General features: G+C 73.0%; 45 protein-coding genes and 2 riboswitches (2 of these 47 only partly in view). Of the genes, 23 read left to right on the top strand and 22 right to left on the bottom strand.

Annotation, left to right across the window (positions count from 1 at the left end):
- Positions 1-298, bottom strand: partial view of a phytanoyl-CoA dioxygenase family protein gene (locus tag OG245_RS02290; protein WP_371621858.1) — the beginning only. 551 nt of this gene lie to the left of the window's left edge; the window shows 298 of its 849 coding nt (coding positions 1-298); it begins with the start codon at positions 296-298; the stop codon falls past the left edge of the window.
- A 595-nt stretch (positions 299-893) separates the two neighbouring features.
- Here OG245_RS02290 and OG245_RS02285 point away from each other — a divergent pair.
- The 5 genes from OG245_RS02285 (at position 894) to OG245_RS02265 (ending at position 8692) form a co-directional block, all read left to right on the top strand.
- Positions 894-1445 carry a hypothetical protein gene (locus OG245_RS02285; protein ID WP_371621857.1) on the top strand — a complete coding sequence of 184 codons (552 nt, stop codon included), beginning with the start codon at positions 894-896 and terminating at the stop codon, positions 1443-1445.
- On the top strand, positions 1442-2992 hold the full coding sequence (locus OG245_RS02280; RefSeq protein ID WP_371621856.1) for a DNA polymerase Y family protein: 1551 nt from the start codon (positions 1442-1444) through the stop codon (positions 2990-2992). Before OG245_RS02285 ends, OG245_RS02280 begins: the two co-directional genes overlap by 4 nt.
- Entirely contained in the window at positions 2985-6236 is a 3252-nt protein-coding gene (locus tag OG245_RS02275) for an error-prone DNA polymerase (RefSeq protein WP_371621855.1), read from the top strand. The genes OG245_RS02280 and OG245_RS02275 overlap by 8 nt, the downstream gene beginning before the upstream one ends.
- A 157-nt stretch (positions 6237-6393) precedes the next feature.
- Positions 6394-7602, top strand: a complete 1209-nt coding sequence (locus OG245_RS02270) for an esterase/lipase family protein (protein WP_371621854.1) — start codon at positions 6394-6396, stop codon at positions 7600-7602.
- 211 nt (positions 7603-7813) lie between these two features.
- A complete protein-coding gene (locus tag OG245_RS02265; protein WP_371621853.1) occupies positions 7814-8692 on the top strand; it encodes a phosphotransferase in 879 nt (292 codons plus the stop codon).
- 41 nt (positions 8693-8733) lie between these two features.
- Here OG245_RS02265 and OG245_RS02260 read toward each other — a convergent pair whose 3' ends face one another.
- On the bottom strand, positions 8734-9240 hold the full coding sequence (locus tag OG245_RS02260; RefSeq protein WP_371621852.1) for a GbsR/MarR family transcriptional regulator: 507 nt from the start codon (positions 9238-9240) through the stop codon (positions 8734-8736).
- 121 nt (positions 9241-9361) lie between these two features.
- Here OG245_RS02260 and OG245_RS02255 point away from each other — a divergent pair, with 121 nt between their 5' ends.
- Positions 9362-10369, top strand: coding sequence for an ATP-binding cassette domain-containing protein (locus tag OG245_RS02255; RefSeq protein WP_371621851.1), 1008 nt, complete (start codon positions 9362-9364; stop codon positions 10367-10369).
- Positions 10366-12030, top strand: a complete 1665-nt coding sequence (locus OG245_RS02250) for an ABC transporter permease (protein WP_371621850.1) — start codon at positions 10366-10368, stop codon at positions 12028-12030. The genes OG245_RS02255 and OG245_RS02250 overlap by 4 nt, the downstream gene beginning before the upstream one ends.
- A 329-nt stretch (positions 12031-12359) precedes the next feature.
- Here the strand turns inward: OG245_RS02250 and OG245_RS02245 are convergent, their stop codons facing one another.
- Positions 12360-13799, bottom strand: a complete 1440-nt coding sequence (locus OG245_RS02245; RefSeq protein WP_371621849.1) for a hypothetical protein — start codon at positions 13797-13799, stop codon at positions 12360-12362.
- Between the two features lie 196 nt (positions 13800-13995).
- Here OG245_RS02245 and OG245_RS02240 point away from each other — a divergent pair, with 196 nt between their 5' ends.
- A complete protein-coding gene (locus OG245_RS02240; protein ID WP_371621848.1) occupies positions 13996-15267 on the top strand; it encodes a molybdopterin-dependent oxidoreductase in 1272 nt (423 codons plus the stop codon).
- A gap of 391 nt (positions 15268-15658) precedes the next feature.
- Here OG245_RS02240 and OG245_RS02235 read toward each other — a convergent pair whose 3' ends face one another.
- The 3 genes from OG245_RS02235 to OG245_RS02225 are packed head-to-tail and all read right to left on the bottom strand — an operon-like array spanning position 15659 to position 17993.
- On the bottom strand, positions 15659-16564 hold the full coding sequence (locus tag OG245_RS02235; RefSeq protein ID WP_371621847.1) for a class I SAM-dependent methyltransferase: 906 nt from the start codon (positions 16562-16564) through the stop codon (positions 15659-15661).
- A complete protein-coding gene (locus OG245_RS02230) occupies positions 16561-17235 on the bottom strand; it encodes a DUF2064 domain-containing protein (protein WP_371621846.1) in 675 nt (224 codons plus the stop codon). Before OG245_RS02230 ends, OG245_RS02235 begins: the two co-directional genes overlap by 4 nt.
- Entirely contained in the window at positions 17232-17993 is a 762-nt protein-coding gene (locus OG245_RS02225) for a glycosyltransferase family 2 protein (protein WP_371621845.1), read from the bottom strand. The genes OG245_RS02230 and OG245_RS02225 overlap by 4 nt, the downstream gene beginning before the upstream one ends.
- Before the next feature lie 124 nt (positions 17994-18117).
- On the opposite strand from OG245_RS02225, the gene OG245_RS02220 reads away from it, so the two are divergent.
- Together OG245_RS02220 and OG245_RS02215 are read left to right on the top strand one after the other, a co-directional pair.
- A complete protein-coding gene (locus OG245_RS02220; RefSeq protein ID WP_371621844.1) occupies positions 18118-18957 on the top strand; it encodes a response regulator transcription factor in 840 nt (279 codons plus the stop codon).
- The gene (locus tag OG245_RS02215) at positions 18954-20060 is read left to right on the top strand and encodes a sensor histidine kinase (RefSeq protein ID WP_371621843.1); all 1107 of its coding nucleotides are present in this window, start codon (positions 18954-18956) and stop codon (positions 20058-20060) included. Before OG245_RS02220 ends, OG245_RS02215 begins: the two co-directional genes overlap by 4 nt.
- Before the next feature lie 82 nt (positions 20061-20142).
- Here OG245_RS02215 and OG245_RS02210 read toward each other — a convergent pair whose 3' ends face one another.
- Both OG245_RS02210 and OG245_RS02205 read right to left on the bottom strand, forming a co-directional pair.
- A complete protein-coding gene (locus OG245_RS02210) occupies positions 20143-21240 on the bottom strand; it encodes an NAD-dependent epimerase/dehydratase family protein (RefSeq protein ID WP_371621842.1) in 1098 nt (365 codons plus the stop codon).
- A gap of 245 nt (positions 21241-21485) precedes the next feature.
- A complete protein-coding gene (locus tag OG245_RS02205; protein WP_371621841.1) occupies positions 21486-22250 on the bottom strand; it encodes a DeoR/GlpR family DNA-binding transcription regulator in 765 nt (254 codons plus the stop codon).
- Positions 22251-22299: 49 nt separating this feature from the next.
- Here OG245_RS02205 and OG245_RS02200 point away from each other — a divergent pair, with 49 nt between their 5' ends.
- The 8 genes from OG245_RS02200 (at position 22300) to OG245_RS02165 (ending at position 33003) form a co-directional block, all read left to right on the top strand.
- Positions 22300-23019 carry an NUDIX domain-containing protein gene (locus tag OG245_RS02200; protein WP_371621840.1) on the top strand — a complete coding sequence of 240 codons (720 nt, stop codon included), beginning with the start codon at positions 22300-22302 and terminating at the stop codon, positions 23017-23019.
- 306 nt (positions 23020-23325) lie between these two features.
- Positions 23326-24693, top strand: a complete 1368-nt coding sequence (locus tag OG245_RS02195) for a lysine N(6)-hydroxylase/L-ornithine N(5)-oxygenase family protein (RefSeq protein ID WP_371621839.1) — start codon at positions 23326-23328, stop codon at positions 24691-24693.
- Between the two features lie 90 nt (positions 24694-24783).
- A complete protein-coding gene (locus OG245_RS02190) occupies positions 24784-25842 on the top strand; it encodes a FecCD family ABC transporter permease (RefSeq protein WP_371621838.1) in 1059 nt (352 codons plus the stop codon).
- Positions 25839-26927: a FecCD family ABC transporter permease gene (locus OG245_RS02185; RefSeq protein ID WP_371621837.1), complete on the top strand. Its 1089-nt coding sequence runs from the start codon at positions 25839-25841 to the stop codon at positions 26925-26927. The genes OG245_RS02190 and OG245_RS02185 overlap by 4 nt, the downstream gene beginning before the upstream one ends.
- Positions 26928-27127: 200 nt before the next feature.
- The gene (locus OG245_RS02180) at positions 27128-28018 is read left to right on the top strand and encodes an ABC transporter ATP-binding protein (protein WP_371621836.1); all 891 of its coding nucleotides are present in this window, start codon (positions 27128-27130) and stop codon (positions 28016-28018) included.
- Positions 28019-28126: 108 nt separating this feature from the next.
- Complete coding sequence (locus tag OG245_RS02175) at positions 28127-29176, top strand: iron-siderophore ABC transporter substrate-binding protein (protein ID WP_371621835.1); 1050 nt, start codon at positions 28127-28129, stop codon at positions 29174-29176.
- Between the two features lie 128 nt (positions 29177-29304).
- Complete coding sequence (locus OG245_RS02170; RefSeq protein WP_371621834.1) at positions 29305-31095, top strand: ABC transporter ATP-binding protein; 1791 nt, start codon at positions 29305-29307, stop codon at positions 31093-31095.
- Positions 31096-31302: 207 nt separating this feature from the next.
- Complete coding sequence (locus tag OG245_RS02165; protein WP_371621833.1) at positions 31303-33003, top strand: ABC transporter ATP-binding protein; 1701 nt, start codon at positions 31303-31305, stop codon at positions 33001-33003.
- A gap of 33 nt (positions 33004-33036) precedes the next feature.
- On the opposite strand, the gene OG245_RS02160 is transcribed toward OG245_RS02165, so the two are convergent.
- On the bottom strand, positions 33037-33564 hold the full coding sequence (locus OG245_RS02160) for a DinB family protein (RefSeq protein ID WP_371621832.1): 528 nt from the start codon (positions 33562-33564) through the stop codon (positions 33037-33039).
- 322 nt (positions 33565-33886) lie between these two features.
- A complete protein-coding gene (locus tag OG245_RS02155; RefSeq protein WP_371621831.1) occupies positions 33887-34309 on the bottom strand; it encodes a MarR family winged helix-turn-helix transcriptional regulator in 423 nt (140 codons plus the stop codon).
- 201 nt (positions 34310-34510) lie between these two features.
- Between OG245_RS02155 and eno the strand changes: the two genes are divergently transcribed.
- Positions 34511-35815 (top strand): phosphopyruvate hydratase, encoded by a 1305-nt coding sequence (gene eno / locus OG245_RS02150; protein ID WP_371621830.1) that lies wholly within the window; start codon positions 34511-34513, stop codon positions 35813-35815.
- Positions 35816-36016: 201 nt separating this feature from the next.
- On the opposite strand, the gene OG245_RS02145 is transcribed toward eno, so the two are convergent.
- Positions 36017-38209, bottom strand: a complete 2193-nt coding sequence (locus OG245_RS02145) for a discoidin domain-containing protein (RefSeq protein ID WP_371621829.1) — start codon at positions 38207-38209, stop codon at positions 36017-36019.
- A 349-nt stretch (positions 38210-38558) separates the two neighbouring features.
- Between OG245_RS02145 and OG245_RS02140 the strand changes: the two genes are divergently transcribed.
- Positions 38559-40292: a discoidin domain-containing protein gene (locus OG245_RS02140; protein WP_371621828.1), complete on the top strand. Its 1734-nt coding sequence runs from the start codon at positions 38559-38561 to the stop codon at positions 40290-40292.
- Between the two features lie 66 nt (positions 40293-40358).
- Here OG245_RS02140 and OG245_RS02135 read toward each other — a convergent pair whose 3' ends face one another.
- From OG245_RS02135 to OG245_RS02105, 7 genes are all read right to left on the bottom strand, one after another.
- Positions 40359-41333, bottom strand: coding sequence for a DUF3048 domain-containing protein (locus OG245_RS02135; RefSeq protein WP_371621827.1), 975 nt, complete (start codon positions 41331-41333; stop codon positions 40359-40361).
- Positions 41334-41633: 300 nt separating this feature from the next.
- On the bottom strand, positions 41634-42182 hold the full coding sequence (locus OG245_RS02130) for a CchlQ (RefSeq protein WP_371621826.1): 549 nt from the start codon (positions 42180-42182) through the stop codon (positions 41634-41636).
- A 30-nt stretch (positions 42183-42212) separates the two neighbouring features.
- The gene (locus tag OG245_RS02125) at positions 42213-42995 is read right to left on the bottom strand and encodes an ECF transporter S component (protein WP_371627784.1); all 783 of its coding nucleotides are present in this window, start codon (positions 42993-42995) and stop codon (positions 42213-42215) included.
- Between the two features lie 74 nt (positions 42996-43069).
- Positions 43070-44857, bottom strand: coding sequence for an ABC transporter ATP-binding protein (locus OG245_RS02120; protein ID WP_371621825.1), 1788 nt, complete (start codon positions 44855-44857; stop codon positions 43070-43072).
- Positions 44854-45999: an energy-coupling factor transporter transmembrane component T gene (locus tag OG245_RS02115; protein WP_371627783.1), complete on the bottom strand. Its 1146-nt coding sequence runs from the start codon at positions 45997-45999 to the stop codon at positions 44854-44856. Before OG245_RS02115 ends, OG245_RS02120 begins: the two co-directional genes overlap by 4 nt.
- A gap of 40 nt (positions 46000-46039) precedes the next feature.
- Positions 46040-46960 carry a hypothetical protein gene (locus OG245_RS02110; protein WP_371621824.1) on the bottom strand — a complete coding sequence of 307 codons (921 nt, stop codon included), beginning with the start codon at positions 46958-46960 and terminating at the stop codon, positions 46040-46042.
- Positions 46957-49740 (bottom strand): prenyltransferase/squalene oxidase repeat-containing protein, encoded by a 2784-nt coding sequence (locus tag OG245_RS02105; protein WP_371621823.1) that lies wholly within the window; start codon positions 49738-49740, stop codon positions 46957-46959. The genes OG245_RS02110 and OG245_RS02105 overlap by 4 nt, the downstream gene beginning before the upstream one ends.
- A 144-nt stretch (positions 49741-49884) precedes the next feature.
- Positions 49885-49958, bottom strand: a riboswitch (cobalamin riboswitch).
- A gap of 149 nt (positions 49959-50107) precedes the next feature.
- A riboswitch (cobalamin riboswitch) is annotated at positions 50108-50184 on the top strand.
- A gap of 155 nt (positions 50185-50339) precedes the next feature.
- Between OG245_RS02105 and OG245_RS02100 the strand changes: the two genes are divergently transcribed.
- The 3 genes from OG245_RS02100 to pgm all read left to right on the top strand — a co-directional run bounded on the left by OG245_RS02100 (position 50340) and on the right by pgm (position 54992).
- Positions 50340-51797, top strand: a complete 1458-nt coding sequence (locus tag OG245_RS02100) for a prenyltransferase/squalene oxidase repeat-containing protein (RefSeq protein WP_371627782.1) — start codon at positions 50340-50342, stop codon at positions 51795-51797.
- A gap of 266 nt (positions 51798-52063) precedes the next feature.
- Complete coding sequence (locus OG245_RS02095) at positions 52064-53131, top strand: chitinase (protein WP_371621822.1); 1068 nt, start codon at positions 52064-52066, stop codon at positions 53129-53131.
- 217 nt (positions 53132-53348) lie between these two features.
- Positions 53349-54992: a phosphoglucomutase (alpha-D-glucose-1,6-bisphosphate-dependent) gene (pgm, locus tag OG245_RS02090; RefSeq protein ID WP_371621821.1), complete on the top strand. Its 1644-nt coding sequence runs from the start codon at positions 53349-53351 to the stop codon at positions 54990-54992.
- A gap of 66 nt (positions 54993-55058) precedes the next feature.
- Here the strand turns inward: pgm and OG245_RS02085 are convergent, their stop codons facing one another.
- The 4 genes from OG245_RS02085 to OG245_RS02070 form a co-directional block, all read right to left on the bottom strand.
- Positions 55059-55511 carry a hemerythrin domain-containing protein gene (locus OG245_RS02085; protein WP_371621820.1) on the bottom strand — a complete coding sequence of 151 codons (453 nt, stop codon included), beginning with the start codon at positions 55509-55511 and terminating at the stop codon, positions 55059-55061.
- 107 nt (positions 55512-55618) lie between these two features.
- Entirely contained in the window at positions 55619-55849 is a 231-nt protein-coding gene (locus OG245_RS02080; protein WP_361336792.1) for a phosphopantetheine-binding protein, read from the bottom strand.
- Between the two features lie 5 nt (positions 55850-55854).
- Positions 55855-56487, bottom strand: coding sequence for an isochorismatase family protein (locus tag OG245_RS02075; RefSeq protein WP_371621819.1), 633 nt, complete (start codon positions 56485-56487; stop codon positions 55855-55857).
- 29 nt (positions 56488-56516) lie between these two features.
- Positions 56517-57671, bottom strand: partial view of a (2,3-dihydroxybenzoyl)adenylate synthase gene (locus tag OG245_RS02070; RefSeq protein ID WP_371621818.1) — the 3' portion only. It continues 495 nt past the right edge of the window; 1155 of the gene's 1650 nt are visible here — the last part of the coding sequence; the start codon falls outside the window, past its right edge; it ends in the stop codon at positions 56517-56519.

Below are 57671 nucleotides of genomic sequence, written 5' to 3'. Positions count from 1 at the left end.
GCGGGTACGTCAGCAGTTCGCCGTGGGCGGGGAGCTCCAGCTCCAGTACCGGCGGGCGGGCTCCCGCCTCCGGGCCGGTACTGCAGGCGATGGAACGGTCGCGCAGCCCCTCGTCCATCCACCGGTCCACCTCGGGCACCAGACGTGCCAGGAACGGAGGGGGCAGGAGTGCGGGGAGGATCAGATAACCGCGTTCCTCGAAGTTCTTCCGCTCTTCGGCGGTGTCGGCGCGGGGCCTGGCGCGGGAGTCCGCATTTCCGCCGCATTCCGTTCCGGCGGGGCTGAAGGATGATCGCAAGATGTACAGTCCTCCGCTCCAGAGGTTGAGTACATTTCTTTTCGTGTGCCTGGCTTGTCCGGCGTGCTCGGTGCGCTTCGCGTTCTTGGTCGAGGATGGATCGACTTCGCTGGGAAAAGCTCGATGCCGCGTCGGAGTTCGGGCCGGGGGGCCCAGAGCGTGGAACGGGATGCGACGCTATCTTGAGGTGACCCGGACCACAAGCAATGATTTTCGGTCACCGAATTCGATCACCGTGACCGCTGGCCGCCCGCTGCCCGGTTCGAGGGAATGCCGAGGAATTCCGTCGCCGGGCCGGCTCGGGCTCCGGCTCCGGGTGGGGGTGGGTGGCGCGGTGGTGTGGCGGTGTGTGGCGCGTGGCCGCGCGCGCTTCCGCCCCGGGCCTCGGCGGCCGGTTCGCCGCCTGGGACGCCTCCCCTGCCGGTCGCGCCCGCGCCCGCCAAGTGCCTGGCTTGAATTATTCGAACGTTCGAGCGAATATCGAAGGGTGTGGACAGGTCAGCAGGTAGTCGAGGAGCGAGGCGCGGGAGCCGGTGCGCTGGCGTCGCCGCTTTCCGGCCTGCTCCCGGAAGGAGGCATTCGCCCTGGTACCGCGGTGGACGCGGGCGGGGATCTGCCGCTGCTGCTGGCGCTGGCCGCTCTGGCGGCAGCGGATTCGGTGGCATGGGCGGCGGTGGGAGTACCGGAGCTGGGCGGGCTGGCCGCGGCGCAGGCAGGTCTGGATCTGGCCATCGGTCTGGTGGTGAGCGACCCGGGACCGCGCGCGGCCCATGTGCTCGCCGTGCTGCTGGAGTCGGTGCCGGTGGTGCTCGTCGGCGCCTCGGTACGGGTGCCGGAGCGGGCGGTACGCCGGCTGCGGGCGGTGATGCGGCGCAGCGGAGCGGTGCTGCTGGCGGCGGGCCGGTGGCCGGGAGCGGATGTCCGGCTCCGGGTGGCGCCGGTGGGCTGGGCCGGAGTGGGCCGGGGGCACGGGCTGTTGCGCGGCCGCCGGGTGACGGTGACGGCGGGCGGGCGCGGCGCGGCCGCCGCGCCGCGGAGCGCGGAGCTGTGGCTGCCCGGTCCGGACGGTCTGGTGGGCGTGGTGGAGCGGGGGGCGGCGGAGGCCGTACGGAGCGGGGCGCGGGCTGATCTCCGCGTCGTCGGATGACCGGGGCGGCCGATTCCGTACGGGTGGCGGTGGTCTGGGTGCCCGATTTCCCGGTGCTGGCGTGCGGTGCGCAGGACGGTGGGCCGGTGGCGGTGGCGCACCAGGGCGCGGTGGTGGCCTGCTCCGCTTCCGCGCGGGCGGCCGGGGTCCGGCGGCACATGCGGCTGCGGACCGCGCAGGCCCGGTGCCCCGGGCTGCGGGTCGTCGAGCGGGACCTCGCCGCCGAGGTGAGGCTGTTCGAGCAGGTGGTGCACCGCGTGGAGACGGACGTGGTGCCGAGGCTGGAGGTGATCCGCCCCGGGCTGCTCGCGGCGCCGGCGCGCGGGGCCGCGCGCTACTGGGGCGGCGAGCGGCAGCTGTCCGCACGGCTGGTGGGCACCGTCGCCGAACTGGGGCTGCCCGCCCGTGCCGGGATCGCCGACAGCACGTTCGTGGCGGCGCTCGCGGCCCGCCGGGGCGACGGAGTGGTCGTCGCGGCGGGCGGGGACGCCGCGTTCCTGTCCCCGTATCCGGTGGGCGTGCTGGGCGTGCCCCGTCTGACCGAGCTTCTGCGGCAGCTCGGTATGCGTACCGTCGGGGACTTCGCGCGACTGCCGGCGGGCCGGGTCGCCGAGCGGCTCGGCACGGCGGGGATCGGCGCGCACCGCGTCGCCCGCGGAGAGGTGGTCCGGCCGGTGTCCGCGACGACCGCCGTCCAGGACCACACGGTGCGGCGGCTGTTCGAGGTGGCCGAGGAGCAGCTGGACGCGGTCGTGTTCGTGGCGGTCGCCCTCGCGGACGAGCTGCACGAGCGACTGGCGGCGGCGGGAGTGGTGTGCGGGCGGGTGGAGGCCGCGGTCGAGACGGCCGACGGCCGGATCCTGACGCGGATCTTCCGGCACGAGGGGCGGCTGTCCTCCCGGGCGGTCGCCGAGCGGGTGCGCGGCGTGCTGGCCGCCTGGTCCGAGACGGGCCTGCTGGACGCCGGCGACGGGGAGCCGGGAATCCGCCGCCTGTCCCTGCGCCCCGACGGGATCGCTCCGGACACCGGCTCGCAGGGCGCGTTCGACGGGGAGCGGGACACCCCGGTGGAGGTGGAGCGGGCCGCCGCCCGGGTGCAGGCGGTGCTCGGGCACCGCGCGGTCACGCGGATCGTCGAGGTCGGCGGCCGGGGACCGGGCGACCGGATCCGGCTGGTCCCGGTCGGCGACGTCCCCGACGACGGTACGGGTACCGCGGGCGGTCCGTGGCCGGGACTCCTGCCCGCCCCGCACCCGGCGGCGGTCTACCCGGTGCGGCGTCCGGCGCGGCTGACCGGGGCCGACGGCGCGCCGGTCGGTGTGGCCGGCCGGCTGGAGCTGTCGGCCGAGCCCGCGTTGCTCTCGGTCGACGGGCGGCGCCCGGCCGGGGTGAACGGATGGGCCGGGCCGTGGCCGGTGCTGGAGCGGTGGTGGGCGCGGGACGGCGGCCGACGGGTCGCCCGGATGCAGGTCACCACCGACGACGGGCACGCCTGGCTGCTGCTCGTCGACCGGAGCCGGTGGTGGGTGGAGGCCCACTATGGGTGAGCTCCTGCGCCTCCCCACCGCCGCCCGCCCGGAAGAGGACTGGGCCGAACTGCACGCGCACAGCGCGTTCTCCTTCCTCCAGGGGGCGAGCCGGCCGGAGGACCTGGTCGCCGAGGCCGCCCGGCTCGGCATCGGAGTGCTGGCGGTGACGGACAGGGACGGCCTGCACGCCGCACGGCGGCTGCACGCCGCCGCCCGCGAACACGGGATCGGCACGGTCCACGGCGCCGAACTCGCCCTCGGCGACCCCGCCCTGGGAACGCCGGTGGTGCTCGCCCGCTCGGTGGAGGGGTTCCGGCTGCTGTCCTCGGTGATCACCGACGCGCAGCTCGCCGGTTCGAAGAACGCCCCGGTGTACGACCTGGACACGGTGGCCCGAGCGGCGGCCGCGGGGCACTGGGCCGTCCTGCCCGGCTGCCCGCCGCCGGGCACGGACCGGTGCGACGTCACCGCCGTCGCCCACCGGCTCGCCCGGCTCACCGACGTCTTCGGCACCGGCGGTACCTACGCCGAGCTCGTCGACCACCGGATCCCGGAGGACTCGGTCGCCGCCGACGCGATGTGGGTGGCCGCCCGCCGGGCCGGCGTCCCGGTGGTGGCCACCGGTGCCGTGCACTACGCCGCACCCCGTCAGGCCCGCGTGGCGCAGGCGCTCACCGCGCTGCGCCGCCGCGAGACCCTGGACCGGGCCGCCGGGCACCTGATGGCCGCCCCGACCGCCCACCTGCGCCCCCGGGCCGAGCGGGCGGCGTTCCTGTCGCGGTATCCGGGCGTCGCGGACGCCACCGTCGCCCTGGGGCGCGCCTGCGTCATCGACCTCGGCGAACTGCGCCCCGAGCTGCCGGAGTTCGCCGTGCCCGCCGGGCACACGCAGGACTCGTGGCTGAAGGACCGCGCGGAGGCCGCCTGCGCCGGCCGCTACGGCCCGCGCGCCGACCCGGGGGCGGGAGCGGCATGGCGGCAGCTCGACCACGAACTCGACCTCGTCGCCGGACTCGGACTCGCGGGCTACTTCCTGATCGTCCACGACATCGTCCGGCACGCCGCCGAACAGGGGATCTGGTGCCAGGGCCGGGGCTCGGCCGCCAGCAGCGTGATCTGCTACGTCCTCGGCATCACCGCCGTCGACCCGCTCCGGCACGGCCTGCTCTTCGAACGGTTCCTGTCCCTGGAGAAGGCCGGCCCGCCGGACATCGACCTGGACCTGGAGTCCGGGCGCCGCGAGGAGGTCATCCAGTACGTCTACACCCGCTACGGCCGCCTGCACGCCGCCCAGGTCGCCAACATGATCACCTATCAGCCGAGACTCGCGGTCCGCGACGCCGCCCGGGTCCTCGGCTACCCGGAAGCGCAGACCCGGGAGATGACCCGGCACATCCACCACACCCCGCCCGGCCCCGACGCCGGCCTGCCCGGCGACGTCCGCGACCTCGCCGCCCAACTCCACACCCTCCCGAGACACCTCGGGGTGCACTCGGGAGGCATGGTCCTCACCCGGCAGCCCATCGGCGAGATCATGCCCGTGGAGTGGGCGACCGCCGAGGGCCGAAGCGTCCTCCAGGGCGACAAGGACGACGTCGCCGCCGCCGGACTCGTCAAGATCGACCTGCTGGGCCTCGGCATGCTGTCCGCCCTCCACACCGCCTGCGACCTCATCCACGAGTACCACGGCGTCCGTCACGACCTCACATCCATCCCCCAGGACGACCCGGACGTCTACGGGATGATCGCCCGGGGGGACACCATCGGCGTCTTCCAGGTCGAGTCCCGTGCCCAGATCTCCACCCTTCCCCAGCTGCGGCCCACGAAGTTCGAGGACCTGGCCGTCGCCGCGTCGATCATCCGCCCCGGCCCCATCCAGGCCGGCAGCAAGCACCCGCTGCTCCGCCGGCGGCGCGGCGAGGAGACGGTGACGTACCCCCACCCCCTCGCGAAAGCCGCGCTGGAGCCGACCCTCGGCGTCGCCCTCTGGCAGGAACAGGCCATGCAACTCGCGATCGACTGCGCGGGGTTCAGCCCCGGTGAGGCCGACCGGCTCAGAAAGGCGATGGCGGCCAAACACGCCCCGGAGAAGGTCGCCGCGATGCGTGACCGCCTGCTGACCGGTATGGCCGGGCGAGGCATTCCCCCGGCCGCCGCCGAGAAGATCGTCTCGATGATCGAGGCCTTCTCCGACTACGGGTTCCCGCAGTCCCACGCCCAGTCGATGGCCGGACTCATCTACGCCAGCGCCTGGATCAAGCACCACCACCCCGCCGCGCTCATCGCGGCGATCATGGCGCACCAGCCGATGGGCTTCTACGACACCCAGACCCTCATCGGCGACGCGGAACGCCACGGCGTCACCGTCCGGGGACCCGACGTACGGACCTCCCGCGTCCACGCCACCCTCGAACCCGGCCCGATGCCCGATCCGCTGTCCGATCCGGCCCCCGACCCGACGCCCGACTCCGCACCCGACCCGACGCCCGGTCCGGCACCCGGCTCCACCTCCGGTCCGGCCTCCGGTCCGACGTCGGGGACGCTGCCCCCGGCGATCCGCCGCGGTCTGACCAGCGTCACCGGTCTCGGCGAACAGGCCGCCGAGGAGATCGTCGCCCTCCGCGCGGAGCGGCCGTTCGCCGACCTGGACGACTTCGCCGCCCGGACCCGGCTGCCGGCCAGGCTCCTGGAGCAGCTGGCCACCGCGGGCGCGCTCGACGGCCTGGGCGGGGGCGGGCACCGCCGTACCGCCCTGTGGAGCGCCGGCACCGCGCCGGGCCGCAGCCACCAGGCCCCGCTCCCCGGACTCGCCACGCCCGCGACCGCGCCCGAACTCCCCTCCATGACCGCCGCCGAGGAGACCACCGCCGACATCACCGTCACCGGCGCCAGCGCCACCGCCCACCCCGTCCAGCACATCCGCCCCCGCCTGGACCGCCTCGGCACGCTCACCGCGGCCGCCGCCCGTACGCTCGCCGACAGGGCCCCGGTCCGGATCGGCGGGCTGCCGAAGTACCTCCAACGTCCCCCGACCGCGCACGGCGTGGCCTTCGGCGCGATCGAGGACGAGACCGGCATGGTCAACCTCGTCTTCGCCCCGCACGTCTGGGACCGCTGCCACCGCACCCTCCTCGACGCCCCCGCCGTCATCGTCACCGGCCGGGTCGAGCGCTCCGACGGCACCGTCAACGTCGCCGTCGACCGGGTGGAGGCGGTCACCGTGGCCGCACCCGTTCCCCGACGCCACGTCGGGCGGCGATAGGGCCGGACAGGCCCCTGAAGCATCTGCCGGACGTACCGCACGCGCTTTCCGCCCATGATCATCAGATGTGGTGAACTCCCCATCTCCCAGGGGTGATACGCCGATATCGCCCACCATGATGAGGTCGTCCCGCCCACCTCCCCACAGGAGTACGACGATGTCAGAGACGTCCGAGCCCAACGTCGGTGCCTTCACCCTCGGCGGCCCGCTCACCGCTGAACCGGCCGGTCGCATCGAGGTGCCGGACCACGAGGAGTGGCCCCTGCCGAACGGCTTCGCGTGGGTCTTCCCCGGCGAGGGAAACAACGGCAACCTCGTCCGGCCCGTGATCCTGGCCGACGGCTTCAACCTCGGCCGGAGCAAGCTCGACGTGCTCTACCACGGGCTGGAGAACGGCAGCTTCCCGTTCATCAGCGAGCTGCGCCGGCGCGGCAGGGACGTGATCCTCCTCGGCTTCGACGAGCGCAGCGCGTCGATCCTGGACAACGCGGAGGCCGCGTTGGCCGCCATCCTGCGGACGTCCGCCGAGCAGCTGGGCGACGCCCGCCTGGTCGTCGGCGGCTTCAGCATGGGAGGCATCGTCACCCGCTACGCACTCGCCAAGATGGAGAGGCGGCGGATGGACCACCGGACCGCGCTGTACTTCTCCTACGACAGCCCGCACCGCGGCGCTTCCATCCCCGTCGGCGTGCAGGCGTTCTCCCACTTCATCCCCTTCCCGAACGACTTCGCGCGGCAGATGAACAGCCCGGCCGCGCGTCAGATGCTGTGGCAGCACTACGACAAGGACACCGAGAAGATCACGGTCGCCCCGGAGCGCACGGAGTTCCTCGACGCCCTGGAGCGGGTCGGCAACTGGCCGCAGATCCCGATGAAGCTCGCCGTGGCCAACGGCCGCGCCGACGGCATCGGTCTGCCGGACGTGAAGCCCGGTGAGGTCGCGCTGCGGATCGACCGGATCTACCCCGGCACCACCTTCTACACCCAGGCCCAGGGCGACGACGTGACGGCCGCGTACCTGAACCGCAGGTTCCCCAAGGCCGAGCAGACCGTCGCGACCAACGGCTTCCCCGAGCTGGACGGCGCGCCGGGCGGAACCCTGCACACGTACAAGATCCTCTCCGGGGCGATGGAGAAGCTCGGCGGCAAGATCGACCTGCGTCACGAGGACGTCTGTTTCGTCCCCACGGTCAGCGCGGTCGCGATCCGCGACTTCGAGAAGCAGGACGACCTGTACGCGAACGTCGGTGACCTGGACCCGCAGGAGAGCGAACTCGACGACTTCCTCTGCTCGTCCACGACCACCGCGCACACGGGGATCACCGAGGAGCTGTGCACCTGGATCATGGACCGGCTTCCCGACTGATCCTGGTCCCGAGTGACGGGGCTGCCGTCCGCCCGCACCCCGCGGACGGCAGCCCTTTCGTCACACGGTACGGACACACGTACGGACACGGACACGAATACGGACGCGGATGAACGCACGGGGCGCGCCCGGTGCGGGCCGGTCCGGTCCGGCCCGCCAGGGCGGCACGGGGCCGGAGTCACGCCCGTACCGCGCGGTCATCATGGAACCCATGACTTCTCCGCCACAACGCTGGGCGCGGGCCGAGCGCCTCGACGCCGCCAGGACGCTCGACGCCCTTCAGGCCCGGACCGGAGTCCGGCTGACCCTCGACGGCCTCTGCCCGGGCGGACAGGTCGGCACCGCCTATGTGCGCTGGCCGGACCATCGCCGGTCCGTGCTCAAGTGGCGGCCGCACAGCCGCGTGGCGGACCTGGAGGCAGGGCCGCTCACCGTCAGCCGGGTGCTACGGCACGCGGGCTGCCCGGCCCCGGCCACCGAACTGGTGGCGCAGGTCGGCCACGCGGTCGTCCTGGTCCAGGAGCTCCTGCCCGGCACGAAGGTCGACCACCTCGACCACGAGGTCCTGGTCCAGGCCCTCGGACTCAACCGCTTGCAGGCGGGCCGGCTCGCCGATCACCCCGACGTCCCCGCCACGGAGCTGTTCCTGCGCCAGGACGGCCCCGGATACTGCCTGCACGAGCCCCTGCGCCGGCACAACCGTCGCAGCGCCGCGCTGGAGCGCCGGGTCGCCGCGATCGGAGCGGACCATCCCGACCGACTGGCCGGCGACGATGCCGTGCACATGGACTTCCACCCCGGGAACCTCCTGGCGGCCGGCGGCTCGATCACCGGCGTCGTCGACTGGGACGGAGCCGCCCGCGGTGACCACCGGTTCGACCTGGTCACCCTGCGCTTCGGCATCCACGACGGGGGAGCGGACCCGGAGGCGGCACGACACCTCGACGACGTCCTCGACGCGGTCCCCGAGGACGTCCTGCGGCCCGCATGGGCCCACATGGGCCTCCGCATGGTCGACTGGGCCATCAGACACTTCGCCCCGTCCGACGTGGAGCACTGGCTCGACCTCGCAGAACAGCGCGTGAGCTGACGGGCGGCTGAGGAAGCGCCCGGCCGGGCGGCGCTGCTTCCTCAGCCGCCCGGGCGATCGGCCCGGTGCGCCGCCCAACGCTCCATCATCGAGCCGAGTTCCTTCTCCAGGAACCGGAAGAACTCCAGGGTGTCGTCGATCCGGCGCCCCTGCGGGGTGTCGAGGCCGAACTGCTCCACGCCCTCCCGCAACGTGGCCTGCCAGTTCTTCAGGAAGGTGTCCCGCTCCAGCAGCGCGTCGTGCCACTGGTCGCCCTGCACGCGATAGCGCTCACGCCGGGACCCCGGCTCCCGCTCACGGCTGACCATGTTGACCTGGGCGAGATAGCGGACGGCTCCCGACACGGCCGCCGGGCTGATCTTCAGCTGCTCGCTCAGCTCGGCGGAGGTGAGTGCGCCCTCCTCCGACGAGAGCAGGGCGGCGAAGACTCTGGCGGGCATGCGCGCCATGCCCGCCTGGCACAGCTGGGCGGCGAAGCGCTCCACGAACCGGGAGACGGCTGCCCCGTCGTCGCCGTCCACGCGGCCCTCTTTCTGCCGCTCGTCCATGCTCCGACCTCGGTCCCTGTGGTTCCTGGCACGTGTGCGCCTATGCTTCCGGCCAGTCTATCGAGCGATTCATACAGTTTCTTAACTTCACATACTTCTGAAAGAAGCGTACTTTCGGAAGATGAAGAAGGCCATCACCGTCGCCGGACTCCACAAGTCGTTCGGTCGGACGCACGCCCTCGCGGGCCTGGACCTCGCCGTCGAAGCAGGTGAGGTCCACGGCTTCCTCGGACCCAACGGGGCCGGCAAGTCCACGACGATCCGCATCCTGCTGGGACTGCTGCGCGCAGACTCCGGCGGGGCCCAACTCCTCGGCAAGGACCCGTGGAAGGACGCGGTCGAGCTGCACCGGCGGCTCGCCTACGTCCCCGGGGACGTGGAGCTGTGGCCGGGCCTCACCGGAGGCGAGGCCATCGACCTGCTGGCGAAGCTGCGCGGCGGCCTCGACCGGCGGCGGCGCGACGAACTCATCGAACGGTTCGACCTCGATCCGGTCAAGAAGGGCCGCGCCTACTCCAAGGGCAACCGGCAGAAGGTCGCCATCGTCGCCGCTCTCGCCTCCGACGCCGAACTGCTCCTCCTCGACGAGCCGACGGCGGGCCTCGACCCCCTGATGGAGGTCGTCTTCCAGGACGTCATCCTTCAGGCGAAGGCGGCGGGGAAGACCGTGCTGCTCTCCAGCCACATCCTGGCCCAGGTCGAGAAGCTCTGCGACCGCGTCAGCATCGTCCGCCAGGGCCGCACCGTGCAGTCGGGCACGCTCGGCGAGATGCGCCACCTCACGCGTACGACCGTCGAGGCCGAGACCGAGCGCCCGGCCACCGGGCTCGACGCACTGCCCGGTGTGCACGACCTGAAGGCGACGGACCGGCGGGTGAACTTCGCCGTGGACGGGGCACACCTCGACGCCGCGATCCGCAGGCTCGGCGAGTTCGGCATCCGGAGCCTGACCAGCCACCCGCCGACGCTCGAAGAGCTGATGCTGCGCCATTACGGCGACGAGCTCGCGTCCAACGGCCGTACAGGGAACGGCGACCCCGCGCCCTCCGGCGCACCGACACCCTCCGATGCGGCCGCCACCTCCGCCCCCTCCACCGCCCCCGGCGGAAAGGACGGCGTTCCCCGATGACCGGCACCGTCGCGCCGCTCGACGCCCCCGGAAGGAGCGCGCCCACCGGGACCGCCGCTTCCGTCGCCTTCACCGGCACCGGGACCCTGGTCCGCTTCGGCCTGCGTCGGGACCGCGTCCGTATGTCCGTATGGCTGCTCGCCCTCACCCTGGGCACGCTGGCCACGGCGGCCGAGTACAAGGCGCTGTACTCCACTCCCGAAGAGCGCGCCGCCGCCGTCGGCTCCATGGACAGCCCGGCCGCGCTCGCCATGACCGGCCCTCGTCACTATCTCTCCGACTACACCGCCGGAGCGATGCTAGGTCACCAACTGCTCGGCTTCATGGCCGTCCTGGTGGGCCTGATGAGCGTCCTGATCGTCACGCGCCACACGCGCGACGAGGAGGAGACCGGCCGCGCCGAACTGGTCCGCTCCACCGTCGTCGGACACCACGCGCACCTCGCCGCCGCACTGGTGCTCGCCGCCCTGGCCAACCTCGCGCTCGCCCTGCTGCTGGCCCTGGGGCTCACCGCGACGGGCGTCGACGGAATCGGCCCCGGCGGGGCACTGCTGTACGGCCTCACGCATGCCGCGATCGGGCTCGTCTTCGCCGGGGCCGCCGCGGTCACCGCACAGATCACGGCGCACACCCGGGGCGCCACGGGCATGGCGCTCGCGGCGATCGGCGCCGCCTACGTGCTGCGGGCCTCGGGCGACGTGGGCAACGACGCCCTGTCCTGGCTGAGCCCGATCGGCTGGATCCAGCGCACCTACGTCTTCGTCGACGACCGGTGGTGGCCGTTGGCGCTCTGCCTGGCCCTCGCCGCGCTGTCCGCGGCGTACGGCTTCGTGCTGAGCACCCGGCGCGATGTCGGCGCGGGTCTGCGCGCCGCCCGGCTCGGCCGGCGTACGGCGTCCGACGCCCTCACCCGGCCCTTCGGCTTCGCCCTGCGGCTGCACCGGGCGACCCTGCTGGGCTTCGGCGCCGGACTGTGCCTGATGGGCGTCATGTACGGCTCCATCCTCGGCGAGGCCGCCGGCATGGTGAAGGACGTCGAGCAGGTGCAGGAGGCGCTGGCGAGGATCGGCGGCAGCACCGTGGCCGAGGCGTTCGCGTCCATGGTGATGGTCGTGGTCGCGGTCGTCGCCGCCGTGTACGTGGTGATGGCCGCACTGCGACCGCGCGCCGAGGAGAGCGCCGGGCGTGCCGAACCGCTCCTGGCCACCGGCCTCTCCCGGGACCGCTGGCTCGGGAGCCACGTCGCCGTCGCCCTGGCCGGCGGCACGGCGCTGCTGGTCCTCGCCGGGCTGGGCTTCGGCCTCGCGGGCGCGGCGTCGGCGGGGGACGGGGGCCTGGTCCTCGACCTGGTCGGAGCGGCCGCCGCGTACGCCCCCGCCCTGTGGGTGACCGTCGGCGTGGCCGTCCTGCTCTTCGGCTGGTTCCCGCGTGCGGTGGCGCTGGCCTGGATCGTGCCCGTGTACGCGTTCCTCGTCGGGTACCTGGGGCCGATCCTCCAGCTCCCGGACTGGACGAGGAACCTGTCGCCCTTCGGTCATGTGCCCCGACTCCCGGCCGCCGGGATGAACGGGACCCCCCTGCTCGTCCTGACCGCCGTCGCCGCCGGGCTGATCCTGCTGGGCCTGACGGGCTTCCGCCGCCGGGACCTGGAGACCAAATGACCTAGGAACCTGTGAGCGGTGCGTTCGGAAAGGGCTGAAACGGCGTTTTGTGACCCTCGCTCGGGCGGAACCGGACTTTCCGTCCGTTCGCGCCGGAGGGAGGCGCTCCGGTGTCCTCCAGCAAGGGTGCCGGGACGCGGCACGAGTGCGAGTTCGACATGAAGGAGACGTACACGGTCTGCCGGCGGCCGGAGGTCTGCAACGCGAGCACCGGGACCCTCGTGCGGGTCAATACACCCAGCACCCTTCGTGCAGAGCTTTCTGTCCTGGCAGTGCCGCGCCGCGCTACCGAACGCTCCTGCCAGGACAGGACGCTCTTCGAGGTTCCATCACCATCCCGTCCACAGCAGGTGGTTGATCAGCAGAGCCGGGATCGCCGACGCGGCCAGCCACCACCGCACACCCCGGCGGGGGAGCAGCGCCGTCGCCGGCAGCAGCCACAGCAGGAACGGCTGCCAGATGCGCTCGGTCTCCGCCTTGCTCATGCCGGAGAGGTCCGCGGCCAGCAGCGCCGCCAGCGCCGCCAGGACGAGCAGCGCGAGCCTCGCTTCCGGGGAGGCCGCCGCGGAGCCGCCCCGCAGCGCCCGTACGGCACCGGGCACGGCCATCGCGCTCCGGCGCAGCCCGGCCACGGCGGCGAGGCCGGTCGCGAGGGTCGCGCAGGCGAGGTTGGCCCAGACCCAGTAGCCGTACGGGCGGACGCCGCCCGCGCCCTGGTAGTAGCGCTCGACCAGCAGGTGGTAGGCGGTCCACCAGTTGAACCCGGCGAGGGTGAAGGCCACCGGGACCACGAGGGCGCCGAGCAGGAACCACGGCACCGGGCGGGCGGTCCGGGCGAGCACCAGCACGGCCAGCAGGACGGCCGCCATCAGCCCCAGCCCGTAACTGAGGTAGCAGGTCCACCCGAACAGCAGACCTCCACCGGCCGCCGCCACGGCCGGGAAGCGGACCCGGCGGGTGGCGGCCAGCGCGAGCAGCGCCACCGACCAGGCGGCCACCGCCGTGAAGTAGCCGTCGGCGGAGACGCCCGCCCAGACGGCGGCCGGGGCGAGGACGAGGAAGGGCGCGGCGCGCCGGGCCAGACGCTCCTCGGCCAGCACGCGCACGGTGACCAGGGCGGCCAGCACCCCCGAACCGCCCACCACGACGCAGAAGACGGCCGCCCAGGCGCCGCCACCGAGACCGACGCGGTCCAGCCAGACGAAGGTCAGCGTCGCGCCCGGCGGGTGCCCGGCGATGTGCGCGGGCCAGTTGCCGGGCTCGCCGATCACGATGTGGTTCGTGAAGTCGCGCAGGGTGGCGGGAATGTCCTCGAAGCGGTCGATGACCCGCAAGTACTCGTGCTTCGTGGTGAGCCGCTTCGCGACGCCCCGGTGCCAGCCGTCGATCAGCGCCAGCGAGAAGACCCAGGCCGTCGACCCGGCCCAAGCCGCCGCCAGCAGCCCGCGCCAGGGCAGCCGGGCGGCGAGCGCCGGACCGTGGACGACCACCAGGACCGCCATGACCAGGGCGGCCGGAGTGCCGGGCCCCAGGTGCGGGTCCCAGGAAGCCAGCAGCGGCGGCCACTGGGCGCGCAGACTCCCGTCCCGGTTCTGGATGACCTGGCCGACGACCACCGCGGCCGTGACCAGCAGCACGCCCGCGGCGGCGGCGACCAGGTCGGCCCGCCCCGCGCGCCGGGCGCGGCCGTGGTCGTGGTCCGGCGGCGCGGGCGGGCCGTGCCCCGTGCCGCCGACGGTGTTCGTGGGGGTGGCGTCCTCGGTCTTCACGCTGGCACGCTATGCACACCGGGCGCCGATCGGGTGGTACGGCAGGGCCGCGTCACCGATCCGTCAGATTCACCCGTTCGGCGGCGACGGCCGTTGCGGCGACGCCCGGTACACCACGCCCTGCCGCCACGACGTCAGAATTCCGTCAGGAGTCGCGTCCGCCCGTCGACGCCGATCCCCGCCTAGCGTCGGCCCCATGCCCGTACGCCGTCGCATCCGCTCCCTCCCCGACTCCCTCCGCGCCCTGCGCACCCCTGCCGACCCTGCCTTCTGGCGCAGCCCCGTGCGCGGAGCGCGCTTCACCGCCGTGCTCGGCGTCGTCCTGCTCGCCGGACTCACCCTCCTGTTCGTCACGGGCCTGCTCTCGTACGCGGCCTACAACCCCGACCTGAACCGGGTCAACGACAAGACCCCGGGCAAGGGGTGGCTCGGTTTCTACCTGTTCTCCTGGCCGACCGGCCCGCACTGGCTCTACCGGCTGACCCAGGGCCTGCACGTCACCGTCGGCATCGTGCTCGTGCCCGTCCTGCTCGCCAAGCTCTGGTCGGTGGTCCCCCGGCTCTTCGCGCTGCCGCCCGCCCGTTCCGTGGGCCACGCCCTGGAACGGATCTCGCTGCTCCTGCTCGTGGGCGGGGCGCTGTTCCAGTTCGTCACCGGACTGCTCAACATCCAGCTGGACTACCTCTTCCCCGGGTCCTTCTACACCCTGCACTTCTACGGGGCCTGGGTCTTCCTCGCCGGGTTCATCACCCATGTGGCGCTCAAGACGCCGCAGGCCGTACGGGTGTTGCGGGGCGGCATCCCGCGCGGCGGACCGGACACCCTCGCCGCCCCGGACCCGCTGCCCGCCACCCTGTCCCGGCGCGGCGCGCTGGCCCTCGTGGGGGCCGGGTCGCTCCTCCTGCTGGTCACCTCGGCCGGCCGCAGCTTCGACGGGCCGCTGCGCCGCATCGCGCTCCTCACCCCGCGCGGCGGCACCGACCCGGGGCCGGGGCCGAACGCCTTCCAGGTCAACAAGACCGCCGACGCCCTGCGGATCAGGCCCGCCGAGACCGGTGAGAGCTGGCGGCTGACGGTGCGGGGGCCGGCCGGGGAGTTCCGTCTCTCCCGGGCCGAACTGCTGGCCATGGAACAGCACGGCGCCGCGCTCCCGATCGCCTGCGTGGAGGGCTGGTCGACCTCGGACCAGCGGTGGCGCGGAGTGCGGCTCTCCGATCTGGCGGCGCTCGCCGGATACCCGGACCGGCCGCCGGGCGTGTTCGTCGAGTCGCTCCAGCGCAGCGGCTCGTTCCGCAAGGCCGCGCTCCGCGACAACCAGGTCCGCGACGGCCGCTCGCTGCTCGCGCTGGAGGTGAACGGCGCGCCCCTGTCGGCCGACCACGGCTACCCGGCCAGGATCATCGTCCCCGCCGCGCCCGGGGTGCTGAACACCAAGTGGGTCGAGACCCTGACGTTCGGAGAGCTGTGATGTCCACCCGAGCCGTACCGCCCGCGCCGGCCGCCCGCCGCTCGCGTTTCTCGCCGCGCCGCCTGTACGGCGAGGGCCCGTTCCACCTCCTGCTGCTCGCCGCCACGTTCGCTCTGGCCGGCTACGCGGGCGTACGGCTGCTGGACGGGGACACCGTCGGCGTGCTGCTCTGGTTCGCCGGGTCGGCCGTCCTGCACGACCTGGTGCTGCTGCCGGTGTACGCGGGGGCCGACCGGGCGCTGCGCGCCGCGCTCGGCCCCCGGCAGGCCCTGGTGAACTTCGTCCGGGTGCCGGCGTTCCTCTCCGGGCTGCTCCTGCTGATCTGGTTCCCGTTGATCGCCCGGCGCACCGAACGGCGGTACGAGGCCGCCGCCGGTACCTCCCCGGACGTCTACTTCGGCAACTGGCTGCTGATCACCGGCGTGCTGTTCGCGCTCTCCGCGCTCTGGCTGCTGGTCCGGGCGCTCCGCTCCCGTACGGGCCGGCGCAGCGAGACGAAGGTCCGCCCCTCCGCGCCCCACTGATCGGCCGTGAGCCAGCCGCCCGCGCGGGCGTGCCGCAGCAGGGCCGGCGTCCCGATCCGCGCCCAGGGGAACGGCTCGGTGCCGCGCACGGCGGCGGGGGCGGTCCTCCCGTCCGTTCCGATCCGGCCGTCGTCGAGCCGGACCCGGACCCGTTCGTCCACGTCGACGGGGGCCGTCTCGGCGATCAGCAGCCCGCCGACGCCGAGCAGATCGGCCGCCCGGCCCAGCAGGGCGGCCGGGTCGCCCCCGATGCCGATGTTGCCGTCGAGGAGCAGGAGGGTGCCCCAACGGCCCTCCCCGGGCAGCGGGTCGAACACGCTGCGCAGCAGAGCGGCGCCGCCGAGCCCGCGCGTACGGGCCACGGCCGCCTCGCTGACGTCGATGCCCAGCGCCCGGTGTCCGAGCGAGGCCAGCTCAGCCACCAGCCGCCCCGGCCCGCAGCCGATGTCCAGCACCGGCCCCTCGCACCGGTGCAGCGCGGACAGGTCGGCGGAGCCCGCGTCGGAGCACCAGCGCTCCACGTCCAGCGGCAGCAGCCAGCCGTCGCTGCGGCGCAGGAACAGCGGACCACGGCCGGTGCGGAGGGCGTTGGCGTACGGGTCGGCTTCCCACGGAGCGGCGCGGACCGGCGGGGCTCCGGGCGCATCCGCTCCGCCGGCGGCCGCTTCGTGGACATCCGCTCCGCCGGCGGCCGCCGCGCGGGCCTCCGGGGACCCGGCGTGGTCGGCCGGGGCCGGTGTGGCGAGCCCGGACGAGGGCACGGTCGTACTCATCGCACCCCCGCCCCGGTCAGCCGGCCGAGCGCCGCGGCGAACCGGCCGCCCGGCGCGGCCGACGCGACCCGGCGGGCGTCGGCAGCGGTGTCCACGTCGACCAGTACCGGAAGATCGCGCACGGCGAGCCCCGCCTCCACCAGCCTGCGCCGCTGCACCGCACCCGTTTCCGGGACGGACATCGGCACCCCGCGCAGCAGCGCCGGATCGGGATCCGCCAGACCGAGCGCCCAGAAGCCGCCGTCCTCGGCCGGACCGAACCAGGCCCCCACCCCGTCCCAGGCGTCCGGGCCGAGAGCGGGAGCGAGCAGCGCGGCCGTGATCTGCGGGGTGTCCATGCCGACCAGGAGGGCCGGCCCCGTACACCCGCCGAAGGCCGCGGCGAGACGTTCGTCGAGACCGCCCGCGCTCTGCGGCACCACCTCGAAGCCCGGGGGCACCCAGGGGCCCGGGAGCCCGTCGAGGACCAGCACGCGCCGCCGTGCGGGGAGCGCGAGCACGGCGGCCAGGGTGTCCGCGAGCGCCGCGGCGGCGAGCTCGGCGGCCTCGGCGGGGGAGAAGGGCGGGCAGAGCCGGGTCTTGACCCGCCCCGCCACCGGCTCCTTCGCGATGACCAGCAACTCGGTGGGCCCGGACGCGCCCGTCGAGCGGCCCTTGGCCGGCGCGCTCATCGGACCGCCCCCGTCTCCGTGCGTGCGACCCGTCCGGAGGCGCGGTCCGCCGGTGGTTCCCGCAGCACGCCGCGCATGTCGCGCACCGCGTGCCAGGTCCCGCGCCAGGTGCCGGTCACCTTCGACTTCCCGGTGCGCGGCCGGTAGGGGACGTCGCTCTCGGCGACCCGCAGGCCGGCGTCGGAGGCCCGGACCACCATCTGGAGCGGATAGCCGCTGCGCCGGTCGGTGAGGTCCAGGGCGAGCAGATCGCTCCGGCGGGCCGCCCGCAGCGGGCCGAGGTCGTGCAGGCGCAGACCGGTGCGACGGCGCAGCATCCGGGCCAGCGCCAGATTGCCGGCGCGCGCGTGCGGTGGCCACGCGCCCCGGCCCTCGGGGCGGCGGCGGCCGAGCAGCAGATCGCACTCGCCGTCCGCGATCCGCCGCACGAAGCCGGTCAGCAGGGCGGGGTCCAGCGAGCCGTCGCAGTCGCAGAAGCAGACGAACTCGGCCTCGGAGGCGAGCAGTCCGGCGTGGCAGGCCGCGCCGAACCCGCGTCGTTCCTCCGTGACGACGTGCGCGCCGAGGGAACGGGCGAGCTCGGCCGAACCGTCGGTCGAGCCGTTGTCGACGACGATCGCGCGCCAGCCGTCGGGGATGCGGTCGAGCACCCAGGGGAGCGCGGCCGCCTCGTCGAGGCAGGGCAGCACGATGTCGGCCGCGGGGAGGCCGGTGTGCGGGGCGGGCGGAGTCGGAAGAGCGGCAGAAGAATCGGTCACCCGCCTCACCCTACGGAGACAAGTCCGGCATTCTGGGCATCAGGTTCTTACGAAACATGGACATCGGCCGGATGGGGGCGGTCGGCTCCGGGCGTTCCGGGGCGGAGGTGCCACAGTGGAGGCCATGGAGAACACCCCGCCCGTCCGGCCTCCGGAGCCCGTTCCGCGGGGTGCGCGCGGCCGGGTCCTCGTCGTGGACGACGACCCGACCGTCGCCGAGGTCGTCGTCGGCTATCTGCACCGCGCCGGCTACACCGTCGAGCAGGCCGGCGACGGGCCCACCGCGCTCGCGCGGTTCGCGGCACGCCGGCCCGACCTCGTCGTCCTGGACCTGATGCTCCCGGCCATGGACGGGTTCGAGGTCTGCCGCCGGATGCGCGAGCACGCGCCGGTCCCCGTCATCATGCTCACCGCCCGCGGTGACGAGGAGGACCGCGTCCTCGGGCTGGAGACCGGCGCCGACGACTACGTCACCAAGCCCTTCAGCCCGCGCGAACTGGTCCTGCGCGTCGACTCCGTGCTGCGCCGCGCCCGGGCCGCCGTACCGCCGTACGGGGCCGCCCCGCTGTCCGGGGGCGGGCTGAGCCTCGACCCGGCGGCCCGGCAGGCCTACCGCGACGGGTGTGGACTGGCGTTGACGCTGCGGGAGTTCGACCTGCTCGCCTTCCTCCTCCGGCACCCGGGGAAGGTGTTCGGGCGGGAGGAGCTGATGCGGGAGGTGTGGGGGTGGGACTTCGGCGACCTCTCGACGGTCACCGTCCACATCCGCAGACTGCGCGGCAAGGTCGAGACGGATCCGGCCCGCCCCCGGCTGATCCGCACCGTGTGGGGTGTGGGGTACCGCCTGGACACCGAAGCGCACCGCCTGGATAGGGAAGCGCACCGTACGGACGCCGAAGCGCACCGTACGGACGAGAACGCGACCACCGCCCCCGCACCGCCGGCCGGGGGCCGTCCGCGGTGAACGACGTCCTGCTCATCGCGCTCTTCGCCTTTCTGGGAGCGGCGGCCGCCGGGCTCCTCGGCGCGGGCGTCCTGCGTCTCCTGCGGCACCGTTCGCTGGTGGTCTCGGTGAGCGTCGTCGCCGGGGTCGCCGTCACGGCGATGCTCGCCGGGACGCTGACGGTCGCCTGGGCGATGTTCCTCTCGTCCCACGATCTCTACGTCGTCACGACCGTCGTCGCCATGGCCGCCCTGGTCTCCCTGGCCACCGCCGTCCTGCTGGGCCGCTGGATGGCCGCCCACAGCCGTGAACTGACGCTGGCCACGCGGTCGTTCGGCGACGGCGGCACCTTCTCCGCGCCCGCCGGGCAGCCCACCGCCGAGCTGGCCGAACTCGCCCGGGAACTGGCCGCCACCAGTGCCAAACTGGACAGCTCGCGGGAGCGGGAACGCGCTCTGGAGGCCTCGCGGCGCGAACTCGTCGCGTGGATCTCGCACGATCTGCGCACCCCGCTCGCCGGGCTGCGGGCGATGGCCGAGGCGCTGGAGGACGGCATGGCCGCCGACACCGGGCGCTATCTGCGGCAGATAAGGACCGAGGTCGAGCGGATGAACGGCATGGTCGGCGACCTCTTCGAACTCTCCCGGATCCAGGCCGGTTCGCTCACCCTGACGACGGCCCGGATCTCCCTCTACGACCTGGTCGGCGATGCGCTGGCCGGTGTCGATCCGCTGGCCCGGGAGCACGGGGTGCGGCTGATCGGCGACCGGATCGACGAGGTGCCGGTGGAGGTCGACGGCAAGGAGATGAGCCGGGTCCTGGGCAATCTTCTGATCAACGCCATCCGCCGCACCCCGCCGGACGGCACCGTGGCCGTCGCCGCGCACCGCTCCGACGGCGGCGTCGTGCTGTCGGTGACCGACAGCTGCGGCGGCATCCCGGAGGACGACCTCCCCCGGGTCTTCGACACCGGCTGGCGCGGCAGCCACGCCCGCACCCCGCCGGCCGGGGCGGGCCTCGGGCTCGCCATCGTGCGCGGCATCGTCGAGGCGCACGCCGGGCGCGCCGAGGTGCGCAACGTGCAGGGCGGCTGCTGCTTCTCGGTCACCCTCCCGGCCGTGTGAGGGAGTCCCGGTCACGCACCCGGCCGTACGAGGTACGGGGGCGTCCCCGGTCACGCTCCCGACAGCGCGACGGTGCTCCCCGTCACGCTCCCGACAGCGTGACGGCGCTCTCCTCCCGGCGGCCACCCGCACCGCGCAGCGGGGCCGCCGCGAAGTCCCGCATCCCCCCGGCGAACGGGACCCGGGGCCGCCAGCCCAACTCCTCGCGCAGCGCCCGCGAGTCCGCCGTGACATGGCGTACGTCCCCGAGGCGGTACTCCCCGGTCACCACCGGGTCCGGCCCGCCGTACGCGCCGGCCAGGGCTGCGGCCATCTCCCCGATGGTGTGCGGATCGCCGCTGCCCGTGTTGTACGCGGCGAAGGACGCGGGCCGCCGCTCCCGTACCGCCTCCAGGGCCACGACGTTCGCCGCCGCCACATCGTGGACGTGGACGAAGTCGCGCCGCTGGCCCCCGTCCTCGTAGACGCGGGGCGCCTCACCGCGCGCCAGGGCCGAGCGGAAGAACGAGGCGACACCGGCGTACGGGGTGTCGCGCGGCATCCCCGGCCCGTACACGTTGTGGTAGCGCAGCGACACCGCCCGGCCGCCCGTCGCCCGAGCCCACGCGGCGGCCAGGTGTTCCTGGGCCAGCTTGGTCGACGCGTACACGTTCCGCGGGTCCGCGGGAGCGTCCTCGGCCACCAGGCCGGGCGTCAGTTCCGCCCCGCAGTCCGGGCAGCGCGGCTCGAAGTCGCCCGCCCGCAGATCGGCCTCCGCGCGCGGCCCGGGGCGGACCGTGCCGTGCCGGGGGCAGGCGTAGCGCCCCTCGCCGTAGACCACCATCGACCCGGCCAGCACCAGGTCCCGGACCCCGGCCGCGGCCATCTCCGCCAGCAGCACCGCCGTACCGAGGTCGTTGCACCCCACGTACAGCGGGGCGTCCGCGAAGTCCTTGCCCAGGCCGACCATGGCCGCCTGGTGGCACACGGCGTCCACGCCGGCCAGCGCGTCCGCCACCGCCTCCCGGTCCCGGACGTCCCCGACGACGACCCGGTCGCCCGGCAGCTCCGGCGGCGTGCCGCCGGGGTGGGCCGAGGGCAGCAGGGCGTCCAGCACCACGCTCTCGTGCCCGGCCGCGGCGAGTGCGGCGACGACATGTGATCCGATGAACCCGGCTCCGCCGGTGACCAGTACGCGCATGACCGCCACGCTAGGGCCCGGCGACCCGCGGTGCCGGGCGCGGCGCGCACACGTCACGGGTCCGTAAGGACGTGTCCGGGGGGCCGGTCACCGCACGCGCTGTCCGGGGGCCGGACTTCAACCGGGCGGGCGGCGAGCCGCCGGCCCCGCAGCCGGACGAAGGCGCCGGACCGCATCCCCTCGGCTGGGGCGACGCGACGGCGGTGGGCTGATCAGGGTGGCCGGACCGCCCGGCCGCCGCGCGGTCACCGGTCGCCGGCCGGCAGGATCTCCACGCCGAGCGCCCCGAGCTGTTCGAGGACCGTGGCGTGGGCGTGGGCGTCGGTGATCAGCCCGCTGACCTTCTCCCAGGGCAGGACGCGGAACCGGGACGCCGTGCCGATCTTCTCGGCGGAGGCCAGGACGTAGGTCTCCGCCGCCCGCGTGGACAGGGCGCGCTTCATCGCCGCCTCCTCGGCGTCCGCGGTGGTCAGCCCCACCTCCGGGTGTACGCCGGTGACGCCGAGCAGGCAGAGGTCGGCGGAGACGTTCTGGGCCGCTTCGACGGCGGCGGCTCCGAAGGCGACCGCGGAGTGCTTGAAGATCCGGCCGCCGAGCAGGAACAGCTCCGCCCGCGGGTGGTCGAGCAGCGCCGCGACGATCGTCGGGCTGTGTGTGATCACGGTGCAGGCGAGGTCCCGCGGCAGCGCGCGGGCGACGGCGAGGGCGGTGGTGCCGCCGTCGAGGATCACCGAACCGCCCGGCCGTACCAGACCGGCGGCCACCGCCGCGACCTTCCGCTTGCCGTCCGGGGCGACGGTCCGCCGTGCCGCGTAGTCGGCCACCGCGGGCGACGCGGGCAGGGCGCCGCCGTAGACCCGTTGGCACAGGCCGTCGCCGGCGAGGTCGCGCAGGTCGCGCCGCACGCTGTCCTCGGAGATTCCCAGCTCGGCGGCGACGTCCTTGGCGACGACCTTGCCTTCGCGGGCGAGGAGGCCGAGCAGATGGTCGCGCCGTTCAGCAGCCAGCATGCGCACTCCCTCCTGTTCTTGCACGTTTCTGCCGGTAGTGTAGCCGCCCATGACCGACCGAGATTCCTCACCGCCTTCCGCGGGGGGCCGTGCGACCGGCCGCCCCGGCATCGATGCCCCCGACCACCGGGGCCGTACGGGCCTCGACCGGGCCGGACGCGGCCTGGACCGCAATCGCGACGTCGTGATCCGCGACGTCGAACTCACCTCGCGGGGCTGGCACGTCCTGCGGCGCACCACCTTCGACCGCCGCCGCCGCGACGGCCGTTGGGAGGCCCAGGAGCGTGAGACGTACGACCGGGGCGACGGCGCCGTCGTCCTGCCCTACGACGCCGCGCGCGGCCGAGTGCTGCTCACCCGGCAGTTCCGCTACCCCGCCTACGTCAACGACCACCCCGACGGCATGCTCGTCGAAGCGGCCGCGGGGCTGCTCGACGCGGACGACCCGCCCGCCGCCGTCCGGCGCGAGAGCGCCGAGGAGCTCGGTGTCGCCCTCGGCCCGCTCACCCGCGTCCTCGCGGCCTACATGAGCCCCGGTTCCGTCACCGAACGTCTTCACTTCTTCGCCGCCCCCTACACCCCGGCCGACCGGACCGGGCCCGGCGGCGGTCTGGAGGAGGACGGCGAGGACATCGAAGTCCTGGAGCTGCCCTTCGAGGCGGCCCTCGCCATGACCCGCGACGGGCGCATCGTCGACGGCAAGACCATTTTGCTGCTGCAATGGGCTGCTCTGGACGGGCCGTTCGCTCCGGCGGCGGACGACCGCTGAGGCCGCCGCCCTCCGCCGCGGACCGGTGGCACGCATTCGGCCGCACTCCGGCGACGGCCGGCCGTGGGCATGCGACGGCCGCGGTGGGGTGGCCGGGGTATGTCGTCCGTGAGGCGCCTGCGCCGCCTATTTTGAGCCAGAAGTGACTGTCCACCAGCGGTCTGTCGCCTCATGTGCCCTATCGACAAGGCGAGTTAGTGAGCTTAGGCTCACCTAAGTTGTGGTGGGCGGCCCCGTCGGCATGCCCGCCGTTCGAGCCCTTCCCCTCACGCCTGACAGGCGGCTTTCCCAGACGATGGGAGTGACATGTCACAGGTTCTTCCTGGCGACACACCACCGGTCCACGACCTCATCGGCATCGGCTTCGGCCCGTCCAATGTGGCCATGGCGATCGCGCTCAGCGAGCACAACAGCAAAGTCGGCAGGCAGGATTCGGTCACCGCCCACTTCTTCGAGCAGCAGTCGGGCTTCGGCTGGCACCGCGGCATGCTCATCGACGACGCCACCATGCAGGTGTCCTTCCTCAAGGACCTGGTGACGCTCCGCAACCCGGCCAGCGAATTCAGCTTCCTCTGCTATCTGCAGAGCAAGGGCCGCCTGGTCGACTTCATCAACCACAAGAACCTCTTCCCCCTGCGGGTGGAGTTCCACGACTACTTCGAATGGGCCGCGGCCAAGGTCGACGACCTGGTCTCCTACGACCACGAGGTCGTCGCCGTCACGCCGTACGTCCACGACGGAACCGTGGAACACCTGGACGTGACCGTCCGGTCCGGCGGGGTGCTCACGGTCCACCGGGCCCGCAACCTCGTCATCGGTACCGGCCTGCGCCCCCTCATGCCGGACGGCGTGCGGCGCGGCGACCGCGTCTGGCACAACTGCGACCTGCTGCGCAAGGTCGACGGACTGGAGAGCGCCTCGCCCCCGCCCTCCCGGTTCGTCGTCGTCGGCGCCGGCCAGAGCGCCGCCGAGAACGTCGCCTACCTCCACCGGCGGTTCCCCGGGGCCGAGGTCTGCGCGGTCTTCTCCCGATACGGCTACAGCCCCGCCGACGACAGCAGCTTCGCCAACCGGATCTTCGACCCCGACGCGGTCGACGACTACTTCGCCGCACCCGAGGAGGTCAAGAACCAGTTGATGGCCTACCACGGCAACACCAACTACTCCGTGGTGGACATCGACCTGATCGACGACCTCTACCGCCAGATGTACCGGGAGAAGGTGCTGGGCACCGAACGGCTGCGCTTCCTCAACGTGTCCCGGGTCACCGGCGTGGAGGAGAAGCCCGACGGCGTCCGCGCCACCGTCAGATCCCTGGTGACCGACGAGGAGTCGGAACTGGACGCCGACGTCGTGGTGTTCGCCACCGGCTACAGCCCCGCCGATCCGCTCGGCCTCCTCGGCGAGGTCGGCGGGCGCTGCCTGCGCGACGACGCGGGCCGGGTCCGCGTGGAGCGCGACTACCGGATCGCGACCGAACCCGGCCTGCGCTGCGGCATCTACCTCCAGGGCGGTACGGAGCACACCCACGGCATCACCACGTCGCTGCTCTCCAACACCGCGGTACGGGTCGGCGAGATCCTGGACTCGCTGCTCGACCGCCGGGTCAAGTCCACCTCCGACGAGTCCCGGCCGGTCGCCGGAGCGGCGCCCGGAGCGACGAGCGCCCGCTGACCCGCGGCGAGTTCGGCGCTCGGCCCGCCCGGCCGCCCGCGGGGCGGGCCGAGCGCAAGCGATCCGATCGTAGGGATATCGTTCCTCGACATGTTCACCACCGCAGTGGAGCGCCCCGCGCCAGGGGGGACGACGGACACCCGGCGACGGCGGGTCGTGGGGCTGGGCGTCCTCACGGTGACGCTGGTGGTCTCGGCGACGGTCTCGCTGGTCGTCGGGGCGCGCGCGTTGAGCCCCGGCGAGGTCTGGTACGGGTTGTTCGCGGATCCCGATCCCGACCAGAAGCTCACCGAGATCCGGCTCATCGTGCAGACCGTCCGCCTGCCCCGGACCGTCCTCGCGATCGTGGCGGGCCTGGCCCTCGGGGTCGGCGGGGCGCTGATCCAGGGGTACACGCGCAACCCCGTCGCCGACACCGGACTGCTGGGGGTGAACGCCGGGGCCTCCTTCGCGGTGGTGTCGGTCATCGCCCTGTTCGGGTTCACCGACCCGTTCCAGTACGTCTGGTTCGCCTTCCTGGGCGCGGGCGCCGCCGGTGTCGTCGTCTTCGGCCTGGCGAGCCTCGGCAGGGGCGCGGGCAACCCGCTGACCCTCGCCCTGGCCGGGCAGGGCGTCACCGTGTTCCTCGCCGCCATGACCACGGCGGTGGCGCTGTCCGACCAGAAGTCCCTGAACGCGCTGCGGTTCTGGAACGCCGGCTCCGTGGCCGGCGTCGGATTCGACGTCATCTGGCCGGTGACCGGATTCATGGCGGTCGGCCTGGTCCTGGCGCTGATCACGCTGCCCGCCCTCAATCTGCTCAACCTGGGCGACGACGTGGCGCGGGCGCTGGGGGTGAACCTCGCGGTGAGCCGCACGATCGGCATCGTCGCCGTCACCCTGCTGGCGGGGGCCGCCACGGCGGCCTGCGGCCCCATCGCCTTCCTCGGGCTGATGGTGGCCCACGTGGCCCGGTATCTGACCGGCCCCGACTACCGCTGGCTGGTGCCGTACGCGGGTCTGCTCGGATCCGGCGTCCTGCTGGTCTGCGACATCGTGGGCCGTCTGGTGGTGCGGCCCGGTGAGCTGGAATCGGGCATCGTGGTCGCCCTCCTCGGGGCGCCCTTCTTCGCGGCCCTGGTGTGGCGAGGGAAGTTCAGGAGCGCATGAACGGGACCGAAGTGGGAGCGTCGATGCCGCAGGGCGGAGTGAAAGCGTCGATGCCGCCGGGTGTGCGGCTCGGCCGGGTGTCGTTCGTCTGGCGGCCCTGGCTCGTCCTGGTCACGCTGGTGCTCGCGGCGGCGGTCTTCCTGGTCTTCTGCCTCTCCATCAGCATCGGGGACTTCCCCATCGGCCTCTCCCGGGTGATCGCCACCATCTTCGGCCGGGGCGAACAGGTCGACGTCTTCGTGGTCATGGACCTCCGGATGCCCCGGGCGCTGGCCGGCCTCGTGGTGGGGATCGCCCTGGGCGTGTCCGGGGCGATCACCCAGTCCGTGGCACGCAACCCGCTGGCCAGCCCGGACATCCTCGGGATCACCGCCGGGGCCGGCGCCGTCGCGGTGTTCCTGGTGACGGCGACGGGCGGGACCGCCGCCGCGGCGGCCGGCTCCGTCGGACTGCCCGCGGCGGCCCTCCTGGGCGGACTCGGCACGGGGCTGCTGGTGTACTTCCTCGCCTGGCGGCGCGGCGTCGACGGCTTCCGGCTGATCCTCATCGGCATCTCGGTGACCGTCATGATGCAGGCGGTCACGACCTGGCTGCTGGCCTCTGCCGACATACGGGACGTCGCGCGCGCCCAGGTGTGGCTGGTCGGCTCGCTGGACAACCGGACCTGGGACGAGGTGCGGGTGGCGTTCTGGTGCACGCTCGTCCTGCTGGGAGTCGTGGCCGTGGTGGCCTTCCCGTTCAAGCCGATGCACCTCGGCGACGACGTCGCCGCCGGGCTCGGCGTACGGTTCCGCCGGGTACGGGCCGTCCTGCTGCTCTGCGCGGTCCTGCTGGCGGCCGTGGGGGTGAGCGCGGCGGGGCCGGTCCCGTTCGTCGCGCTGGTGGCGCCCCAGGTGGCGATGCGGCTGACCGGGTGGCCGACGCCGCCGGTCATCGCCTCCGGCCTGGTGGGCGCGCTGCTGCTGATCGGCTCGGACCTGGTGGCCCGAGCGGCCCTGCCGATCGGTCTGCCGGTCGGCGTGGTCACCGCTCTGATCGGCGGCCCCTTCCTGGTGTACCTGCTGATACGGGCGAACCTCCGCTAAGGGCTTTCCCGCCATCCCTGGTGGATCAGCGTGCGGCACCCGATGCGGTGCATCGCCAGGCGGAGGGACGTCCGCATACTGGATGTATGGGGATGCTCCGACAACGCGGCGAGGTGCCGTAGCTGTCGTCGCGCGCCCGCCAGGGATGACGGGACAGCCCTTGGATGGCAGAAGTAGGCGAACCTCGACAAGGGGGGCTTGTGGCCGCTCAGTTCACCGCCCGGACCGATGCCGGCGTCGGGGAGGTCCCGCGGCTGGCCGCCCGGGGCATCACCGTCGGCTACGGCGACCGGCCGGTCATCGACCAGCTCGACGTCGCCATTCCACCCGGGGTGATCACGACGATCATCGGCCCCAACGGCTGTGGGAAGTCCACCCTGTTGCGGACCCTGACCCGGCTGCTCAAGCCGGCCGGCGGCACCGTCGTGCTGGACGGCGAGGACATCGGCAGGCTCCGGACCAGGGACGTCGCGAAGAAGCTCGGGCTGCTGCCGCAGGCGCCGGTCGCCCCGGACGGGCTGACCGTCGCCGACCTGGTCGCCCGCGGACGCCATCCGCACCAGAGCTGGCTGCGGCAGTGGTCGTCGGACGACGCCGACGTGGTGCGGCGCGCGCTGGCCATGACCGGGGTGGCGGACCTGGCCGACCGGTCCGTCGACTCGCTGTCCGGCGGACAGCGCCAGCGCGTATGGATATCGATGACCCTGGCCCAGGGCACCGATCTGCTGCTGCTCGACGAGCCGACCACCTATCTGGACCTGGCCCACGCCATCGACGTACTCGACCTGGTCGACGACCTCCACGAGTCGGGCCGCACCGTGGTCATGGTGCTGCACGACCTCAATCTGGCGACGCGCTACAGCGACAACCTCGTCGTCATGCGGGAGGGCGCCGTCCTGGCGCAGGGGCACCCCCGGGACGTGATCACCGCCGAGCTGCTGCACGAGGCGTTCGGGCTGCGGGCCATGGTGATCGACGACCCGGTGGGCGACCGGCCGCTCATCGTGCCGATCGGCCGGGCGCACGTCCGGCCGCCCCAGGCGGCGTCCGACCGGCCGACGACTCCCGAGGGGCGGCTCAACCCGTCCTGACCAGTGGAAAGTTCCCGGGTAAGGCTAGGCTGGCCTCAGGTGTCACGGTACAGTCTGGCTGCCCTCGTACCGGGGCGCAGTGGACAGCGCGAAAGCAAGGGATTCCGGATGCCTCTCCAACGAACGACGTCTCTGAAGCCGTGGCGGCGGCTGGCCGCCGCGGTGTCCGCGGCCGCCCTCGGCGTCGGTCTCCTCGCGGGATGCGGCAACGACGCGGCGGACGAGAAGAACGACGGCGCCCCGGCGGCGGGCGGCGGAGCGTTCCCGGTCACCGTGGAGCACGCGTTCGGATCCACCGAGGTCACCAAGGCCCCCGAGCGGGTGGTCACCGTCGGCTACACCGACGACCAGGCCGTCCTGGCGTTCGGCGTCAAGCCGGTCGGCATGGTCGACCAGTACCCGAACCCGGCGGGCCGGACGCCCGACATCAACACGCAGTGGCCCTGGGTGAAGGACCAGTGGGGCGACACCCGTCCCGAGGTCGTCATGAAGAACGGCGACGCGGGCCCCAACTTCGAGAAGATCGCCTCCCTGCGCCCCGACCTGATCATCGCGGTCTACTCCGAGGTCGACGAGGCGGCCTACGAGAAGCTCTCCAAGATCGCCCCGACCGTGGGCCGCACCAAGGGCGAGAAGGAGCTCTTCAGCGCCCCGTGGCAGGACAACGCGGTGCACATCGCCAAGGCGCTCGGCAAGGAGAAGGAGGGCGCCGCACTGGTGAAGGAGATCCAGGGGAAGCTGGACACCGCGAAGAAGGCCCACCCCGAGTTCGGCGGAAAGAAGGCCGTCGCGCTGTCCTGGTACAAGGACTCGATCTCGGCCTTCACCTCCACCGACGTGCGCGGACGGCTCGTCACCGGCACCGGGTTCACCTACCAGACCGAGATCGACAAGATCGCCGACGGCGGCTTCTCCACCGAACTCTCCCCCGAGCGCGTCGATCTGGTGGACGTCGACCAGATCTTCGTGATCAACGACAAGGCGGACACGGACGCGCTCAAGAAGTTCGAGCTGTTCACCAACCTCCCGGCCGTCAAGAACGGCAAGGTCTCCTACCTGCTGGACAGCGAGGGTCCGGCGGTCGGGGCGGCGATGTCCCAGGGCACCCTGCTCTCCCTGCCGTACGCGATCGACGAGCTCGTCGCGTCGGTCGAGTAGAGAGGCCGGTCAGCAGAGACGTCGGTCGGCAGTGACGCCGGGCAGTGGAAATATCTACCAAGCAGAGATGACGACCAAGCAGAGATGACGACCCACCTCCCCGTGCCCGGACGAGATCCGGTCTCCGTGTGACGGCCACCGGTACGTCCACCGCCGCCCCGGCGAACCTGCACACGGCGAGCGGGGGCGAGGCCGCCCGCTGGGTGGCCGGCCACTGTCGGCGGGCCCCGTGGCTGACGGTCTCCACCGTCCTCACCACGGTGGTCGGGGCCGCGCTCCAGGTGCTCCCGGTGCTGCTGCTCGGCCGGGTCGTCGACGGGGTGGTCGGTGGCGCATCGCGCTCGATACTCCTCACCGTCGGAGTCCTGATGGTGGCCGCCGCGCTGTTCGGCGCCGCGGCCACCGCGGCCTCCACGTTCCTGACCGGGAAGCTCGGGGCCGAACTGCTCGCGCGACTCCGCGAGGAAGCCGTCCGCGCCGTGCTGGGGATGCCCAGCGCCCGCGTCGAGGAGGTCGGCCGAGGGGACGTGCTGTCCCGCGTCGGCGACGACGTGGCCGTGATCTCCAAAGGGATCAGGACCGCCGTCCCCACCGTGTTCTCGGCGGGCGTCCTGGTCGGCATCGCGACGATCGGCATGTTCGGTCTCGACTGGCGGCTCGGCCTGGCCGGAGCCTGCGCCCTGCCCGCGTACGTGCTCGCGCTGCGCTGGTACCTGCCCCGCTCGGCGCCCCTCTACCGGAGGCAGCGGGTGGCCCAGGCCGACCGAGCCCAGGCGCTGATCAGCGGACTGAACGGCATCGACACGGTCCGGGCGTACCGCCTGGAGAACGCCGTACGCGACAGGGTCACCGGCGAGTCGTGGCGGGTGCGCGATCTCGGCGTGGAGGTGTTCCGCTTCTTCGGGCGGTTCGTCGGCCGGGAGAACCGGGCCGAGTTCATCGGACTCGTCCTCATCCTGCTCGCCGGATACGCCCTCCTGGAGGCGGACGCGGCCACCCTGGGCGAGGTGTCGGCCGCCCCGCTGATGTTCCACCGCCTGTTCACCCCGCTGGGCGCCATCATGTTCACCTTCGACGAGGCTCAGAAGTCCGGAGCGAGCCTGGCCCGCCTCGTCGGCGTGTTCCAGGAGCCGTCCGAGGAGCGGCTGGTGGGCGACGGATCCGTACCGCCCGCCGAGGCCGCGCCCTACCCGGTCACGGTGGAGGGACTGACCTTCACCTATCCCGGGGCCGAGGAACCGGTGCTGCGGGAGGTGTCCCTGTCCATCCCGGCCGGCGGTTCGCTCGCCCTGGTCGGGGCGACGGGCGCCGGAAAGTCGACCCTGGCCGCGCTCATCGCCGGCATCGGAAGACCGCAGGCCGGGTCCGTGCGCATCGGGACGCACGACCTCGCCGACACGGACGAGGCTGGGGCACGCGCCCTGGTGAGCATCCTGACCCAGGAGACCCACGTGTTCTCCGGTCCGCTCGCCGACGACCTGCGGCTCGCCGCGCCGGACGCGAGCGACGACGAGCTCAGGGCCGCGCTGCGCACGGTCGGCGCCGGAGGGTGGGCCGAACTCCTGCCCGGTGCTCTGGACGCCGTGGTCGGCGAGGGGGGCGAGCGCCTGGACGTCACCAAGGTCGCCCAGATCGCCCTGGCCCGGCTGGTGCTCAGCCGCTCTCCGGTGGTCGTGCTCGACGAGTCGACCGCGGAGGCGGGCAGCGAGGGCGCAGCCGAGCTGGAACGCGCCGTGCTGGCCGCCTGCTCCGGCCGGACCACGCTGTTCGTGGCCCACCGGCTGACCCAGGCGATGACCGCGGACCGGATCGCCGTGCTGTCGGCGGGACGTGTGGTGGAGGAGGGAACGCACGGCGAACTGGTCGCGCTGGGCGGTCAGTACGCCCGACTGTGGCGCGCGTGGCGAGAAGGCAGTTAGCTGTACTGACCCGCGGGTTCGTCGACACCGGCCGGACCGTCCGGCACCCCGGCCCGCGCGCCGGCACCGCCCGGACCCTGGTGCCGGACATCGGTGCCGCTTTCGGGGCCGGCGCCGGGTCCGCGGTCCGCGGGTACGGTCCTGTCAGTACCATCCGCGAACCGTCCGTCCACCCCGCGAACCCGGAAGCGAACGCCCGCCACCTTGATGAAGACCTCCGACACCACCCGGCCCCGCCCGGGGGCCGCCATCCTGCTGACGGCCCTGCGGCGCAACAAGGGCGCCATGATCGCGGGCACCGTGCTCATGAGCCTGTACCAGGCGGCGGAGACCGCGTTCCCCATCGCGCTCGGACTGATCGTCGAGCACACGATGCGGGACCGCGGCCTCGGATCGCTCGGCGTCTCGATCGGTTCGCTCGCCGTGATCATCACGACGGTCTCCCTGTCCTGGCGGTTCGGCATGCGCGTGCTGCAGAAGGCCAACACCACCGAGGCGCACCGCTGGCGGGTGCGGGTGGCCGCCTGCGGGCTCCAGCCGGTGGCCAGGGACGTGGACCTCAAGTCCGGCGAGATCCTGACCATCGCCACCGAGGACGCCGACCAGACCGCCGACATCATCGAGGTGGTGCCGCTGCTGATCAGCTCGCTCGTCGCGGTGGCCGTCGCGTCGGTCGCCCTGGCCCTCGCCGACCTCCGGCTCGGTCTGCTGGTGATCGTGGGGACCGTCGCGATCCTGTCGGTACTCGCCGTGATGTCCAAGCGGATCGGGGCAAGTACGCGGGAACAGCAGGCCAAGGTGGCCCGGGCGGGCGCCAAGGTCGCCGACCTGATCATCGGGCTGCGCCCGCTGCACGGGTTCGGCGGCAACCACGCCGCCTTCGGGGCCTACCGCGAGCTCAGCACGGACGCGAAGCGCCAGGCGATCACCGTCGCCCGCGTGAACGGCGCCTACGCGGGCACCGCGCTGGCCCTCAACGCGGTCCTCGCCGCGGCCGTCTCGCTGACGGCCGGCCTGCTGGCGTTCGAGGGCCGGATCACCATCGGCGAACTCGTCATGGCCGTGGGCCTCGCGCAGTTCATCATGGAACCGCTCAGGCTGTTCGCCGAGATGCCCAAGTACGTGATGATGGCCCGTGCTTCGGCCGAGCGCATGGCTCTGGTCCTCGCCGCGCGGCCGGTGTCGACACCGGGGACCGGGCACCCGGAGCCCGGCGGGAGCCTGGAGGTCGAGGGCGTACGCCACGGGACGCTCCAGGGGGTCACGTTCTCGGTGGCGGCCGGTGAGTTCGTGGCGATCGCCGCCTATCAGCCGCGAGCGGCGGCCGACCTCGCCTCCGTCCTCGCGGTGAACGCCGCTCCCCACACGTACGGGGGAGTGGTGCGCGTCGGCGGCCGGGAGATCGCCGACCTGTCGATCGAGGCCGTCCGCGAACACCTGCTGGTGAACCCGTACGACGGGGAGATCTTCGCCGGCACCCTCCGCACGAACATCGACCCGGCGGGCACCGGCCGGACGATCACGGAGGCCGTCGAGGCGTCCATGCTCACCGATGTCGTCGCTCTGTACCGGGAGGGGCTCGACCACGTGGTACGCGACCGGGGCGCGAACCTCTCGGGCGGCCAGCGCCAACGTCTCTCCCTGGCCCGCGCGTTGGCCGCCGACAGCGAGATGCTGGTCCTGCACGACCCCACGACGGCCGTCGACGCGGTCACCGAGCAGCTCATCGCGCGCAACGTCGCGAAGCTGCGCAGAGGCCGCACCACTCTGGTGATGACCAGCAGTCCGGCGCTCCTGGACGCCGCGGACCGGGTGCTCGTCCTGGACGGGGGCGTCGTCACCGCCGAGGGCACCCACCGCAACCTTCTCGCCGGCGACGAGGCCTACTGCCGGGCCGTGGCCAGGTGAACCCGGACGGCGGTCGGCGCCGCGGCTGCCCGGTCAGTCAGAGGACGCCGCGCGCAACATCCGGAGCTGTCCGATCTCCGCGACGTTCTTCATCAGCTCGGCGTTCACCCAGGCGGCCGTGTCCGCGACGGTGTGGTCCGGCCCCTGCCCCCAGGGAGACGGTGCGGCGGCGTCGAGAGCCGCGTCGTCAAGGCCGTCCAGCACCCCCAGCCACTGCTCCCGGAGCTCACGCAGCCGGCCGATGGCCCCCTCGGCGTCGCCCGGCCACGCGACGTCCTCCCGGTCCCGGGGCGTGCGGCCCAGGGAGTGCTCGACGGTCGTGCTCCACCACCAGTCGATGTGCCAGCTGAGCCAGCCGATCGTCGGCACCGGAACGGGGTCGGGCTCCGTCTCCGCCCCGTCCGGCATCCACCGCCCGTCGGCCCCCAGGTGCACCGTCCAGCACAACGGCGTCGGCCGCCAGAGGAAGTCCTCGGTGCCGAGCCGCTCCAGGTGGTACTCGAAGAGCGACCACGTCAGGTCGAACTGGCGGCGCAGAAGGTCACATCGCGAAGCGTTCACCGGGCGACCCTGGCACACCCGAACGCCCCCGACAACGCACTTTCCCGCGGTCCGGGGGCCACCGCCACCGCGCAGCCGGGAGGTGACATTCTGCCGAGTCTCCGGTCAGGATCCCCCATGCCGCGTACGAGTCGCGGGCCGGCCGCGGATTGCTATCCGGAGTGGTCATGTCTTACGGATACCGGTTCCGGGGCTTCTCGGGAAGTGGCTGCCGGCCTGCTGTCGCAGCGGCAGACCGCAGACCGCATCCCGGGCTCGCACGTGAGTACCGAGGCCCCGTCGACCTCTTCGAGGTCCCACCCGCCAGCCATGCGCGCGTTCGCTAGTACGCGGCGAGCCGTTCCATCAGGGCGGCGCTCCGCGCGAGCGTCTCCTGTTCGTCCTCGTCGAGTTCGAGGTCGATGGCCCGGGCGAGCCAGTCGGCACGGCGGTCGCGCTCCGCCTCCAGTGCCGCCCGCCCCACCTCGGAGAGGTCGACGAGGGACTTGCGGCCGTCCGTCGGGTGCGGCCGGCGGACGATGAGGCCCTGGTCCATGAGGAGTCCGACCGCGCGGGCCATCGACTGGGGGCGCACGCGCTGGTCCGCCGCGAGATCACTGGTGGTCATGGCGCCGTCCCGGTCGAGGACGCCCAGAACGGCGACCTGGCCGTGCGGGATCCGGTCCTCCTGCTTCACGCGCCGCGCGAGTTTGCCCATGGCGATGCGCAGGTCGGCGGCGGCGGTGGCGGGATCCGGGGTGGGCATAGGGCACTTTAACCCGCGATCGTCAGCGGGCTCCCGCAGGTGGCCTGCGAAGCGGAATTGGGCAGCACAGCTGAACAGCAAGGCTAAGCAGTCAGTCTGAACAGCACATCTGAACAGCATTGCTGTAGAGTTGCGTCGGCTGCGGCTCGCGCCGGCGTAGTCGCAAGAGTGCCGCGGCATGTGACTTCGGAAGGACCTCGCATGGCCCTCAAGGCAGTTGAGCCCACCGTCATCCAGTCCGTCACCGCCCGCCGGATCATCGACAGCCGGGGAAACCCCACCGTCGAGGCCGACGTCCGGCTCGCCGACGGCTCCCTCGGCCGTGCGGCGGTGCCCTCCGGCGCGTCCACGGGTGCCCGGGAGGCCGTGGAGCTGCGCGACGGGGACGCCGGGCAGTGGCACGGCAAGGGCGTCGATCGTGCGGTCGCCCACGTCAACGAGGAGATCGCCGCCGCGGTCGTGGGCCGTGACGCGGACGACCAGGCGGGTCTGGACGCCGCGCTCGTCGCGCTCGACGGCACGCCCGGCAAGTCGCGGCTCGGCGCGAACGCGATCCTCGGGGTCTCTCTCGCCGCCGCGAAGGCCGCGGCGGCGGCCCACCGCCAGCCGCTCTACCGCTATCTCGGCGGCGCCGACGCCCGCCTGCTCCCGCTGCCGATGATGAACATCATCAACGGTGGCGCGCACGCCGACAATCCGCTGGACTTCCAGGAGTTCATGATCGCGCCGGTGGGCGCGCAGACCTTCGCGGAAGCCGTCCGGATGGGCTCCGAGATCTTCCACACCCTGCGACGCGACCTGCTCGCCGCCGGACACGCCACCGGCGTCGGCGACGAAGGCGGCTTCGCACCCGCGCTGCGCACGGCGGAGGAGGCGCTCGACTTCGTCATGAGCGCCGTCGAGCGCACCGGTTACCGTCCCGGCGCGGACATCGGCCTGATCATGGACCCGGCCTCGTCGGAGTTCTTCCGCGACGGCGCGTACGTGTACGCGGGCGAGGGCGTGCGCCGCGTCGCCTCCGAACAGGTCGACTACCTGGTCAAGCTGATCGACGCGTACCCGATCGTCTCCATCGAGGACCCGATGGCCGAGGACGACCTGGACGGCTGGCGCGAGCTGACCGCCCGTGTCGGCGACCGCTGCCAGCTCACCGGTGACGACGTGTTCTGCACCGACGAGGCACAGGTGCGCGAGGGGATCCGTACCGGCGTCGGCAACTCGGTCCTGGTGAAGGTCAACCAGATCGGCACCCTGACCGAGGCCCTCGCCACGGTCGCCACCGCCCGTCGTGCGGGCTGGAGCGCCGTGATGTCCCACCGCTCCGGCGAGACGGAGGACACCACGATCGCGGACCTGGCCGTCGCTACGGGCTGCGGCCAGATCAAGACGGGCTCGCTGTCCCGTTCCGATCGCACGGCCAAGTACAACCAGCTCATCCGGATCGAGGAGGAGCTGGGCGCTTCGGCGCAGTACGCGGGCGGGGCGCTGCTGTCCCGCTCCCGCTAGCCGAACGGGGGAGGCCGGCTTCCGCCGGCGGCCCCTCCAGTGCGGAACGGGCGGCCTCTCCTGTGCTGAACGGGCGGCCTCCGGCGGACAGTTGCTTCCGCCGGAGGCCGCCCTCCGTTCGCGGAGGTCGGGTCCGGGCCGCCGGACACCGGACCGTCCCTCCGCTCCCGGGTCACCGGGTCCGGACCGAAGAGGCCCGGGTCAGGGGAAGTTGACGACGGTCGAGGGGACCGTCGACGTTCCCGAGGTGGGGGACCCGACGTTGTTGATGACGTGCTGGTACTGGCCGTTGCCGCCGAGCGAGACGACGAGCAGGTTGTGGAACTTCACGCCGGGTTTCACCGGGGCCTTGAAGCCGTGTTCCTGGATGATGGTCGGGTCGACGTTGTAGTAGCAGTAGCTGCCCATGCCCCAGCCCTCGTGCTGGTCGACCGAGTCGTCGACGCGGTAGGCGGCGTAGCCCTTCGTGTTCCCGTTCTGGATGGCGGCCTGGTTGGGTGCGTCGTAGGCCTTCTCGTTCTGGAAGAAGATCGTGCGGCCGCGCTCGCCGTACCACTCCACGTCGTACTTGTTGAAGTGCTCGACGAACAGGCCGGTGGCCAGGACGTCGTCGCCGTTGACGCGGACGCCGTAGTCGGCCCGGTTGGTCTCCCAGCCCCAGCCCTCGCCGTGGTCGGCCCGCCAGACCCAGGTGTGGTCGATGATCGTGTCGTCGCTGTTGACGACAATGCTCGTGGTCGCCTTGCCGGGGCCCGCGCCGCCGATCCGCACGAACACGTCCTGCAGCGACGTCGGGTTCGCCGAGTGGTCGGCGGACGCGCCCTGCGGTCCGACCTCCAGCAGCGTCGGCGAGTTGACGGGGCCCGCGTCGATGAGGAAGCCCGCGAGCTTCACCCCGTCGACATCGGCGACCTTCATCGCGGTGACGCCGTTGTCCGGGATGATCGTGGCCAGCCCGAGGCCGAGCACGACCGTGTTCGCCCGGTTCACGTTGATGGTCCGGTCGATGTGGTAGACGCCGGGCGTGAACAGCAGGTTCAGCCCCTGGGCGAGCGCGGCGTTGATCGTCGCGGCCGTGGCGCCCTGCTTGACGACGTAGAAGCGGTTCAGCGGGATGGACTCGCCCTGCTGGGTGCCGCCGTCCCAGGACACACCGCGCGCGTTGACGCGCTTGGCGGGGACAAAGACCTTGTACGCGTCGCCGTCGAGGTACAGGAACGGCTTCTCGCGCGAGATCGGGGTGGTGTCCAGGGTGGTGTACGGCGGATTCGGGTAGCTGGACGCGGGCGCGCCCTGCACACCGGAGAAGGTCATGTTCCAGACCGCGTTGGTCCAGCCGCCCACGGAGCTGTCGCGGGTGTACCACTGCTGCTGGGAGTAGGGTCCGACCTGGCCGTCGATCTTGCTGTCGGCGATGTAGCCGCCGCTGGCCCAGCCGTAGCCGTCGGGTGCGAGGTTGAGTCCGCCCTTGACGTGCATCCGGCGGAACGGGGCCGCCTGGGAGACCGCCCAGCGGTTGGTGCCGCTGACCGGGTTCAGGGTCAGGTTCTCCGCCGAACGCCAGAAGTTCTGCGTGGCGTTGCCGCCGAACCAGCCCGCGTCCACGGTCACGTCACCGTTGAACGTGGTGTCGTTCGGGTTCAGTCCGAGACCCGCGATCTGCGTGTAGAAGCCGATCTGCGCGTTGAGGTTGTTGTACGTGCCCGGCTTGAAGAGGAGCGCGTGCCGGCCGCTGCCGAACTGGGCCTCCTCCTGCTGCCGGAAGATCTCGTCCACCTTGCCCTGGATGTTCGGCGTGGACGGGTCGAAGACATGGACGTTGGGGCCGAGGTCGCCGCCGCCCGGGATCTCCGGTCCGCCGCCGCCGTCACGGGTGCCGAAGACCTTGAACTCCCAGAGTGAGTAGCCGTATCCGGTGGCCCGCTCGGTGCCGGTCAGACGCACGTAGCGGGCTTCGCCGGAGACGGAGAGGGTCTCGTTGCCGCCCGTGGAGGTGGTGGTGCTGTAGGCGGTCGTCCAGGTGGTGCCGTCGGACGAGAGCTCGATGCGGTAGCTCTTCGCGTGCGCGGCCTCCCAGGCGAGTTCGACCCGGCTGAGGGCGGCCGGGGAGCCGAGGTCGACCCGTAGCCACTGAGGGTCGGAGAACGCGCTGGACCAGCGCGTCCCGCCGTCCCCGTCGACGGCGTTGCCCGCGGCCGTGCCGCCGTTCTCCTGGCTCGACGCGGTGACCGCGCCGCCCTGCGAGAGCAGGACGGGAGCGGCCTGCGCCGGAGCCGTCTGCAGGGCCGCGAGCAGCGCCGCGACCAGCGTGGTGACCAGGGCGAGGGCCAGGGTGCGCCGGCGGTGGGATGCGGCCGCCGGGGGCCGCGAGGGTCTGACGAGGGCAACGGACATGTGTGCATCTCCTGAAAGGTCGGGCGGGTGAGCGGAGGACAGGTGCGGGCGCTCCCCACGAAGGGAGAGAGCGCTCTCTCGGTAGCCGAATGATTCTCCCGTGTTTCCGTCACGTCAAGAGTTGTGCACAGGGAAGCCGTGCCGGGCCGGTCGAGCGGCCCGATGTTTCATCTCCTGAAAGCGGCGGGGCAGTTGACCGGGCATCGGGGTGGGCGGCGTCCGGTGCCCGCCCCCGGTCCACCGAACCAACTGCGCCGGAAGTCTTGACGGTTCACCGGCTGCCCGCCACTCTCCCCAGGGCGGGGGAGCGCTCTCTCGGCTTCATCCCCTCACAGCACAAGGAGTTCACATGGAAGCCCGTGGAACGCCACGGTCGCGCGGCGCCCTGGCGGTCATGGCCGTCGTGGCCCTCCTGTTGACCCTCTCGGCGGCCGTGGCCCCGGAACGTGCCGCCGCCGCTGCCTCTCTCGTCTCCCAGGGCAAGCCGGCCACCGCCTCCAGCACCGAAGGCCCCTTCGGTGCGGCAGCCGCCGTGGACGGTGACCGCGCCACCCGCTGGTCCAGCGCCTTCGCCGACGACGAGTGGCTCCGCGTCGACCTGGGCGCGAGCACCTCGATCGGGCAGGTCGTCCTCGACTGGGAGGCCGCGTACGCCAAGGGCTACCGCCTCGAAGTCTCCGGCGACGGACAGCGGTGGACCACGATCCACTCCACCACGACGGGCGCCGGCGGCGTCGAGACGCTGACGGTCTCCGGAACCGGCCGCTACATCCGGATGCACGGCACCGAGCGCGCCACCCCCTGGGGCTACTCCCTCCACGAGTTCCAGGTCTACTCCACCGCCGGCGGCACCGACCCCGGCGACGAGGTCCTGCTCTCCTACGGCAGGGCCGGCTCCGCCTCGACCTCCCAGCACGACGGCACCTGCTGGGAGTGCTCCCCGGACAAGGCGTTCGACCGCGACCCCGCCAGCCGCTGGGCCACCAGCCCCGAGGGCGGCTGGACCGACCCGGGCTGGATCGCGGTCGACCTCGGCGCCCGCGCCGAGATCGGCCGGATCGTCCTCCAGTGGGACCCGGCCCACGCCAGGGCCTACCGGATCGAGGTCTCCGACAACGGGACCGACTGGACGACGATCCACGAGACCACGTCGGGCGCGGGCTTCAAGGAGACGCTCGACGTCAGCGGCACCGGCCGGCACGTACGCCTGTACGCCACCCAGCGCAGCGGCGCGTACGGCTACTCGCTCTGGGAGTTCCAGGTCTGGGGCACCGGTGGAGCGCCCGTCCCCGCACCGCCGCTGCCCGCGGACCCCACGTACGACCGGCTGGTCTTCAGCGACGAGTTCAACGGCCCCGCGGGTGCGACGCCCGACCCCGCGAAGTGGGTCCCGGAGACGGGCCCCGGCCCCAACAACGAGCTGGAGTACTACACCGAGAACAAGAACGCCGCCCAGGACGGCAACGGCAGCCTCGTCCTGGAGGCCCGCCGCGAACCGACGCCCGGCTCGGCCTGCCCGCCCGACCCGCTGAGCGGCAGCACGACGTGCCAGTACACCTCGGCGCGGCTCAACACCCACGGCACGTTCCAGTTCACCTACGGCCGGGTCGAGGCGCGCATCAAGGTCTCCGGCACGCAGGGGCTGTGGCCCGCGTTCTGGATGCTGGGCGCGGACTACTTCGACAAGGGGCGCCCGTGGCCCTACACCGGTGAGATCGACATCATGGAGCACGTCGGCAAGGAGCCGAACACGACGTACTCGACGCTGCACGCCCCCGCGTACCACGGCGCGGCCGGGTACGGAGCCCCCTACTCACTGCCCGGGGGCGCGGACTTCGCCGACGGCTTCCACACCTTCGCCGTGGACTGGAACAGCACGGGCATGACGTTCCGGGTCGACGGCCAGGTCACGCACACGGTCGACAAGGAGCGGCTGGAGCGCACCCGGGGGCCCTGGGTGTTCGACCACGACTTCTTCCTCATCCTCAACAACGCGGTCGGCGGCGACTGGCCCGGCCCGCCCGACGCCACCACGCGCCTCCCGCAGAAGATGAGCGTCGACTACATCAAGGTCTGGCAGTAGGGCATCGAGCGCCCGCGGCATCCGGGCGGTGGGGTCCTCCACCGCCCGGACGCCCCTTCGCGTGCTTCAGCGGGCCGTCGCGGACCCGGCGCCCCCGCGCGGCGCGTACAGGATCCAGAGCGGCCCGTCGGCGAGATCGACGCGCTGTCCGTCGGGGGTGCTGAACACGGTGTCGGCGTCGGCCGAGGGCCGTGCCCACCGGGCCTCGTACGCCCTGCCGTCGCGGAGGACGACCGCGCTGCCCGCTCCCACGGTCTCGGTGAACGGAGTGACGTTTCCGGACCGGTCGCCGAAGTCCGACGGCCGTACGGTCACGTCCTGGACGACGACCGTACCGGCCCCGAGCCGCTCGCCCTCGGCGGTGCCGGCCGGGGAGTCGTCCAGGGAGACGAGCCAGCGCTCGCGTTCGGCGGACCACGTGAACGTCACGGACGCGGACGGATAGCGAACCGTACGGCTGTCCTCCGGCTCGCCCCCGGGCGGCGGGGCGCCGACTTCGAGTCCCAGCTCCCCGACGGCGTTCGCACCGGAGGACTCGAACGGAATCCGCTCCGGCCGCAGATAGAGATTGTGCGGCGCGGCCCGGTCCGGACCCCGGAAGTACGCCCCCGGCGCCTGCGAGGGCGGCACGGGCTCCAGCGGCGCGCGGTCGATGACCGGCAGCAGCCTGCTCTGGGCCCCCGAGAAGGCCAGCGTCGGCCGGTCGAACTGCCTCAGCAGCTCCAGATCGGTCTCCCGGGCGCTGCGGACCGGGCCGATGACCGGCGGCAGATCGGAGGAGTAGACGGCGAGGATCCGGCTCAGCCCGGCCTCCACCTGCTCGACGTAGACGATGTCGGCCTGTTCGAGACCGGTGTGGGGGCGGGCGGGCGCCACGTTGTCGATCTTCACGGCGAGTACGTCGGCGGCCCCGCCCGTACCGGAGGGAGAGCTGCTGGGCGAGGGGGACGAACCGTCCCCGCCGGCGCATCCCGCGGTCACGGCCAGTACGAGCGCGCTGAACAGCGCTGCGATCGATGTCTTCACTCCGGCTGCGGACATGGTGAACGCCCTTCCGGGAACGCCGGCCGACGGTGTCGGCGGAGCGCCGTCGTGTCGCGGCCCCTCTTCCATCATCACGCGTCCCGTGCGTCGGTGGTTGCGACGGCCGGGCGGGCGTGGCGCCGGAACCCGGGCGGAGTGAGTGCTCACCCCGGCCGGCGAACAGGCCCGCGGCACCGGCGGCGCGTCACGCCGCACCGGGGGCCGATCGGCGGATGTCCTCCTCCACGGCGCGCTCGCCACGCCCCGGGGAGCGGACCGGTGACCCCCGCACCGGCGCCGCGAGACGCGCACGCCGCCTCACGCTCCCGTAGTGAGCTCCCCACGGCACACCGGGCACCGTTCCTTGCCGTCCCAGGCGTCCCACCCGAAGGACGCGGGCGAGAACGTCCGGTCCTTCAGCTCGCCGCGCACCGCCACCCGGTAGGCCCACACCCTGTCGAGGTAGGGATGGTAGGCGTCGTGGAAGGCCGGGGAGGTGTGGGTGGCGCCGGTGCCCACGACGCGCTGGACGGCGCGGAGCTGCTGGAACATCGCCTGTCCCGCGCCGGCCACGTCGGCGGAGGCGTCGATGAAGAACCGCTCGCGCACCTCGTGGACGGCCGCTTCGTCGAGTGCCGCACGGGCGGCCAGGTCCGGGTCGACGGCCGGATCCTGCGCCTGGGCTATGCCGCGCAGCCGGGTGTGGCACCTCCCCACGGCGGCGATGAACTCGATGTACACCGCGCGTCGCCGCTCCTCCGCCCCGCGGTCCTTCTCATGGCGTTGCCGCAGACGGTCGGCCAGCACGGTGCCCGATATGGCGATGAAACCGCCGCTCACCGTCGCGACGAGCGTGCCCCAGTCCATGCTTCTTCCCCCCGGAAACGATCACGGTCCCTACGGCCCCGAATCTATCCCCGCCGGAGCCCCGCCGCCCTGTTTCCGCGGAGCGAAGCGGACCGGGGCCCGGAAGCGGGCCTTCCGGGCCGCCCGGCGGAAGGTGGTGAGCACCGCGGGGCCCGCCAGCGTGACGCAGACGAAGTTCGTGACCGCGCGTCCGGTGTCCCAGCCCAGGGAGGTGGCGACGTCGAACGCCAGATAGCGCTGCCACTGTTCGGTGAAGGGAAGGCCGGGAAGGTAGGCGATGGAGCTGTTCGGGTCCACCGAGAACGGCCAGAAGGACAGGTTCAGCAGGAAGCCGAAGAGATATCCGGAGAGCGATCCGTAGACCGCGAGCATCATGACCTCCAGGCGTCCCGTGGCCCGGGGCAGCATGCCCGCGAGCATGCCGACGAAGGCGCAGCCGAACATCTGGTACGGCATCCACGGGCCGACCCCGCCGGTGATCAGCGCGGACGCGAACAGCGAGGTGCAGCCCAGGGTGAAGCCGAAGCCCGGACCGTACACGCGACCCGCCAGGACCAGGACGAAGAAGACCGTCTCGATGCCCGCCGTTCCCGCCCCGAGCGGGCGCAGCGCCGCGTTCACGGCGGAGAGCACCCCGAGCATCGCCAGCGCCTTGGAGTTGATGCCGCCCTCGGCGATCTCGGAGATCACCACGCACAGGACGAGGACCAGCAGCACGCCGAAGATCAGCGGCGGCGCGTAGTTCGCGCCCAGCCGTCCCGGGGCGACGACGAACGGCCAGAAGAAGGCGACGAGGCCGAGGAAGGCCGCCATGGCGATCACGATCCCGGCGCGCGGCGCGATGCGGATGGCCCCGGCGGACCGGGCGGTGAGGTCGTCGAGGTCCTTCACCCGCCCGCCTCCTCGTGCGGGAGCACCGCCGTCACCTGGTCCACCGTCAGGTACGGGAGCGGCGACAGGATCTTCGCCACCTGCGGGGCGAAGACGGGGGAGGCGACGATCACTTCGCCGGTCGGCCCGTCCGCGACGATGTCGCCCTCGGCCAGCACCACGACCCGGTCCGCGGCCCGGGCGGCGAACTCGACGTCGTGGGTGGAGACGACCACCGAGCGCCCCTCGGCGGCCAGTTCGTCGACCATGGCGATCAACTGGGTCTTCGCGCGGTAGTCGAGACCGCGCGTCGGCTCGTCCAGCAGCAGGACCCGGGGCGCGGCCGTCATCTGGATCGCGAGGACCAGCGCCAGCTTCTGGCCCTCGGAGAGGTCACGCGGATGCGTCGCACCGTCGATGCCCGGGGCCAGGCGGTCCAGGATCATCCGGGCGGGATGCCCGGCGCCATCCGCCCGGGACTCGGCGTCGGCCTGGTCGAGTTCCTGCTCGACGCTCTCCAGATAGAGCAGGTCGGTCGGGGTCTGCGGTACGAGTCCGACCAGCCGCCGGGCCTCGGCGGCGGACAGGCTCTTCGGGTCGCCGTCCTCCGCCGGACGGTCGTCCCGCCCCGATGCGCCGGACCCGCCGCCCCGGCGTACCGAACCCGGTGCGCCGCCGCCCCGGCCCCGGCGCGCCGGACCCGCGGAACCGAGCCCGCTCCCGTCCGTGCGCGCCGGGCCCGGTTCACCGGACCCGCCCCGGCCGACCCGCACCGTCCCGGACGTGCGGTGCCCCGAACCCTGGAGCGCCCACAGCAGCGACGACTTGCCCGAGCCGTTGCGGCCCATCAGCGCCGTGACCTCCCCGGCCCGCAGCCCGAGGTCCACATCGCGGACCGCCGGGACGCCGCGGTACGCGACGGTGATCCCCCGGGCCCCGAGCAGTTCCGCGCCCGGCGGGTCCGGGACGGCGCGCACCGGCGGGGGCGCCGTGCGCTCCAGCGCCGTACGCAGCGGGCGGGCGGCCCGGCGGGCGTCGCGTACGGACAGGGGCAGGGGCGACCAGCCCGCCGCCCGGCCCAGCTCGACGATGGGCGGGGCGATCGACGAGGCCGTGAAGATCTCCGTCGGTGGCCCCGACACCACCCGGCCGTTCCCCGGCAGATGGATGACGCGATCCGCGTACTGCACCACCCGCTCCAGCCGGTGCTCGGCCAGCAGCACCGTCACCCCCAGGTCGTGGACCAGCCGGGTCACCGCGGCCAGCACCTCCTCGGCCGCCGTCGGGTCGAGCGCGGACGTCGGCTCGTCCAGCACCAGGACACGAGGGTGGGCGGTCAGCACGGAACCGATCGCGACGCGCTGCTGCTGCCCCCCGGACAGCTCGTGCAGCGCCCGGTGGCGCAGATCCGCGAGCCCCAACAGGTCGAGCGTTTCCTCCACGCGCTTGCGCATGACGGCCGGCGCGATGGCCAACTGCTCCATCGCGTAGGCGAGTTCCTCCTCGACCGTGTCCGTGACGAAGCCGTCCAGCGGATCCTGGCCCACCACGCCCACGACATCGGCGAGTTCGCGCGGCGGGTGGTCGGCGGTGTCGCGGCCGTCGACCGTGACCGTGCCGTACAGCGTGCCGCCGGTGAAGTGCGGGACCAGCCCGTTGACCGCGCCCAGCAGGGTCGACTTGCCGACTCCCGTATGCCCCACCACGAGGCACAGTTCGCCCTCGTCGACCTTCAGGTCGACGTCCCGCAGGACCGGCTCGTCGGCGCCGTCGTACACGACGGACACCTGGTCGAAGGTGATCATGCTGCTTCCTCGGTGCGCTGCGCGGGAACGTGCGGAGTGGGCGGGCCGGGTGGCGGCGCCAGGAACCCGGCCGCTCCCGCGAGCAGGATCGCGGCGGCCGGGACGAGCGGCAGCGTCGGCCAGCTCAGCGGATAGATGGACGGGTTCAGCTCGGCGGGGTCGTAGCCGACGTTGACGAACAGCAGCACGGCGGAGAGCACCCCGCAGGACGCCACCGCCGACTCCGCGAACCGCCACGGATCCGGCCGGTACGTCGTCCGCGTCACCCGCCTGCCGCCCAGCCGCAGCCCGGCCAGACAGAGCACGGAACCGGCGGCCAGCGCGGGCAGCCCCAGCAGCGTGGGCGCCGTCGGGTCGAGGAGGCCGTACGCCCCGGCACACAGCCCGCACATGCCCAGCAGCATCAGCGCCCCGGTCAGCCGGCGTGAGCCGCGCGTCGCCGACCCGGCCCGGCCGTAGCCGCGCGAGTCCATCGCCGCCGCCAGCCGCAACGACCGCTCCAGCGCGTCCTCCAGCACCGGGACCACGATTCCCCTCAGCGCTCGCAGCCCCTTGCTGCGGCCGGCCCGCAGCCGGCGGGCGCGGGCCACCCGCTGGACGCTCTGCACCAGTTGGGGGGCGACACTGATCGACACGGTCACGGCGACGCCCAGTTCGTAGAGCGCGCCCGGCAGGACGCGCAGCGCCCGCTTCGGATTGGCGAGGGTGTTCGCCGCGCCGATGCAGCACAGCATGCAGGCGAGGCGCAGCCCGTCCGTCGCGGCCGACAGCAGCGCCTCCAGCGAGACCGGGCCGCCGAGCTGGATGCCCGCGTACCAGTCGGGAGTCGGGATGTGCGGCAGGGAGAAGAGGTAGTGATCGGTCGGCCGGATTCCGGTGGCGAAGACCGCCCGGAAGATCACCCGGATCGCCACCACCAGCAGCGCCAGGTAGAGGTAGTACACGAAGCCCCGCGCCCACGGGGCCTCGGTGCGGCGCGTGGTGATGACGTAGCCGAGCACCGCGAGGACCAGGAAGAGCAGCAGCGGGTTGTTGGTCCGGCTGACCGCCGTGGCCAGGGCGAGCGCCCAGATCCACCAGGCGACCGGGTGCAGGGTGCGCGGCAGCCGCCGGCCCCCGGTGTCCGGCCCGGCGGCGGACACCGGCGCGCCCGGCTTCGACGGCGCGCGGGCCACGCGGTGACTACTGCTCACGGCGACGGCGCTTCGCGGCGAACACGGCCGCGCCGCCGATGAGCACCACGAGGCCCGCCGTCGCCGCCACCGGCACGATGGACCCGGAGTCGTGCTCGGTGTCGGCCGCCGGAGCGGCTTCCACCACCTTCGCCGGCTTCTCCGGCGCGGCCACCGCCGCCCCCGTCGCCGAGGCGGAGGGACCGGGGGAGCGGGTGGGGGAGGCGGACGGGGACGCGCTCGCGGAAGCGGAGGGCGACGCGGACTCCGATGTCTCCGGTGGGGCGGCCGGCGGAGACGGCGGCTGGTCGCCACCCGCCGGCGGTTGCGTCGTCCGCTCGGGACCGGGCTTCGGCCTCGGCGCCGTACCACCCCCCGCGGGGCGGGAGTTGTGGGCGCGCAACTGGTCCGGGGTGACGGTCGGGCGGCCCTCGGTGCCCTCGATGTTCGTCCCGCCGAAGATCCACAGGTCCACGCTGCCCGGCCGGGGCCGGTAGCTCATCGCGCCGAGCTGGCTGTACTCCCAGGTGTCCTTCCCGGGGTCGGCGTGCCAGTACGACCAGTAGGCCGAGGCCGGCGGGGTGAGGACGCAGTCCTCCTGCCGGGACGTCGGGTACTGCTCGCCGCCCCGGTGTCCGCTGTAGCCGATCCGGCAGATGAACGCCGGGCCGTCGTGCCCGGTGCCGGTGGTCCGCCAGCCGCCCTGGTTGAGCAGCTCGTAGCCGGTCGTCGGCGTCGTGCCGCAGGAACGGTAGACGGGGCCGCCCCAGTGGCTGAAGTCCACGGCCAGCACCACCCCCGACGACGTGGTGCACCTGCCGATGGGCTGAGGGCCCGCCGACGCCTGACCGGCCGGGGCCAGCAGCGCCGCGCCGGTCAGTCCGAGGGCGCCCAGGGCCCTGGCGACGCTGCGGAGGAGGCGCGGGTTCACCGCTCACCACCCGCTGCCGCCGTACGCCGTCTCCGGGCGGCCACGACCGTGAGCCGGCCCACCAGGACCAGCGCCGCGGCGGCCGCCGCGAGGCCGAGGACCTGCACGCCGGTCGACGCGAGGCCGCCCCCGCCGCCGGGACCGCCGGCGTTCACGGAGCCGTCGCCCGCGCCGTCCCCGGGCGTGACGATCACCGGGGCCGAGGAGGACGGCACCGGGTTCGGGGTGGTGCCCTCCAGGTCGCGGGTCAGGGTGCCGAAGGAGATCCCGGTGGACCCGCCGACGGCCTGCGCCGAGGCGCGGATGTCCGAGCCCCGCTGGCCCTCCTTCGCGACGTTGAACCCGCCGTCCTTGTTCTGCTGCGAGACCAGGAACTTCAGCGCCTTCGTGATCTGCCGGTCGTACTTCTCCGCGTCCAGGGACAGACCCTGCACGGCGAGCCCCGCGGAGTTCACCGAGTTGCCGGACGCCCCGGGGAAGCCGCCGTCCGCCAACTGCTGGGAGGCGAGCCAGGCCAGCGCCTTGTCCACGGCGGCCGCGTGCGTGTCGCCCGGGACCAGGTCCAGCGTCATGGCGGCCATCGCCGTCGAGTCCACCTCCGAGTCGCCCGTCGCCGGGATCAGGCTCGGCCAGGCTCCGGAGGCGTGCTGGAGCCCCGCGAGATACGCGATCGGGGCCTCGGCGGCCCTCCCCTCGCCCGCGCGCACCTGCGCCATGACCCCGAGGGAGTGGGCGAAGACGGACGGCGCGTAGGTGTAGGCGCCCGCGGCCGGGCAGCTGCGGTTCGGTGCGGTGCTCGGCTTCTCGCAGACCGCCCCGGCCAGGCCGGCGATCAGGTCCCGGCCGCCGAAGTCCCGCGGATCGCGTTCGACGACCTGGGCGAGGACGGCCGCCTTGCCCATCGATCCGCCGAGCGCGTACGTGCCGCCCGCCCCGGTCCAGTCGTCCAGGGTCCGGCCCTCGCCGTCCTTGCCGCCCTGTTCCAGGAAGTCCACGATCGTGCGCAGCGCGTTGTCGTCATGACCGGTCGCCGCCAGCGCGAAAGCGCCGTCGATGGTCAGGCCGAAATCCGCGCGTCCCGTCTTCTCGTCGCCCTTGTAGTAGCGCCCCTGATGGAGGTTGGACGGGCGCGTGAGGTAGGCGATGCCCTTCTTCAGGTCCGGGCCGGCCCCCGGCGGGCGGGTCGTCGGCCGGGGAGTGGAGCCGCCGGTCGCCGGGGGAGTGGTCGGCGGGTCGGTGGGCTCGGGGGCCTTCGCGACCAGCGTGACCAGGTCGACGCCCGCACCCGCGAGCACGGCGGGGCCCGTCGCGTACAGCGCGGGGTCGGTGGCGCCTTCGTCGAGCCCGAAGCCGCCGCCGTCCAGTTGCTCCCGCGAGAGCCAGGCGACGGCCGCGTCCGCCGCGCCGCCGTCACCGAGCGCGCGCAGCGCCTGGGCCGCGTAGGCGGTGGCGGCCACGGAGCCGGTGGCCACCCCGTTGGCCGGCGGGAACGCGCCGGAGTCCAGCTGCGCCTTCCTCAGATACGTCCGCGCCCCGGCGACGACGGCGTCCTGCCCGCCCGCCTCCTTCAGCACCGTCGCGACCAGCCCCGTGGTCATCGGATCGCCGTCGCAGTGTTCGCCGGGGCGGATGAGGATGCTGGTCACCGAGCCGTCCTGGCAGACCAGTTGGGTCAGCCGGGTGACGGCTTCGACGGGTGGCTCCACCCCGCCGCGCAGCAGCGCCAGCACGGCCAGCGCCTGCCCGTCCGCGTAGGTCGCGCCGTTGAAGTCGCCCTTGGCCGTACAGCCGGGGGTGGGGCTGCCCGCGTCGGGGCCCGCCGGGCACACGTGCTTCCTGAGGTCGCCGAGCAGGTCGTGCCCGCCGAAGTCACGCGGGTCGCCCTCCGCGATCTCCGCGGCGAGCGCCAGCCGGGCGGCCGCCGGGGCGTCGGGCGCCGCGTCCGTGCCGTTCGGGTAGGCGTACGCGCCGGTGCGGCCGGCGAGGTGGGCCGTCACCTTGTCCAGGGCCGGGCCCTTGCCGTTCGCCGCCGCGAGCGCGTACGCGGCCTCGGTGGTGAGGAAGTCGTTCGGCGCCTCGGCCCCTTCGTCCACCACGTGGGTGCCGTCGCGCAGTTGACCGCTCACCCAGCGGGCGGCGGCCGGCACGTCGATCTCCCCGGCGGGGACGCCCGGGCCGTCGGTCGGGTCTTCGGTCGGACCGGGCGTCGCCCCGCCGCCCGCGCGGACCTCGTCGGGGGTGAAGGTGGGGCGGCCGGTGGAGCCGCCCACGTCGGTGCCGCCGAACACCCAGGCGTCCACATCGCCCGCCCCGGGCGTGCGGCTCATCGCGCCGAGCGGGCTGTAGGACCAGGTCTTCTGGCCGGGGGAGGCGATCCAGTACGACCAGTAGGCGGTGGCCTGCGGAGTCAGCACACAGTCCTCGGTGGCCGGAGTCGGGTACTGCTTACCGGAGTTGAACGAACGCGTGCCGATCCGGCAGATGAAGCCGTCGCCGTCGTGCCGGGTGCCCTCGGTGGTGAAGCCGCCGTCGCGGAGGAGTTCGTAGCCGGTGGTCGGGGTGGTGTCGCAGCCGCGCACGACACCGCCGCCGAACGGTCCGAAGTCCACCGCGACGATCGCGCCCCTGGTGGCCGTGCACTTCTCGACGGGGTCGGCGACCGCCGGTCCCGCACCGGTGACGAACGCCACGCTCGCGGCGAAGGTCACCGCGGCCGCCGAGACCAGCGACAGAAGTCTCTTCTTCCCCACGTGCCGGTGCTGTTGCTGTGCGGTCCCCACCACGGCCCCTCGACTCGTCCGGGCGGGCCGTGCGTGGCAGACGGCTCACCGGCGGGGCACGGCCGCGAAAGGGGCCGCCCGCAGGGAGCTGTTCGAACCACGCCGTAGTCCGCGACGGCGTTTCTCGCTGAAAATCCTGGCCCCAGGCATTCCGGCTCGCCCGCGCGGTGGCGGGCCTACGGTTGCGGGTCAGCGCCGGATTCCGACCGGCTTCCCCTGGGGCTGAGTGCGTATCAGGCGGATTGGAACACGCTCTCGAAGAGACCGTCAAGGTGGCCTGTGTCTCCTCCGCGATCGCTCCGGCGCACGCCCGGACCGTCCCTGGCGCCGCCGTGCCGCCTCGGGTAGCGTCCTGGCCTGCCGTAGGGGGGAACCCGGTGCGAATCCGGGGCTGACGCGCAGCGGTGTGGGACGGCTGGGGGCCGTTCCCGAGCCCGAATGCCCAGACGGTGGTTGTCCCAGGAGAAGCCGTACCCACGCGTCCGGGCGTCGGCCACCCCGGCCTGCCCTGCCCCGCCCCGTGCGGCCCGGGAGGCGCTGTGGTGCCGTACGCCCCTCATCCCAGGAGCAGGCACATGCCCCGTTCTCTCACGTTCCGCATGTCCGGTACCTCCCGTACCGCCGGCACGACCCGTACGTCCACCACCGCCCCCGACCCCCGTACGCTCCGCCGCCTCGCGCTCGCGGCGCCCGCCGCCCTCGGGGCGTTCGCCCTCACGGTGCTGCCCGCCGCCGCGACGTCCACGCCCGCCCAGATCGCCACCTCGAAGACCAATGGTGTGACGTACGTCAAGTCCCTCCAGGCGGCCGACGGTTCGTACGCCGGCTCCGGCCTCTCCAACGAGTGGGCGTTCAGCGCGCTCGCCGCCGCCGGTACGGCCGCCGTGGACGTGACACCCGGCGGCGACGCCACCAAGAACGCCCGCACCGTCTACCGCAACCTCCTCGCCACCCCCGGCTGGCCCTCCGCCACCCCCGTCGTCACCGACTACCAGCGCGGCACGCTCAACGCGTACGCCGCCGGGATCGACCCCGCCCGGGTCTCCGCCTCGCGCAACCTGATCGCCGAGATCTACGGCTACTGGCAGAACGCGGAAGCCGGCTACTTCGGCCCGTCCGCCAACTACAACGGCACCGTCTTCGCCGCCCTCGCCCTCGGCGGCGCCAGAACCCAGACGGGCGCCCAGCGGGTTCCGCAGGCGCTCGTCGACAAGGTCGTCACCCGCCTCCGGGCCAACCAGCACAACGACGGCGGCTGGACCTACGCCAAGGCCGAGGGCAACGCGACGGAGCTGAACAAGCCGGGCGACGTCGACATGACCGGTGCCTCGATGGCCGCGCTCTGCGTCTCCGGCGTCCCGAACACCGACCCCGACATCCTCCAGGCCAAGGCGTTCCTCAAGAGCAAGCTGGTCAACTCCTCCGGCGCCTTCAACGCCATGTACGGCATCAACACCAGCTCCAACGGCTGGGCCGTCTCCGGGCTCAACGCCTGCGGCATCAACCCGCAGACCGGCGACTTCCTCACCCCGGCGGGCAGGACCCCGGTCGACTTCCTGATCGCCCAGCAGTTCACCCCGGGCGGCGGCTTCACGTACCAGCCCTCCGACACCGCCCCGTCCGCCTACTCCTCCCTCGACGCCCTGCGCGCCGTCGCGGGCGGCGGCTTCACCGCGGCGCCGCCCACCCCGGTCACCGCGGGCGCGCCCACGTGGGTCGCGGCGGGCGGCTTCACGGCCGGTACGGCGACGAAGCTGGCGCTCACCGTGGACGACGGCACCGGCACCCTGAAGGTCTGCTCGGTGGCGTTCACCCCGACCGGCACGACCACCACCCTCGGCGACGTCCTGACCGCGGCGACGAGCGCGTCCACCCCGGCGGGCTGCGTCACCTCCGTGGTCCCCGCATCCGGCACCGGGACCATCACCTCCGTCAACGGCAAGGCGAACACCGGCCCGGCGACCTGGAAGGCGTCCGTCGACGGTTCGGCCTTCGCCGGGGCCGCCCGCAACAAGGTGATCGGCGTCGGCGACACGATCGCCCTGCGCTACTCCTGACCCCCGGCGCCCGGTGAAGGGGGCCCCTGCGCGGGCGTCCCCTCCACCGGGCACGGCACGAACGTGCTGCTGCTCTCGTCGACGGCCGGCGGCTGCCCCATCGGCTGCCCCAGCGGCGGGACTACTTGCTGCGGGCAGTCTGGTCCAGACCTCTTGACCGAAGGTCTGGACCATTCTACGGTTTGGCAGGGTCACGACATAGGGCGGGGCGGGGCGAACCTTTCGTCCCGTCGGCGGCGGACCCGGGCTGGAAGGACGTACGGATCATGGGGCGTACATCACGGCTGCTGGGCCTCGGCCTGGCGGCGGCACTCGTCGTACCGACGCTGATCGGAGCCGCGCCGCCGAGGACCGCGGAGACGAGCACCGCCGCCGCCGAGACCTGCGCGGTCAAGTCGAAGCCCGCGGGCAAGGTGCTCCAGGGGTACTGGGAGAACTGGGACGGGGCGGCCAACGGCGTGCACCCGCCGCTCGGCTGGATCCCGATCACCGACTCCCGCATCACCCAGCACGGCTACAACGTCATCAACGCGGCCTTCCCCGTCATCCGCTCCGACGGCACCGTCCTCTGGGAGGACGGCATGGACAACACCGTCAAGGTCGCCACCCCCGCCGAGATGTGTCAGGCCAAGGCATCCGGCCTCACCACCCTCATGTCGATCGGCGGAGCCGCGGCAGGGATCGACCTCAGCTCCAGCAAGGTGGCCGACCGGTTCGTCGAGACGATCGTCCCGATCCTGAAGAAGTACAACTTCGACGGCATCGACATCGACATCGAGACCGGCCTCGTCGGCAGCGGCAACATCAACCAGCTGTCCGCGTCGCAGTCCAACCTCATCCGCATCATCGACGGCGTCCTCGCCGCGATGCCGCCGAACTTCGGCCTCACCATGGCCCCCGAGACGGCGTACGTCACCGGCGGCAGCGTCGTCTACGGCTCGATCTGGGGCTCCTACCTGCCCATCATCAAGAAGTACGCCGACAACGGCCGCCTGTGGTGGCTGAACATGCAGTACTACAACGGCAGCATGTACGGCTGCTCCGGCGACTCCTACTCCGCCGGCACCGTCGCGGGCTTCACCGCCCAGACCGACTGCCTGAACAAGGGGCTGGTCATCCAGGGCACCACCATCAAGGTGCCCTACGACAAGCAGGTCCCGGGCCTGCCCGCCCAGCCCGGCGCCGGCGGCGGCCACATGTCCACCGGACTCGTCTCGCAGGCCTGGAAGCACTACAACGGCTCCCTCAAGGGGCTGATGACCTGGTCGCTGAACTGGGACGGCTCCCGGGGCTGGACCTTCGGCGACAACGTGAAGTCCCTCCAGGGCCGTTGAGCCCGCGTCCGTAGCGCTTCCGCGCCCCCGGTCCGCTCCGGACCGGGGGCGCGGCGCCGCTCCGGCCGGGGAGCGACACGAGGAAGGCGTGAACCGGTCGCGCACACGGGCGGTCGGGAGAGCAGAATCGGGTACGGACCGGGGTGATCGTTTCCCCGGTGCGCCGGGCCCGTCCCCCCACGGGCCGGCCGACGACGAAGACGTACGAGGAGCCCCGATGGTGCACGAACGGGCCGGTCACCCGGCGCAGTCCGCAGACCTGGTCGACGTGGCACGGCTGGTGACGGCCTATTACGCCCTCCACCCCGATCCGGCCGACCCCGCCCAGCGGGTCGCCTTCGGGACCTCCGGCCACCGCGGCTCCGCGTTCGCCGCCGCGTTCAACGAGGACCACATCGCCGCCACCACCCAGGCGATCTGCGACTACCGCGCCCGCCAGGGTACCGACGGGCCCCTCTTCCTCGGCGCGGACACCCACGCGCTGTCCGAGCCCGCCCGGGTCACCGCCCTGGAGGTGCTCGCCGCCAACGGGGCCACCGTCCTCATCGACGGCGAGGACGGTTACACCCCGACCCCCGCCGTCTCGCACGCCATCCTCACGTACAACCGGGGCCGCACCGAGCACCTGGCCGACGGCATCGTGGTCACCCCCTCGCACAACCCGCCCGCCGACGGCGGCTTCAAGTACAACCCGCCGAACGGGGGACCGGCCGCCTCCGACGCCACCTCCTGGATCCAGGACCGGGCCAACGCCCTGATCGAGGCCGGACTCGGAGTCGTCCGCCGGACGCCGTACGCCCAGGCCCTGGCCGCCGACACCACCCGCCGGTACGACTTCCTGACCGCGTACGTCGACGACCTGCCCGCCGTCCTCGACCTCGACGCCGTACGGGACGCGGGGCTCCGCATCGGCGCCGACCCGCTCGGCGGCGCGTCCGTCGCCTACTGGGGGCGGATCGCGGAACGCCACCGGATCGACCTCACCGTCGTCAACCCGCTCGCCGACCCCACCTGGCGGTTCATGACGCTGGACTGGGACGGCAGGATCCGCATGGACTGCTCGTCCCCGCACGCCATGGCCTCGCTGATCGCCCAGCGCGACGCGTACGCCATCGCCACCGGGAACGACGCCGACGCCGACCGGCACGGCATCGTCACGCCCGACGGCGGCCTGATGAACCCCAACCACTACCTGGCCGTCGCCATCGACTACCTGTACACCCACCGCGACGGCTGGGCCGCCGGAACCGGCATCGGCAAGACCCTGGTCTCCTCGTCCATGATCGACCGGGTCGCCCACGACCTCGGCCGCACCCTGGTGGAGGTCCCGGTCGGCTTCAAGTGGTTCGTCGACGGCCTCTACGACGGCAGCCTGGGATTCGGCGGCGAGGAGTCCGCCGGGGCCTCCTTCCTGCGCCGCGACGGCCGGGTCTGGACCACGGACAAGGACGGCATCCTGCTGGCCCTCCTCGCCTCCGAGATCACCGCCGTCACCGGCTCCACCCCCTCCGAGCACTACGCGCGGCTCACCGGCCGCTTCGGCGACCCGGCGTACGCCCGCGTCGACGCACCCGCCACCCGCGAGGAGAAGGCCGTCCTGGCCCGGCTCTCACCGCAGCAGGTCAAGGCCGACACGCTGGCCGGAGAACCCGTCACCGCCGTGCTCACCGAGGCCCCCGGCAACGGAGCGCCGATCGGCGGCCTGAAGGTCTGCACGGACAGCGCCTGGTTCGCCGCCCGCCCCTCGGGCACGGAGGACGTCTACAAGGTGTACGCGGAGAGCTTCCAGGGCCCCGGCCACCTCGCCCGGGTCCAGGAGGAGGCCCGGGCCCTGGTCTCCGAGGCGCTGGGCGACGCCTGAGCCGATCGGGAAGCCGCCCGGGGGCGCGGACGGTGCGCCCCGCCCCCGGACGGCACGGTACGGGGCTCAGCCCGGGTGGGCCGCGCGCCAGGCCGCCATGGACCGGTCCCACTGATCACCGGTCAACTCGGTGAGCGACGCCGGGAAGAGGCCGTCCTCCTCCTTGGCGATATGGGCGTGGAGCTCGTCCACGGCCCGGACTAACGCGGTCCGCTGCTGGGCCGATTCCAGGTCGAGGGCGTCGAGGAAGTCCGCCGGCTCCCGGTGCTCGACGGTGAGGGCGTCGACGTACGCCGTGTACTCCTCGTTCTCGCGCATCTCGGCGAACAGCCCCCGCTCCTCGCCGGCCCCATGGGACCGCAGCTCGACGGCGACGCGCCCCACGAGGCTCCGCGCGCCGTCGCGGTCACCGGCGTCCAGCGCCCGCACCGCCGCCCCGGCCAGATCGGTGACCGACTCGTGCTCGGCGATGAACTCCCTGATCAGGGGGATATCGCGGCACCCGCAGTAGTGGCACATTCCCGGTCCTCTCGTCCCTGAGATCGTGCCACCCGCCGACTCCGTGACCCGGCGACGCGCCGGCGGCGGTGCCGCCGGGAGCACCGGGCCCATGGACGGCCCCAGCGTCAGCCGGTCACACCGAGCAGCGGGGCCCAGGACTCCAGCGCGGGCCTCTCGGCGAGGTCGGCGAAGGCCACCTCGACGCCGTGGTCGCGGCGCCAGGCGGCGGCCAGCGACATCAGGCGGACGGAGTCGAGGCCGTAGTCGACCAGGTTCTCGTCGAGGGGGATCTCCTCGGGGTCCTCGCCGAGGACGTCGGCGACATCGGCACGGAGCTGTTCGAGCGTGAGCGCCACAGCGGTCACTTCCCTTCGAAGACGGTCCGGGCGGTCGTGACGACGGCGCACTTGCCCGCGGCCCAGCGCAGCGCCATCGCATGGTCCTCGGCCGAGAAGTCCGCCACCGCGTCGGCCACCACGAAGGCCTGGATGTCCTGCATCCAGGCGTCGCACGCGGTCATGAGCACGCCGATGTGGGCGTAGACGCCGGTGATGACGATCTGGTCGCGGCCCTGCTCGCGCAGGCGCTCCAGCAGATCGGTGCGGACGAAGCCGCTGTACTTCCACTTGGTGAGGACGGTGTCGCCCGCCTCGGGCGCGACCTCGTCCGCGATGGCCGCCAGGTGCTCGTCGGCCGGGAGTCCGGGGCCCCAGAAGTCCTGCTGGAGCCCGCGCTCCTCGGCGCTCTGGCCGCCGGGCTGCGCGGTGTAGAGCACCGGCACGCCGAGCCGTGCCGCGTCCTTTTTCAACTCGGCCACGTGGGCGAGGAGTTCGGGCACCGGTGCGGACCGGCGGTCGTAGGCCGACAGGAAGTAGTTCTGCAGGTCGTGGACGAGGAGCACCGCGCGCGCGGGGTCGACGGTCCAGTCGACCCGGTTGGCGGGCAGCTCGTCGGCGGCCGGCAGGGGATAGGGGGCGATGGCGGGCAGTGCCATGGTGGAGAGGATTCCGTTCGGGGAGTCGTTCAGTGGGACGGAGCAGGAGACGGGGAGGGGGAGGTGGTGCAGGCGGCGGCCTTGCGCAGGTCCTTCTTGGAGACCTTGCCCACGCCGGTCTGCGGGAAGACGTCCACGAACTCGACCCGGTCCGGCACCTTGTAGGCGGCCAGACCCCGTTCGCGTACGAACCGTTTGACGGCCACCGCCTTGAGCGGACCCGCGCCCGAGCGCAGGATCACGTAGGCGCAGACGCGTTCGCCCAGATACGGGTCGGGCTCGGCCACCACATTGGCGTCGTGGACGGCCGGGTGGGCGAGGATGTGGTTCTCGACCTCCTCGGCGGCGATCTTCTCGCCGCCCCGGTTGATCTGGTCCTTGGCGCGCCCCTCGACCACGATGTACCCGGTGTCGGTGACCCGCACGATGTCGCCGGTGCGGTAGAAGCCGTCCTCGGTGAAGGAACGGGCGTTGTGCTCGGGGGCGTTCCAGTAGCCCCGGATGGTGTACGGCCCCCGGGTGAGCAGATGTCCGGTCCCGCCCGGGGCCACCTCCTGGTCCTCGTCGTCGACGACCAGGATCTCGTCGTCGGGCGAGATGGGCCGCCCCTGCGTGGTGACGATGGTCTCGACCGGGTCGTCCAGCCGGGTGTAGTTGACCAGTCCCTCGGCCATGCCGAAGACCTGCTGGAGCGTGCAGCCGAGAGCGGGCCGCACCCGACGGGCCGCCTCCTCGCTGAACTTGGCGCCCCCCACGAGCAGGACGTCCAGGCTGCCGAGGTCGTGCGCGGTGCCCGGCGCCGCCTCCGTCCACAGCAGGGCCAGCGGTGGCACGAGCCCGGTGATGGTGACGCCCTCACGCTCGATCAGCGGGAACGCCACCTCAGGGGAGGGCGCCGGGCACATCACCACACGGCCGCCGGCGTACAGCGTGCCGAGCGAACCGGGCGAGGAGAGCGGGAAGTTGTGGGCCGCGGGCAGGACGCACAGATAGACGCTCCGCTCGTCGACGGCGCAGATCTCGTTGGAGCCCCGCAGCGAGTAGATGTAGTCGTCGTGGGTGCGCGGGATCAGTTTCGGTACGCCGGTGCTGCCGCCGGAGAGCTGGAGGAAGGCCAGGTCGTCCGGGCGCGGGCCGCCGTAGCCGACCGGCTCCTCGGCGACCTCGGACAACGCCTCGAACTC

Origin of the sequence: Streptomyces sp. NBC_01116 (genome assembly GCF_041435495.1) — a bacterium.
GTDB lineage: Bacteria > Actinomycetota > Actinomycetes > Streptomycetales > Streptomycetaceae > Streptomyces.
The sequence above is the reverse complement of the archived record's forward strand: the minus strand, read 5'-3'. Positions and strand labels throughout refer to the sequence as shown.

Bases quoted from the DNA above. Each gene is read 5' to 3' on its own strand.
- OG245_RS02280 (WP_371621856.1), top strand. From the start codon at position 1,442: ATGACCGGGGCGGCCGATTCCGTACGGGTGGCGGTGGTCTGGGTGCCC.
- OG245_RS02275 (WP_371621855.1), top strand. From the start codon at position 2,985: ATGGGTGAGCTCCTGCGCCTCCCCACCGCCGCCCGCCCGGAAGAGGAC.
- OG245_RS02270 (WP_371621854.1), top strand. From the start codon at position 6,394: ATGTCAGAGACGTCCGAGCCCAACGTCGGTGCCTTCACCCTCGGCGGC.
- OG245_RS02265 (WP_371621853.1), top strand. From the start codon at position 7,814: ATGACTTCTCCGCCACAACGCTGGGCGCGGGCCGAGCGCCTCGACGCC.
- OG245_RS02260 (WP_371621852.1), bottom strand. From the start codon at position 9,240: ATGGACGAGCGGCAGAAAGAGGGCCGCGTGGACGGCGACGACGGGGCA.
- OG245_RS02255 (WP_371621851.1), top strand. From the start codon at position 9,362: ATGAAGAAGGCCATCACCGTCGCCGGACTCCACAAGTCGTTCGGTCGG.
- OG245_RS02250 (WP_371621850.1), top strand. From the start codon at position 10,366: ATGACCGGCACCGTCGCGCCGCTCGACGCCCCCGGAAGGAGCGCGCCC.
- OG245_RS02240 (WP_371621848.1), top strand. From the start codon at position 13,996: ATGCCCGTACGCCGTCGCATCCGCTCCCTCCCCGACTCCCTCCGCGCC.
- OG245_RS02235 (WP_371621847.1), bottom strand. From the start codon at position 16,564: ATGAGTACGACCGTGCCCTCGTCCGGGCTCGCCACACCGGCCCCGGCC.
- OG245_RS02230 (WP_371621846.1), bottom strand. From the start codon at position 17,235: ATGAGCGCGCCGGCCAAGGGCCGCTCGACGGGCGCGTCCGGGCCCACC.
- OG245_RS02220 (WP_371621844.1), top strand. From the start codon at position 18,118: ATGGAGAACACCCCGCCCGTCCGGCCTCCGGAGCCCGTTCCGCGGGGT.
- OG245_RS02210 (WP_371621842.1), bottom strand. From the start codon at position 21,240: ATGCGCGTACTGGTCACCGGCGGAGCCGGGTTCATCGGATCACATGTC.
- OG245_RS02205 (WP_371621841.1), bottom strand. From the start codon at position 22,250: ATGCTGGCTGCTGAACGGCGCGACCATCTGCTCGGCCTCCTCGCCCGC.
- OG245_RS02200 (WP_371621840.1), top strand. From the start codon at position 22,300: ATGACCGACCGAGATTCCTCACCGCCTTCCGCGGGGGGCCGTGCGACC.
- OG245_RS02195 (WP_371621839.1), top strand. From the start codon at position 23,326: ATGTCACAGGTTCTTCCTGGCGACACACCACCGGTCCACGACCTCATC.
- OG245_RS02190 (WP_371621838.1), top strand. From the start codon at position 24,784: ATGTTCACCACCGCAGTGGAGCGCCCCGCGCCAGGGGGGACGACGGAC.
- OG245_RS02185 (WP_371621837.1), top strand. From the start codon at position 25,839: ATGAACGGGACCGAAGTGGGAGCGTCGATGCCGCAGGGCGGAGTGAAA.
- OG245_RS02175 (WP_371621835.1), top strand. From the start codon at position 28,127: ATGCCTCTCCAACGAACGACGTCTCTGAAGCCGTGGCGGCGGCTGGCC.
- OG245_RS02165 (WP_371621833.1), top strand. From the start codon at position 31,303: ATGAAGACCTCCGACACCACCCGGCCCCGCCCGGGGGCCGCCATCCTG.
- OG245_RS02155 (WP_371621831.1), bottom strand. From the start codon at position 34,309: ATGCCCACCCCGGATCCCGCCACCGCCGCCGCCGACCTGCGCATCGCC.
- eno (WP_371621830.1), top strand. From the start codon at position 34,511: ATGGCCCTCAAGGCAGTTGAGCCCACCGTCATCCAGTCCGTCACCGCC.
- OG245_RS02145 (WP_371621829.1), bottom strand. From the start codon at position 38,209: ATGTCCGTTGCCCTCGTCAGACCCTCGCGGCCCCCGGCGGCCGCATCC.
- OG245_RS02140 (WP_371621828.1), top strand. From the start codon at position 38,559: ATGGAAGCCCGTGGAACGCCACGGTCGCGCGGCGCCCTGGCGGTCATG.
- OG245_RS02135 (WP_371621827.1), bottom strand. From the start codon at position 41,333: ATGTCCGCAGCCGGAGTGAAGACATCGATCGCAGCGCTGTTCAGCGCG.
- OG245_RS02130 (WP_371621826.1), bottom strand. From the start codon at position 42,182: ATGGACTGGGGCACGCTCGTCGCGACGGTGAGCGGCGGTTTCATCGCC.
- OG245_RS02125 (WP_371627784.1), bottom strand. From the start codon at position 42,995: ATGGCGGCCTTCCTCGGCCTCGTCGCCTTCTTCTGGCCGTTCGTCGTC.
- OG245_RS02120 (WP_371621825.1), bottom strand. From the start codon at position 44,857: ATGATCACCTTCGACCAGGTGTCCGTCGTGTACGACGGCGCCGACGAG.
- OG245_RS02100 (WP_371627782.1), top strand. From the start codon at position 50,340: ATGTCCGGTACCTCCCGTACCGCCGGCACGACCCGTACGTCCACCACC.
- OG245_RS02095 (WP_371621822.1), top strand. From the start codon at position 52,064: ATGGGGCGTACATCACGGCTGCTGGGCCTCGGCCTGGCGGCGGCACTC.
- pgm (WP_371621821.1), top strand. From the start codon at position 53,349: ATGGTGCACGAACGGGCCGGTCACCCGGCGCAGTCCGCAGACCTGGTC.
- OG245_RS02085 (WP_371621820.1), bottom strand. From the start codon at position 55,511: ATGTGCCACTACTGCGGGTGCCGCGATATCCCCCTGATCAGGGAGTTC.
- OG245_RS02075 (WP_371621819.1), bottom strand. From the start codon at position 56,487: ATGGCACTGCCCGCCATCGCCCCCTATCCCCTGCCGGCCGCCGACGAG.